Annotated in this window: 49 protein-coding genes and 1 pseudogene (2 of these 50 only partly in view); 21 read left to right on the top strand and 29 right to left on the bottom strand. The window is 72.5% G+C overall.

What is annotated here, in order from left to right; genetic code table 11:
* Together ACGFIW_RS25775 and ACGFIW_RS25770 are read right to left on the bottom strand one after the other, a co-directional pair.
* A protein-coding gene (locus ACGFIW_RS25775; protein WP_393320865.1) for a dynamin family protein crosses the window boundary here: on the bottom strand, positions 1–1731 show its 5' portion. 123 nt of this gene lie to the left of the window's left edge; 1731 of the gene's 1854 nt are visible here — the first part of the coding sequence; the start codon lies at positions 1729–1731; its stop codon lies beyond the left edge, outside the window.
* Between the two features lie 115 nt (positions 1732–1846).
* Positions 1847–2734, bottom strand: coding sequence for an IniB N-terminal domain-containing protein (locus ACGFIW_RS25770; RefSeq protein ID WP_393320600.1), 888 nt, complete (start codon positions 2732–2734; stop codon positions 1847–1849).
* Between the two features lie 298 nt (positions 2735–3032).
* Here ACGFIW_RS25770 and ACGFIW_RS25765 point away from each other — a divergent pair, with 298 nt between their 5' ends.
* The 6 genes from ACGFIW_RS25765 (at position 3033) to ACGFIW_RS25740 (ending at position 10447) form a co-directional block, all read left to right on the top strand.
* Positions 3033–4289 (top strand): Hsp70 family protein, encoded by a 1257-nt coding sequence (locus ACGFIW_RS25765; protein ID WP_393320597.1) that lies wholly within the window; start codon positions 3033–3035, stop codon positions 4287–4289.
* A gap of 5 nt (positions 4290–4294) precedes the next feature.
* Positions 4295–6859 (top strand): LuxR C-terminal-related transcriptional regulator, encoded by a 2565-nt coding sequence (locus ACGFIW_RS25760; protein WP_393320594.1) that lies wholly within the window; start codon positions 4295–4297, stop codon positions 6857–6859.
* Positions 6860–6902: 43 nt separating this feature from the next.
* Complete coding sequence (locus tag ACGFIW_RS25755) at positions 6903–8828, top strand: nitrate- and nitrite sensing domain-containing protein (RefSeq protein ID WP_393320592.1); 1926 nt, start codon at positions 6903–6905, stop codon at positions 8826–8828.
* Positions 8825–9274, top strand: a complete 450-nt coding sequence (locus ACGFIW_RS25750; protein WP_393320589.1) for a roadblock/LC7 domain-containing protein — start codon at positions 8825–8827, stop codon at positions 9272–9274. The genes ACGFIW_RS25755 and ACGFIW_RS25750 overlap by 4 nt, the downstream gene beginning before the upstream one ends.
* Complete coding sequence (locus ACGFIW_RS25745) at positions 9252–9632, top strand: DUF742 domain-containing protein (protein WP_393320586.1); 381 nt, start codon at positions 9252–9254, stop codon at positions 9630–9632. The genes ACGFIW_RS25750 and ACGFIW_RS25745 overlap by 23 nt, the downstream gene beginning before the upstream one ends.
* 107 nt (positions 9633–9739) lie before the next feature.
* Positions 9740–10447, top strand: coding sequence for a cellulose binding domain-containing protein (locus ACGFIW_RS25740; protein ID WP_393320583.1), 708 nt, complete (start codon positions 9740–9742; stop codon positions 10445–10447).
* A gap of 67 nt (positions 10448–10514) precedes the next feature.
* Here ACGFIW_RS25740 and ACGFIW_RS25735 read toward each other — a convergent pair whose 3' ends face one another.
* From ACGFIW_RS25735 to ACGFIW_RS25710, 6 genes are all read right to left on the bottom strand, one after another.
* Complete coding sequence (locus ACGFIW_RS25735) at positions 10515–11447, bottom strand: DUF4394 domain-containing protein (RefSeq protein WP_393320580.1); 933 nt, start codon at positions 11445–11447, stop codon at positions 10515–10517.
* Positions 11448–11610: 163 nt separating this feature from the next.
* Positions 11611–12216 carry a hypothetical protein gene (locus ACGFIW_RS25730; protein WP_393320577.1) on the bottom strand — a complete coding sequence of 202 codons (606 nt, stop codon included), beginning with the start codon at positions 12214–12216 and terminating at the stop codon, positions 11611–11613.
* Positions 12217–12334: 118 nt separating this feature from the next.
* Positions 12335–12937, bottom strand: coding sequence for a hypothetical protein (locus tag ACGFIW_RS25725; protein ID WP_393320574.1), 603 nt, complete (start codon positions 12935–12937; stop codon positions 12335–12337).
* Entirely contained in the window at positions 12934–13698 is a 765-nt protein-coding gene (locus tag ACGFIW_RS25720; RefSeq protein WP_393320571.1) for an EndoU domain-containing protein, read from the bottom strand. The genes ACGFIW_RS25725 and ACGFIW_RS25720 overlap by 4 nt, the downstream gene beginning before the upstream one ends.
* Positions 13699–13705: 7 nt before the next feature.
* Complete coding sequence (locus tag ACGFIW_RS25715; RefSeq protein ID WP_393320568.1) at positions 13706–14407, bottom strand: WXG100 family type VII secretion target; 702 nt, start codon at positions 14405–14407, stop codon at positions 13706–13708.
* Positions 14404–14724: a type VII secretion target gene (locus ACGFIW_RS25710; protein ID WP_393320566.1), complete on the bottom strand. Its 321-nt coding sequence runs from the start codon at positions 14722–14724 to the stop codon at positions 14404–14406. Before ACGFIW_RS25710 ends, ACGFIW_RS25715 begins: the two co-directional genes overlap by 4 nt.
* 157 nt (positions 14725–14881) lie before the next feature.
* On the opposite strand from ACGFIW_RS25710, the gene ACGFIW_RS25705 reads away from it, so the two are divergent.
* Both ACGFIW_RS25705 and helR read left to right on the top strand, forming a co-directional pair.
* Positions 14882–15262 (top strand): YccF domain-containing protein, encoded by a 381-nt coding sequence (locus ACGFIW_RS25705; protein WP_393320563.1) that lies wholly within the window; start codon positions 14882–14884, stop codon positions 15260–15262.
* Between the two features lie 141 nt (positions 15263–15403).
* On the top strand, positions 15404–17545 hold the full coding sequence (gene helR, locus ACGFIW_RS25700; protein ID WP_393320862.1) for an RNA polymerase recycling motor ATPase HelR: 2142 nt from the start codon (positions 15404–15406) through the stop codon (positions 17543–17545).
* A gap of 19 nt (positions 17546–17564) precedes the next feature.
* Here helR and ACGFIW_RS25695 read toward each other — a convergent pair whose 3' ends face one another.
* Positions 17565–19646 carry a PQQ-dependent sugar dehydrogenase gene (locus ACGFIW_RS25695; RefSeq protein ID WP_393320560.1) on the bottom strand — a complete coding sequence of 694 codons (2082 nt, stop codon included), beginning with the start codon at positions 19644–19646 and terminating at the stop codon, positions 17565–17567.
* A 179-nt stretch (positions 19647–19825) separates the two neighbouring features.
* Positions 19826–20320 carry an RNA polymerase sigma factor gene (locus ACGFIW_RS25690; protein WP_393320558.1) on the bottom strand — a complete coding sequence of 165 codons (495 nt, stop codon included), beginning with the start codon at positions 20318–20320 and terminating at the stop codon, positions 19826–19828.
* A gap of 113 nt (positions 20321–20433) precedes the next feature.
* Between ACGFIW_RS25690 and ACGFIW_RS25685 the strand changes: the two genes are divergently transcribed.
* Complete coding sequence (locus ACGFIW_RS25685) at positions 20434–21792, top strand: serine/threonine-protein kinase (RefSeq protein WP_393320555.1); 1359 nt, start codon at positions 20434–20436, stop codon at positions 21790–21792.
* Here ACGFIW_RS25685 and ACGFIW_RS25680 read toward each other — a convergent pair.
* Entirely contained in the window at positions 21789–22493 is a 705-nt protein-coding gene (locus tag ACGFIW_RS25680) for a hypothetical protein (RefSeq protein WP_393320552.1), read from the bottom strand. The genes ACGFIW_RS25685 and ACGFIW_RS25680 overlap by 4 nt on opposite strands.
* Positions 22494–22787: 294 nt before the next feature.
* On the opposite strand from ACGFIW_RS25680, the gene ACGFIW_RS25675 reads away from it, so the two are divergent.
* From ACGFIW_RS25675 to ACGFIW_RS25665, 3 genes are read left to right on the top strand one after another with little or no spacing between them, the layout of a single operon-like run.
* Complete coding sequence (locus ACGFIW_RS25675) at positions 22788–24776, top strand: serine hydrolase domain-containing protein (RefSeq protein ID WP_393320549.1); 1989 nt, start codon at positions 22788–22790, stop codon at positions 24774–24776.
* A 42-nt stretch (positions 24777–24818) separates the two neighbouring features.
* On the top strand, positions 24819–26114 hold the full coding sequence (locus tag ACGFIW_RS25670; protein ID WP_393320546.1) for a sensor histidine kinase: 1296 nt from the start codon (positions 24819–24821) through the stop codon (positions 26112–26114).
* Entirely contained in the window at positions 26111–26767 is a 657-nt protein-coding gene (locus tag ACGFIW_RS25665) for a response regulator (protein ID WP_393320543.1), read from the top strand. The genes ACGFIW_RS25670 and ACGFIW_RS25665 overlap by 4 nt, the downstream gene beginning before the upstream one ends.
* Positions 26768–26836: 69 nt before the next feature.
* Here ACGFIW_RS25665 and ACGFIW_RS25660 read toward each other — a convergent pair whose 3' ends face one another.
* The 11 genes from ACGFIW_RS25660 to ACGFIW_RS25610 form a co-directional block, all read right to left on the bottom strand.
* On the bottom strand, positions 26837–27961 hold the full coding sequence (locus ACGFIW_RS25660) for an LLM class flavin-dependent oxidoreductase (protein WP_393320540.1): 1125 nt from the start codon (positions 27959–27961) through the stop codon (positions 26837–26839).
* 18 nt (positions 27962–27979) lie between these two features.
* On the bottom strand, positions 27980–29047 hold the full coding sequence (locus ACGFIW_RS25655; protein WP_393320537.1) for an LLM class flavin-dependent oxidoreductase: 1068 nt from the start codon (positions 29045–29047) through the stop codon (positions 27980–27982).
* A 10-nt stretch (positions 29048–29057) separates the two neighbouring features.
* Positions 29058–30416 carry an NtaA/DmoA family FMN-dependent monooxygenase gene (locus tag ACGFIW_RS25650; protein WP_393320534.1) on the bottom strand — a complete coding sequence of 453 codons (1359 nt, stop codon included), beginning with the start codon at positions 30414–30416 and terminating at the stop codon, positions 29058–29060.
* 15 nt (positions 30417–30431) lie between these two features.
* Entirely contained in the window at positions 30432–31640 is a 1209-nt protein-coding gene (locus ACGFIW_RS25645; RefSeq protein WP_393320532.1) for an LLM class flavin-dependent oxidoreductase, read from the bottom strand.
* 11 nt (positions 31641–31651) lie between these two features.
* A complete protein-coding gene (locus tag ACGFIW_RS25640) occupies positions 31652–33277 on the bottom strand; it encodes a dipeptide ABC transporter ATP-binding protein (protein WP_393320529.1) in 1626 nt (541 codons plus the stop codon).
* The gene (locus ACGFIW_RS25635; protein ID WP_393320526.1) at positions 33277–34167 is read right to left on the bottom strand and encodes an ABC transporter permease; all 891 of its coding nucleotides are present in this window, start codon (positions 34165–34167) and stop codon (positions 33277–33279) included. Before ACGFIW_RS25635 ends, ACGFIW_RS25640 begins: the two co-directional genes overlap by 1 nt.
* A 4-nt stretch (positions 34168–34171) precedes the next feature.
* A complete protein-coding gene (locus ACGFIW_RS25630) occupies positions 34172–35107 on the bottom strand; it encodes an ABC transporter permease (protein ID WP_393320523.1) in 936 nt (311 codons plus the stop codon).
* 1 nt (position 35108) lies between these two features.
* Positions 35109–36752, bottom strand: a complete 1644-nt coding sequence (locus tag ACGFIW_RS25625; protein WP_393320520.1) for an ABC transporter substrate-binding protein — start codon at positions 36750–36752, stop codon at positions 35109–35111.
* A 385-nt stretch (positions 36753–37137) separates the two neighbouring features.
* Positions 37138–38040, bottom strand: a complete 903-nt coding sequence (locus tag ACGFIW_RS25620; protein ID WP_393320517.1) for a zinc-binding dehydrogenase — start codon at positions 38038–38040, stop codon at positions 37138–37140.
* A gap of 40 nt (positions 38041–38080) precedes the next feature.
* On the bottom strand, positions 38081–38614 hold the full coding sequence (locus ACGFIW_RS25615; protein ID WP_393320514.1) for a flavin reductase family protein: 534 nt from the start codon (positions 38612–38614) through the stop codon (positions 38081–38083).
* Positions 38615–38648: 34 nt separating this feature from the next.
* The gene (locus ACGFIW_RS25610; protein ID WP_393320512.1) at positions 38649–39503 is read right to left on the bottom strand and encodes a DUF1684 domain-containing protein; all 855 of its coding nucleotides are present in this window, start codon (positions 39501–39503) and stop codon (positions 38649–38651) included.
* Between the two features lie 276 nt (positions 39504–39779).
* Here ACGFIW_RS25610 and ACGFIW_RS25605 point away from each other — a divergent pair.
* Positions 39780–40019: pseudogene (locus ACGFIW_RS25605) on the top strand (SAM-dependent methyltransferase); the annotation flags it as partial.
* 73 nt (positions 40020–40092) lie between these two features.
* Positions 40093–40317 carry an SAM-dependent methyltransferase gene (locus ACGFIW_RS25600; RefSeq protein WP_393320859.1) on the top strand — a complete coding sequence of 75 codons (225 nt, stop codon included), beginning with the start codon at positions 40093–40095 and terminating at the stop codon, positions 40315–40317.
* A gap of 55 nt (positions 40318–40372) precedes the next feature.
* On the opposite strand, the gene ACGFIW_RS25595 is transcribed toward ACGFIW_RS25600, so the two are convergent.
* The 6 genes from ACGFIW_RS25595 to ACGFIW_RS25570 form a co-directional block, all read right to left on the bottom strand.
* Positions 40373–41122 carry a cellulose binding domain-containing protein gene (locus tag ACGFIW_RS25595; protein WP_393320509.1) on the bottom strand — a complete coding sequence of 250 codons (750 nt, stop codon included), beginning with the start codon at positions 41120–41122 and terminating at the stop codon, positions 40373–40375.
* A 227-nt stretch (positions 41123–41349) separates the two neighbouring features.
* A complete protein-coding gene (locus tag ACGFIW_RS25590; RefSeq protein WP_393320506.1) occupies positions 41350–41493 on the bottom strand; it encodes a hypothetical protein in 144 nt (47 codons plus the stop codon).
* Positions 41494–41596: 103 nt separating this feature from the next.
* Positions 41597–42319 carry a GNAT family N-acetyltransferase gene (locus ACGFIW_RS25585; RefSeq protein ID WP_393320504.1) on the bottom strand — a complete coding sequence of 241 codons (723 nt, stop codon included), beginning with the start codon at positions 42317–42319 and terminating at the stop codon, positions 41597–41599.
* Positions 42316–43275, bottom strand: a complete 960-nt coding sequence (locus tag ACGFIW_RS25580; RefSeq protein WP_393320501.1) for an ABC transporter substrate-binding protein — start codon at positions 43273–43275, stop codon at positions 42316–42318. Before ACGFIW_RS25580 ends, ACGFIW_RS25585 begins: the two co-directional genes overlap by 4 nt.
* Before the next feature lie 11 nt (positions 43276–43286).
* Positions 43287–44042, bottom strand: a complete 756-nt coding sequence (locus ACGFIW_RS25575; RefSeq protein ID WP_393320856.1) for an amino acid ABC transporter ATP-binding protein — start codon at positions 44040–44042, stop codon at positions 43287–43289.
* Positions 44043–44047: 5 nt separating this feature from the next.
* Positions 44048–44980, bottom strand: a complete 933-nt coding sequence (locus tag ACGFIW_RS25570; RefSeq protein WP_393320498.1) for an amino acid ABC transporter permease — start codon at positions 44978–44980, stop codon at positions 44048–44050.
* Between the two features lie 277 nt (positions 44981–45257).
* On the opposite strand from ACGFIW_RS25570, the gene ACGFIW_RS25565 reads away from it, so the two are divergent.
* Positions 45258–50747 (top strand): carboxyl transferase domain-containing protein, encoded by a 5490-nt coding sequence (locus ACGFIW_RS25565; RefSeq protein WP_393320495.1) that lies wholly within the window; start codon positions 45258–45260, stop codon positions 50745–50747.
* A gap of 81 nt (positions 50748–50828) precedes the next feature.
* Here ACGFIW_RS25565 and ACGFIW_RS25560 read toward each other — a convergent pair whose 3' ends face one another.
* Positions 50829–51407, bottom strand: a complete 579-nt coding sequence (locus ACGFIW_RS25560; RefSeq protein ID WP_393320492.1) for a sigma-70 family RNA polymerase sigma factor — start codon at positions 51405–51407, stop codon at positions 50829–50831.
* A gap of 188 nt (positions 51408–51595) precedes the next feature.
* Here ACGFIW_RS25560 and ACGFIW_RS25555 point away from each other — a divergent pair, with 188 nt between their 5' ends.
* From ACGFIW_RS25555 to ACGFIW_RS25530, 6 genes are all read left to right on the top strand, one after another.
* On the top strand, positions 51596–52180 hold the full coding sequence (locus ACGFIW_RS25555; protein WP_393320480.1) for a hypothetical protein: 585 nt from the start codon (positions 51596–51598) through the stop codon (positions 52178–52180).
* A 6-nt stretch (positions 52181–52186) separates the two neighbouring features.
* Entirely contained in the window at positions 52187–53419 is a 1233-nt protein-coding gene (locus ACGFIW_RS25550; protein ID WP_393320478.1) for an efflux RND transporter periplasmic adaptor subunit, read from the top strand.
* Positions 53416–54105 carry an ABC transporter ATP-binding protein gene (locus ACGFIW_RS25545; protein ID WP_393320475.1) on the top strand — a complete coding sequence of 230 codons (690 nt, stop codon included), beginning with the start codon at positions 53416–53418 and terminating at the stop codon, positions 54103–54105. The genes ACGFIW_RS25550 and ACGFIW_RS25545 overlap by 4 nt, the downstream gene beginning before the upstream one ends.
* Positions 54102–55331, top strand: coding sequence for an ABC transporter permease (locus ACGFIW_RS25540; protein WP_393320472.1), 1230 nt, complete (start codon positions 54102–54104; stop codon positions 55329–55331). The genes ACGFIW_RS25545 and ACGFIW_RS25540 overlap by 4 nt, the downstream gene beginning before the upstream one ends.
* A 73-nt stretch (positions 55332–55404) precedes the next feature.
* Positions 55405–56106, top strand: a complete 702-nt coding sequence (locus tag ACGFIW_RS25535) for a response regulator (protein ID WP_393320469.1) — start codon at positions 55405–55407, stop codon at positions 56104–56106.
* A protein-coding gene (locus ACGFIW_RS25530) for an ATP-binding protein (RefSeq protein ID WP_393320466.1) crosses the window boundary here: on the top strand, positions 56103–57671 show its 5' portion. Its footprint extends 255 nt past the window's final position; 1569 of the gene's 1824 nt are visible here — the first part of the coding sequence; the start codon lies at positions 56103–56105; its stop codon lies off the right edge, out of view. The genes ACGFIW_RS25535 and ACGFIW_RS25530 overlap by 4 nt, the downstream gene beginning before the upstream one ends.

Raw genomic sequence — 57671 nt, 5'->3', positions numbered from 1 at the left:
CGACGCATCGGTGTCGGCCTCCTGCTTGGCGCTGCGGAACGACTGGACGATCGCCTCCTGAAGCTCCTCGGTCAGCCCCGTGAAGTGGTCCCGCAGCATCCGCTGCACCTGCCGGACGGCGTCGCGGCAGTCGCGGATCATCCGGACGAAGAAGTCGTCGACATGTCGCTGGATGGCCGTCTTGACCGTCGCCTGTCGGCGACGGAGCAACTGCTTGCTCTCGTCGCGGATGCTCTTGCCGCCGAACAGCGCCCCGATCCCCACCGAGACCGGATTGATCATCGGCATGCCGGCCAGGGTGGTCGCCAGACCGAACATCAGCATGCCGCCGTAGGACCCCTTCATGCCGGTGAACAGCTTCTGGCTCGCGGTGAACCGGTCGATCGTCGGCATCTGCAACTCGGGCAGACGCTCCCCGATGTCCTCCGGCATCGTCATCGACCACGGCGGCAACACGTCGTAGCCGTACCTGTTGAAGTTGGCGGCCACCCGGCGGGCGATCCAGTCGCAGCGCTGGACCAACCACTCGTGGTTGGCCTCCGCGGCCTCCACCAGGCTCCGCTCCAGCCAGTCCTGGAAGGTGTCCCAGGCGATGAGCGGATCGGCCGTGTCGAACGCCTCGTCGACAGTGCGCAGGATCTGTCGGGTCCGGTCGCGCAGGTCGTACTCGATGTCGGACAGCAGGTCACCGATCTCGTCGCTCAACGTGTTCTGCCACCGGGTGGAGCACCGGCGCAGCTCGTCGACCTCGCGCTGGGCGGCGTGCAGCCGGGAGATCGGCCCGGACTGCTCCTCGGCCTCCTGGGTCGCCAGCTCGGCGCGCAGCGGCGCGGCCAACTGCTCCACCACCGTCCGGGCCACCGTCTGCACCGAGGCCCTGGCCAGGTGGTCGGCCTTGCCGGCCAGGTCCCGCTGTAGTCGGGCGATCAGCGCGGGGAAGCCGGACTCGGCGTTGAGGCCCCGGTCGTCGGCACCGGCGGCGCGCAGGCGCAACGTCGCCGAGACCGGGATCAGCGTCGCCGGGATGCCGGCCTCGGCCAGGTGCTGCCGGTTGCGCTCGGCGACCGCGCGCCAGTCCGCCACCAGATCGGTCTTGCTCTGCACCACGATCACGTTGGGGTGCGAGCGTACGACGTGCAGCAGCATGTTGAGTTCGGCGACCGACAGGTCCCGGGTGGAGTCGGAGACCAGCAGCACGGTGTCGGCGCGGGCCGGAGCGGTGACCGAGGCAGTGCCGCCGATGCCGGCGACCTCGTCGGTGCCGGGAGTGTCCACAAGCACCAGCCCGGCACCGAGCAGGGCGCGGGGCACCCCGATCTCGACGTACGCGGGACCGCCGCCCGGCTGCCGCCCGACCATGCCGGCCACGCTCTGAGCGACCTGGTTGAGTGCCACCGGGGTCCGCTCGACGGTCACCGCGAGCGCGGTGCCGGCGGGACCACCCCGGGCGGGTGACGCCTGCGCGACCGCGGCGGACGGGGCCTCGGCATGCTGCACCACCGTCGGTAGGACCGTCGTGCGGCCGTCACCGACCGGGCAGGCCGAGGCGTTGATGATCGCGTTGATCAACTGACTCTTGCCCTGGTTCGGTTCACCGATGACCAGGACGCGCAACGTCGGGTCCAGCAGTTGGGCACGCTTCTGCCGGACCGTCTGGAGCAGGTCGCCACGACCATGTGCACTGCACGTGCGGGCGATGTCGTCCAGCACGTCCAACCAGATCCCGGCCATCACCGCACCAAGTGTGCGGATTTCGGCTCAATTATCAAGAGGTTCCGGAACTGGAACCGGAGAGGGCCGGATCGCCCGAGACGATCCGACCCTCCGCTCCGACCGGAGAACCGGGTCAGAGCAGGCCGCCGGTGAGACCCAGCAGCCCGTGATCGGACGAGGCGTGCGAGTCGCCGCCGAGCACACCATCGGTGGCCCCGCCGGTCACGCCACCGACCGTGTCGGTGACACCGGGGAGGAGGCTGTCCACCTGGTGCGTCACGCCGCCCACCGTCGACTGCACGTCGAGCGGCGGGACCACACCGCCGACGACACCGTCGCCGTGCCCGAGGCCCAGCCCACCAAGGGTGTCGTCGACACCGAGGGAGCTGACGACCCCGCCGATCTGGCCGTGGGCGCCGGGGAGGACGCCACCGATCAGGTCGCCGCCGATCAGGTTCGGGTCGGTGCCGCCGAGCAGACCGCTCGCGTCACCGACGGTGCCGGTGACGTCGCCGATCGCCGGGTCCGCGATCGCGTCCACCGGCTGCACCACGTCGGCGTCGAGGGTGTACGCCACATCGCCGACGCCGGCGAAGTCGGTGTCAAGGCCGGCCGGACCGACGCCCAGGCCGATCCCCGGCAGCACGGTGACCCCGGCGGCTGCCGACGACGAGTCGACCGCGATGGCGCCGAGCACACCGGCCTTGATGTCCACGCCGGTGGGGGAGGTCGTCACGCTGATCTGCTGCGCCACGCTCTGCAACTGACCCACCACGTCGGTGGCGTCGGTGAGCAGCGGGTCCAGCCCGAGCTGCCCGACCGGCGAGGCCAACGGCGCGAGGCCCGCCCCCGGCGCGTAGTCGACGACAAGCGGCACGACGTCCTGCACGTCCGCCGCGGTGATGTCGGTGAGCCCCGCGCCCCGCAGCGCGCCCTCGGGGTCGAGGTCGAAGGCCGACCGCGCGTCGGGGTTCGTCAGCAGGTCGAGCACGAAGTCGTGGAGGGTCTGGTGCGAGTCCATGTGCCGGGTTCTCCTCGGAAGTGGCGTCGGCGGGTGTCGTACGTCGACAGTGACGCTAGGGCTGGGGGCGCACCCCGGGCATCGGGGCTCAGCCCGCATCCGGCCCGGTTGAACTAGGGACTCCGCCACCTCGTACGTTAGGGGGACAGGGGGAAACCGTCCCGGCGAGATTAGGGTCCCGACCAGGGGCTGATCTCTGGTACGAACGTAGGAGCCCGCGGGGTTCGCCGGGGGTGGGTCGTCGAGAGCACCGACACCATCGCCACCGACCGGCCAACTCACGGGGGGAGAAGAGACGATGGCGTACGTCCTGGGGATAGACATCGGGAGCACCAACACCGCCGCCGCGGTCGCACGGCGAAACGGCGTGGGCTGGGCCCGCCCCGAGGCGGTCCCGCTGCACGTCGACTCCCCTGTCGTACCGTCGGTGCTGTGCCTGTCCGAGGACGGTTCCCTGCACGTCGGCGAGCCCGCGACCGACGACGGCAGCCGCACCACCCGGGACTTCGTCCACCGGATCGGTGACGACGTTCCCCTGCTGCTGGGCGGCGAGGCATGCACACCACAGACGCTGACCGCGGAACTCGCGGCGTGGGTGGTGGACCGGGTGCACGCCCTGGAGGGTGGCCCGGCCGAGGCCGTCGTGCTGAGTCACCCGGCGGGGTGGCGCCCCTACCGGCGAGAGGTGCTGCACCGGGCCCTGTCGGCCTTCGGCCTGCGGCACGTGACGTTGCTGCCGCGCACGGTCACGGTGGCCGAGAGCCACGCCGCCCGCGGGTTCGCGGGCACCACGGCCGTCGTCTACGCCCTGGGGGGCAACAGCTTCGAGGCTGCCCTGGTGCGTCGCACCGCCCACGGGACGTACGAGACGTTCGGCACGCCTCAGGGCCTCGACTCGGTTGGCGGCGCCGACTTCGACGAGGCCCTGGCCGGGCACACCCGTGCGGTGCTGGCCCGGGAGTTGGCCAGCACCGCCCGTCGCGGCACCCAGGCCGCCCTGCGCGGGCTGCGTGCGGAGTGTGACCGGGTCAAGCGGGTGCTGACGGTCGACCTGGCGGCCGACGTGGTGTTGGCCCTGCCGGGCGGCCCGGCCCGGATCCCGGTGACCCGGGCGCAGTTCGAGCACATGATCCGGCCGCTGGTGCAGGCCACCGTCGACCTGCTGCTGCGGGCCGTGCGGAGCGCCGACCTGACACCGGCCCAGCTCGACGGGGTTCTGCTGGCCGGAGGCTCGGCCCGCGTTCCCCTCGTCACCGAGTTGGTCAGCGCGGCCCTCCCGGTGCCGGTCGAGGTCGAACCGGACTCGCAACTGACCGCCGCCGCCGGGGCGGCACTGGCCGCCGTCCAGGTGGTGTCGCCGCGCCCACGCCCGCCGGCACCGGTCCACGACCCGGTACGCGGCGCCGGACGGGCCACCATCCCGGCACCGCACCGCCCCCACCACGACACCGTCCCGGGCGATCCGCCACCGCGGCCCCCGGTCCGGGTCCTCCCACTGGATCTGCCGAAGCCGTCCCGCCTGACGCTGGCCCGCGGCCGGGGACGCGAAGGATGACCCCAATGATCATGAACGACATCGCCGCACCCGGGCTGACCCTGGACAGGGGGCCACGGGCCCTGCTGGACAGGGTCGCGCAGGACCCGGCCGGCCCACTGGCCGTCGGCATCGCCGGCCCCGGCGGTCACGGAAAGACCGCGCTGCTCGCCGAGCTGGCGCGGATCCACCAGCGGGCCGGGATCCCGGTCCACACGGCCGCCCCGCAGCCCGGCGCACCTGTCGACCCCGACGCGCTGGTGCTCGTCGACGACGCGCACCTGCTCGACGACGCGCGCATCGAGGTGCTCCTGCGTCTGCTCGCCACCCGCCGGCACCGCCTGGTGGTCGCCCATCGCCCGTGGCCCCGGTCGGCGGCGCTCAGCGAGCTTGTCGACTCCCTCCGACGGGACGGGCAGGCCGTGCTCCTCACGCCGTTCACCCGGGAGCAGACCGCCAGCTACCTCGCCGCCACGCCGGAGTTGGGTCGCCGCGACGACCTTGTCGACTTCGTCCACACGCAGACCGCCGGCGTCCCCCGGGACGTCGAACGGCTGGTCCGCGGCCTGGCCGGCGGGGAGCCCCAGACCGGCACGATGGTCAGTCCGCCCCGGTCCGTCCTCGGGGAGTTCGGTCCCGACCTGGACGTGCAGCCCGCCGCCGTCCGGCGGCTGCTGCTCGCCGTCGCGGCCGGCGGGGCGCTGCCGGCGGGGATGCTCGCCACGCTCCTGGGCGGGGACCCGGCGGCGGTGGACGAGTTGATCGCGACGACCCGGGCGGCCGGGCTGCTCGGCGCCGACGGCCGGCTCGCGCCGATCGTCCGACGGGCCGTCACGACGCTCAGCCCCACCACCGACCGGAGCGCGGTCTGGCGGCAACTCACCGAGTTGCAGCTCGCCCGGGGCGGCGCGGTGCTGCCGCTGGTCCGTTCCCTGCTCGCGGTCGGCGCGCTCGGCGACTGCCCGGCCTCGACGCTGGCCGCCGCGGCGGGTGAGGCCCTGGCCGACGAGCCGGCGTTCGCCGCCGAGCTGTTCGCCGCCGCCACCGCGGCCGGGCAGCCGGCCAGCGCCCGACAGGCGCTCGCCGCCGCGCTCGCCGGCAACCTCGACAACGCCCTGCGGCTGTCGGACCGCCTGTTGGCCACCGCCGCCCCGCCCGACCGCTCCGAGGCGGCAGTGGTGGCCGCGACCGCCCTGGCGCACCGTGGCCACATCGGTCGCAGCGTGGAGCTGTACCGCTGGTCGGGCACCGCCTCCGCGCTGGCCTTCGCCATCGTCGGCGGGCTCGCCACCGGGCACCTGGACGCCGCCGCCGGCTCGCCGGCCGGCGACCCCGCGGGCGAACCGCCGACCCTGCACGCCAGCGCCGCCCGCCTGATGGCCGAGGGGGTACGCGAGAGCGTGAGCGGCCCGCCGACCGCCGCGCTCTCCACGCTCGTGCAGGCCGCCGCACTACTCGAACCGGACGGCCGGGCCGCCCTGCTACCGGACAGCCCGGCGGCGCTCGCCGCGCTGACGGCGGTGCACTGCGGTGAGCTGGAGATCGCCGAGCAGGTGCTGCACCGGGCCCTGGGCGCCGGTGTCGGTGGCCCGCTGATGGCTCGCCGGCACCGGCTGTTGCAGGCCTGGATCCTGATGGTCCGGGGCGAGACGCGCGCCGCGACCGAGCACCTCGCCGCGGTGACGCTCGACGGGCGGCAGTTGGAGTCACGCGACCTGCTCTTCGCCGCCGCGATCCGGATGGGCGTGGGCCGCCGCAACAGCGACATCGGGGCGCTCAAGCGTGGCTGGGGGCAGGCGCTGGAGGCGGTGGTCCGGCACCCCGTCGACCTGTTCACGCTCCTGCCGCTGGGTGAGCTGGCCATCGCCGGCGCGCGCCTCGGTGACCTCGCTCGCCTCGAACCGTACCTGCGGGAGGCACGGGCTCTGCTCGGCCGGCTCGACGACCCGCCACTGTGGAGTGTGCCGCTGCACTGGAGTGGACTGCACGCCGCGATCCTCACCGGCGCACCGGCCGTCGCCGACGACCACGTGACGGCTCTGCTGGCCGCGGCCGACCACAGCCGGTACGCCGCAGTGGTCGCCGCCGCCGCGGAGTGTTGGGTGGAGGTGCTCCGGGGCGTCGTCGACCCGGCCCGGGTGGAGACCGCCGCCCGCGCGCTGCACGACACCGGGCTGTGCTGGGACGGTGCGCGACTCGCCGGTCAGGCCGCCATCCGCACCGCGGACCGGCGGGCGATGACAGCCCTGCTGGAGTGCGCCCGGGCGTTGCAGGGGCGACCATCCGGCGGCCACGGCGAGCCGGCGGCGACGAGCACCGAGAGCGCCGCGCGGGTCGCCGGCCCTACCCAGCAGGGGCTCAGCGACCGGGAGTACGAGGTCGCCGAGCTGGTGCTGGCCGGGCTGACCTACCGCGAGATCGGCGACCGGCTCTTCATCTCGGCCAAGACCGTGGAGCACCACGTGGCGCGGATGCGCAACCGGCTGAACTGCGCCAACCGCGCCGAGTTGCTGGCCCTGCTGCGCACCGTCGTCGCCGACCGGGCCAGCGACACGGCCGGGCAGCCGTGGCCGCAGCGGGCGACGCGATGAGGGGCCCACGCCGCGGCCGTTCCCGCACCGAGCGGAGCGGGGCGTGACGCGAGACGAGGTCCGGCTGCTGCGGACCAGGCTTGTCGTGCTGGCCGCCGTGCTTGTCACGCTCTGGTCGTACGCGGCCTACCTGACCAGCCAGGACGCCATCGACCTGCTGCGCGTGCGGGCTCTGGCGGACACGCTGGGCCAGCCCATCGACCGCCTGATCCTGAGCCTGCAGACCGAGCGCCGGGTCAGTGCCGAGACGGTCGCCGGGGGCGGGTCGACGGCGACCCCGCTGGGCGGGGCGCGCGAGGGCACCGACCGGGCCGCCGCCGAGCTTCGCGAGTTCACCGAGGGCCACGACATCCGGCTGCTCAGCGCGGGCGAGGTGCGCGACCGGGCCGACGAGCTGGTCCGCCGGCTCGACGGCCTGAGCACGATCCGGTCCCAGTTGGACGCCGGGCACCTCGACCAGGCCGCGACGGTCGACGGGTACAACCAGGTGATCGACGTCGCCTTCCGCGTGTACGGCCCGGAGTGGGGCGCGTACGAGAGCGCGCTGGCCGCCGACACCCGGGCGGTGATCGCGCTGGCCCGCGCCCGGGAGCTGCTGGCACGGGAGGACACCCTGGTCAGCGCTGCGCTGACGGCCGGGCGGCTCGGTGTCGACGATCGACGCCGACTGGGCGCGCTCGTCGACAACCAGCGATTCGCGCGCGCCGAGGCGGCGGCCGGGTTGCCCGCCGACGGCCCCGGTACGCACCAGCGGTTCGCCACCGGCCCCGAGTTCGCGGGGCTGATCGCCCTGGAGGACCGGCTGCTACGGGCGGACACCGCCAACTCCCTGGCCGGGACCACCATCCAGGGCTGGCGGGCCGCCGTGGACACCGCCCTCGGCGCACTACAGACACTTGTGACGAGCACCGCCCGCAGCAGCGTCGAGCGGGCCACGCCGGGTGCCGCGGTGATCGTCGCGCGTACCGGCGCGGTGGTGGGGTTGGGCCTCATCGTCGTGCTCGTGCTCCTGGTGAGCTGGGTGCGCACCGTCGGACGGCTGGCCGACGAGCTGACCCGGCCGGTCGTGCACCCGCCGGCCCCGGCCCCGGTTGTCGTGGCACCGCCCGCCGGCCCTGACCGGGAGCTGTTCCTGCGGGTCACCCGACGCAACCAGGTCCTGTTGCGTGACCAGCTCAACCTGCTGGACGGGATGCAGCGCCGGGAGCGGTCCGCCGAGGAGAGCACTGAACTGTTCCAACTCGACCACCTGACCACCCGGGTCCGCCGCAACGTGGAGAAGCTGATCGCCCTGGCCGGCGCGACGCCCGCCCGCCGCTGGCGGCGCGCGGTGCCGCTGCTCGACGTCGCCCGCGGTGCCGTCGCCGAGGTGCCGGACTACCACCGGGTCCTGATCGCGCCGCACTGGCCGTGGTCGCTCGCGGGCCCGGCCGTCACGGACGTCGTCCACCTGCTGGCGGAGCTGATCGAGAACGCCCTCGTCTTCTCGCCGGCGGACACCACCGTCCGGGTCAGCGGCGAGCACCAACCGCAGGGGTGCGCCGTCCTCGTCGTCGACGACGGACCCGGCCTGGACGCCACCGCCCTGGCCGACGCCAACCACCTGCTCGGCAGCCCGCCTGCCGCCCCACCCACGAGCCCCACCGGGCTGTACACCGTCGCCGTGCTGGCCGAACGTTGTGGGGCGCACGTCTCGCTGCGGCCCAGCCGACGCGGTGGGACGGCGGCGATCGTGCTCCTGCCGGCCCGGCTGGTCGCCGGCGGCGACACCGTCCGGCGCCCGTCCACCGCGCCACCCGCCACCCCGTACCCGCCGGCGCACAACGGCACCGGCCCGGCCGACCCGAACGGCGACGGCGCGCTGCCGACGCGGGTCCGCCAGAGCGGGCCCACCGACCCCGAACACGGCAGGGCCAGCCTCGACACTGTCGAGATGCCGATCGCCAGAGCAGCGAGGAGACACCCATGACCCCTGCAGTGGTCACCGACGACGGCCTGACCGGTGCACTGGACCGCCTGGTCGACCGAGTGCCCGGCGCGGAGTTCGCCGTCGTGCTCTCCCCGGACGGGCTGGCGCTCGGCGGCTCCCGGCGGGTGGAGGGCAAGCTGGCCGAGCAGATCTCCGGCGTGGTCGCCGGACTGATCGCGTTGGGGCTGGCCGCCACCCGCACCTGCGACGCGGGCAGTCTGCGTCAGGTCGTGGTGCAGATGGCACGGACGTTCCTGTTCGTCGCCACCATCCCGAACGGCACCATCCTCACCGTGCGGATCGCCGGTGACGACGTCAAGGTCGGCGACATGGCGTACGAGGTGGCGCTGTTCGTGGGGCAGGCCGAGCGGCACCTGCCGATCACACTGGGGCCGGCCTCCCCGGCGACGATCGGGGACACTGGTGCGCAGCACCGGCACCGCTGACGAGGCGTGGTACGACGACGACGCGGGTCCGGTCGCCCGGCCGTACACGATGACCGGCGGGCGCACCTCGCCCGCGCACGGTCAGTTCGACCTGATCTCACTTGTCGTCGCCCGGCGGACCGGCACGCCACCCACACCGCTCTTCCCCGAACAGGCGCGGATCGTCGAGCTGTGTCACCATCCGGTGTCGGTCGCGGAGGTCGGGGCGGAGTTGGACCTCCCACTGGGGACGGTCCGGGTGCTGCTCGGTGACCTGCTCGCGGCCGGGCTGATCGAGACGCATGACCCGCCGATGTTGTCGGACCTGCCGACCGAGGATCTACTCGAAGCGATTCTCGTCGGGCTCCGCGACCTGTGACCGGTCGGCTGCCCCGCGCGACCGGGACGGATCGCGGGCGGGCATCCGGCGACGAACTGAAGGGAAGACAGGCAGTGCCGGCAACACCACCCCAGCCACGCCGTACCGTGGCGATCATCCTGCTGGACCGGCTGGTGGCCTTCGCCAGGGCTGCCCGGCGGGTGCTCACCGGTCGGGACGACGCCTCGCGGGCCACCTGGCTGGCCGTGCTCGCGGTGCTCGGGGTGCTCGTCGTGACGGTCGTCCTCGTCGCCGGGGTGCTGCGTACGCCGGAGAAGCTGACACCTGTGACGCTCGATCCGCCGCTGTCGGTCGACCAGGAGAGCACACCTCCGGCCGGCACGCCCCGGGCGCAGGCGCGACCGGCGGCCACCAGCCCGGCGGCGCCCGCTCCCCCGCCAGGCGCCTCGGCCACCGCGGTCCCACCGACCGTCGGCGCGTCGACCAGGCCCGCGCCGACCGGTTCGACCGCGACGGCCACGCCCGCCGCCCTGGTCGCCGGCTTCGCCATCGAGGACAACGCGCTGCTCAGTTATGGCGCGGCGGTGACAATCAGCAACCCCGGGTCGACGCCGACGCCGCAGTGGACGTTGGTGGTCACCCTGCCCCGGGAGTCGCTGCGGGTCAGCGCGGTCGAGGGCGCGCGGGCCACCCGCGACGGCGCGGTGTGGACGTTCGTGCCGGACGGCACGGCGGGCCAGGTGCCGGCCAGCGCGTCGGTCCGGGTGACGTTCCGGGTCAACGGCGCGCCCGCCGGTGCCGCCCCCGAGGGGTGCACCATCGACGGGGTCGCCTGCACCGGCCTGTCGAACTGACCGAGCCTTCAGCGCACGGCTAGGGGCGGCCCACCCGGGGGTGGGCCGCCCCTACCGGACGTCGGCGCTATTGCTGGTCGAGGCGCAGCGCGAGATCGATGACCAGGTATTTCACGGCGAAGTCACCGGTCGGCTGGGCCGCGCCGGTGAGCAGGTCGACCTGGTACACCCGGCTGGGGAAGCCGCCGTTGAGGACGGCGTAGGCGTTGTTGCTCACCGCCCGCCCGCCGCGCAGGGTGCTGTGGATGTCGAGGCCGGCCCGGGGATTGGCGGCCACGCCCAGGCTGCCGGTGACGACGAGTTGGCCAGCGTTGGCCGGGGACTGCAACGCGACCTGGTCGAGGTTGGTGTCCACATCGAACAACGTGGTCGCGGTGCCCGGATCGAGGTCGACGTTCGTGTAGGCCGCCGCGGTCAGCCCGGGGGCGGCGGTGACCGCAGGCGGGTAGGTGAGGGTGCCGTCGGCGAGGGTGACGCCGCCGACGTTGACGTTGTGCCGCAGATTCTGGCCCGTGTCGCTGATGACGCGCAGCCGGTCGGCGGCCGGGTTGAAGTCGACGCCGAAGAACGACCCGCTGAGGGGGATGGTCAGCTGGCTGACCTTCGTGGCGGCGGCGTCGCTGGTGGACAGGGTGAAGATGCCGCCGCTGTTGCCGACGCCGTAGAGCCGGCCGTCCTGGACCCGGTAGTCGATGCCCACGAGGTTCTCGGTGCCGGGCAGGTCCACCGTGCCGATCACGCAGGCCAACCCCGGTCGGTTGGCGGCGAACTTGAGGAGTTGCTGGTCCTCGGTCAGACCGACCGCCACCCGACCGTTACGGCCACCGGCGTTGAGCAGGTCCCACAGGATGTTGCAGGAGCCGGCGTTCAACGACGCCAGAGCCGGGGACGAGGTACGCACCGGCGGGGCGTTGTCCGGCCGGGCCGCGGCGCCCGTCGAGGTCGTCAGCGCTGCGATGACGACGGCCGTGCCGGTCAGGAGCAGTAGTCGATGGATCATGCGGTGCATGGGAGGGCCTTCCTTGCGCGAGGTACGGGGAATGCCCGGCAGTGGCATCGGAGTAGGGGCGTCCCGCTCGATCTATTCGGAACGTTTGCCCAGGTCAGACGCTATACAGCCGCCCCAGAAGTTGCTGTCGGATCACGTACTATCCGAATCGTCCTCAACGGCGCGACGGGGTGCGGTCCGCCGCCGCCGTGACGACCTGCCGTTCCCGTAGGGCCGGCAGTGCCGGCGCGAGTGCCGCCAGCATGGCCAGGCCGGCGACGGGCAGCAGGTCGAGGGTGACCACCGGCAGGACGATGCCGGCGACCAGCAGCGGCACGCTCCACCACGGCAGCCGCCGTCTCGCGGCGAGCATGCCCGCGAGGACGACCAGGCCGAGGAAGAAGAACTGGGGTACGACGTCGTAGAAGGCGACCTCGACGCCGGGGATGTCCTTGAAGTCCGCGCCGAGCGCCGACATCTCCGCCCGGTCGGCGGCCAGGAGACCCTCCACGATGTCGGCACCGAACTGCACCATCGTCGCGGCGAGCCCCACCATCGTGAGGGCCACCACGCCGGTACGCCAAGGGCTGCGGGGCAGGAGACGGGACAGCACGAGCACACCCGGGACGAAGCACACCATGCCGGCGAGGGCGACCAGGTGGGCGGCCTGCCAGTCGAGCCCCGGGCCGTACACGTCGTCGGCTCGTGCCCACAGGCGTACCAGGCCGTAGGCGGCGATTCCGACAGGTCCGGCGAGGACGTACAGCGCAGCGCGTCTCATGCCGATCATCATCTGGTCTGCGGCGTCGCGGCCGGCTCCGGGAAGATCCCTCGCCCGCCCCCTGATCTCCGTCTCAGGTTTTCCACCGAGTCGACCCCCGGTCGGGGCCGCGGGGCCCTCAGGCGCGCCAGATCACCTGGGCGGCGGCCAGCACGGCCTCCTGGTACGGCGTCCGCGGCGAGTCGCCGGCGACGACCTCCACCGGCCACTTCTGTTGCAGCGAGACCCAGAGCGTCGACATGACGCCCGAGTACGTCGAGAGCTCGTCCGCGCCGTCGGTCACCCGCAGCACGTACGTCCACGCCGCCGCGTCCGGTGCGCCGTCCAGTGGTGACCGCCAGGCGCGGTGCAGGCTGCGACCGTGGCGGCGTGGGGCGTCGGCAGCCAGGAGGGTGTCGGCCGGTGCCGGGTTGGCCGCGTCCGGGGGGCCGTCGGGGCTGAACCGGTACGCCAGTGGCGGCACCTCCGCGATGACCGGCACGTCGGCCAGGTCGGGGCCGTCGGGATCACCGACGACGGTGCGCAGGAGGCCCCGTTCCGCGCTGGTGATTCCGACGCCGTAGTACGCCAGGCTGAGCAGGAGGGTGGCGTCGGCCAGGTCGAACTCACCCGCGGCGTACTGCTCCCGCACGGTGCCGAGGACATCGTCGGGTAGCCGGCCCACGAGCCGCCGGCACACCTCGGCGACCGTCGCGTACGTCTGCGCATCCATGATGGTCATTTCTTCTTGTAGTCGCCCAGCTCGGTCCGCGTGACGTTGCCCTGGTCGTCCTGGACGACTCTGATGATCTTGTTGCCCTTCGGGCCTTCCCAGGTCCAACTGCCGTCGCCGCCGACGTCGGGATTACTGTAACGGGGCGGGTTGCCCTGCGGGATTCCCTGCGGGGCGGGGTTCGGCGCCGGCGGGTTGCTGATGACGCCCGGGTTGGTCCGGTCCGGCGGGAAGGCGGTACGAATCTCGCCGTCGGCGAGCACCGTCGTCTTGACCTGCACACCATCGACGACGCCGACGTAGTCGTAGGCCCACGCCGGGTTGCCGTCCGCGTCCTTGGTCGGGTATGGCCCCTTGTTCGGTGGTCCCTGCTGCGTCACCTGGTGCGCGGCGTCGAGGATCTTGGCCTCGTCCCAGCTCTTCGGGAACTCCGTCTTGTTGGAGAAGCCGGTGCCCGCGAGGTGGCCGCCCTGTCGGCCACCGTCGCCCTCGATGATGTGCTTCCTCGACGCGTCGCTGTGGTGGATGCCGCCTGCTGTCGGCGGCTTGGTCGGCGCGGGAGGTGGGGTCGGCTTCGCCGGCTTGGTGTTGCCGGGCCCCTGACCGGCCCCGGGTGGATGGCCCTGCTTCGCCGCCTGGCCGGTGGCCTGCTGGGCACTGGAGATGCCCTTGCCGGCGTTGATGCCGCCGTAGCTCTTCGGGGGTTTGCCGGCGCCGCCACCTCCACCCGTGCCGCCGCTGCCGCCGCCGGGTTTTCCGGGCTTCGCCATGGACGCCTTATCCGTTCAGGATGCGGGTGAGGTTGGTCAGGCTGGTGATCAACGCGCCGACGTACATGAGGATGCGCCCGGCCCACTTGACGACGGCGGCCGTGATCTGCGCGGCGATGACCGGGATCGTGACGACGAAGATGGCCTCGACCGCCCAGACGATCACGCGTGCCACCAGGTCGGCGATGAGGTCGCGCACGATGTCGCGGGTGAAGGCCACCAGGTTGCCGGCACCCTCGGTGGCCGCGGCCATCGCGGCGGAGACCGCACCCAGCCCGCCGAGGGCCTCGACGTTGTGGTCCATCAGGCCGTGGTACGCCAGCGCGGCCTGCCCATACCACTCGGGCAGGTCGGCGTCGAGGTGCGCCCGCAGGTCGTTGGCCATGCTGTGCAGCTCGGCGGCCATGTTGTTCCAGGTGGCGGCGTGCGCGGCGACCACGTCGGGCATGCCGGTGAGCTGGTCGAGCATCTCCCGCAGCGGCTCGAAGTATTCCATCGCCCAGCCCAGGCCGTTGGCGAGCAGCGCGCTGAACGGATCCAGCACCGTCACCGCCACGTCGAGCCCGAGCGCGGCACCCGCGAGCAGGTCGTCGACCCAGCCCTCACTCCTGATGGCGTCGACCAGACCCTCGACGCTGTCGGCCAGGGAGGCGCCCGTCCACGCCTCCCGCGTCGAGGTGACGTCGGCGACAAGTGACAGGTCGGTCATCGGGTCAGCTGGCTTTCCACGCCGCTCATCAGCGCGGCGTTGTCGCCGTCGACCGTGTCATAGCCGTCGGCGGTCTGGCGCAGCCCCGAGGCGGCCAGCGTCAGATTCTCCTCGACGGCGGCGAACAACTCGTCCTGCCGAGCGTGCTTGTCGGCCAGGACTCCGGCGATCCAGCCGCACAGCAACCCGTACGCCGAGTCGTCCTGGGTGATGTGGGCGCTGGCCGCCCGCACCGCCGCGAAGCGGCCCGCCAGCGCCTCGATGTTGCGCGCGTGGGCACGGATCTCGTCCGCGTCGACCGCGAACCCGTCGTTCACCAGAATCACCGCCAGCCTCGGTGGTCGTGGGCTCGCCGCGCCACGCCGCCCATGATCATCAATGGCGGAGTGTAACAAGCACTCACCTTCGGCGTGGTGCCCGCGTCGGCGACCGCACCCGCGCGCCCGGGTGGCGAACATCGCTCATGCTGAGGTGATGATTCGTTTCGCCCTGAACGTGCTGTGGCTCATCTTCGGCGGTGGGATCGTGCTGGCGGTCGGGTACGGCGTCGCCGCCCTGGTCTGCTTCGCCCTGGTCGTCACCATCCCGTTCGGCGTCGCGTCGCTCCGCCTCGCCGTCTACGCGCTGTGGCCCTTCGGCCGCACCCTCGTGCCGAAGCCGGGCGCGGGCGTCGCCTCCGGGTTGGCGAACATCCTCTGGCTGGTGCTGGCGGGCTGGTGGCTGGCGCTGTCGCACATCATCGCCGGTGTCGCCCTCTGCGTGACGATCATCGGGATCCCCTTTGGCATCGCCAACTTCAAGCTCGTGCCGGCGGCCCTCTGGCCCCTCGGCCGGGAGGTCGTCGATGCGCCCTGAGCTCGGAAAACGGGGGCACCCGGCCCCCTGCCACTTCTAACATATAGCGCACTGGGGGGCTTGCGGCAAGACCCGGGTCGTGCCGCAAAATCGTCGGCCGAGACCAGAATCTGCCGAAATGGAAGTCATCATTTGAATTCCCTGCCTCCCTCCGTCTTCGATCTCCCCGGTCATCTCGCCCCCAAGGCCGACCGGACGCTTATCGCCCGCGACGAGCAGCACTTCGCGACGATGGCGGAGAGCCTCGACCACCTGAACGCCGAGCTGTCCGAGCGCCTGGCCGCCGAGCGCCTGGCGCCCGGCGGCAAGGGCCGGCAGGCGATGGACCGGGACGAGGAGATCCGCCGGCTGACCGGCCGCCTGCGGGCGCTGAGTCGCTACGGCCTGGACCTGTGTCTCGGCCACGTGGTCGGCACGGACGACCCCGAGCCCGTGTACGTGGGACGTCGCGGCCTCGTCGACAGCGCGGGTCGGCGGCTGCTGCTCGACTGGCGTTCTCCCGCCGCCGAGCCCTTCTTCGGCGCGACCCACGCCAACCCGATGGGTCTGGCGAGTCGTCGCCGGTACCGGTGGACGCGCGGCCGGATCAGCGACTACTGGGACGAGGTCTTCACCCCGGACGGGTTCGTGGGGCACGCCGTCGCGCTCGACGACCAGTCCGCGTTCATCGCCAGCCTGGGCAGCGCGCGGTCGAGCCGGATGCGGGACGTGCTCGGCACGATCCAGGCCGACCAGGACGCCATCATCCGCGCGGGGTCGGCCGGCGCGCTCGTCGTCGACGGTGGCCCGGGCACCGGAAAGACAGTCGTCGCGCTGCACCGCACCGCCTACCTGCTCTACTCCGACCCTCGGTTGGGTCAGCGCCGGGGTGGGGTGCTCTTCGTCGGGCCGCACCAGCCCTACCTGGCCTACGTCGCCGACGTCCTGCCCAGCCTCGGCGAGGAGGACGTGCAGACCTGCACCCTGCGGGACCTGGTCGCGGAGGGCGCCGCGGCGACCGTCGAAGAGGACCCGGACGTGGCCCGGCTGAAGTCCTCCGCGGACCTGGTCCGGGCGATCGACGCGGCGGTCCGGTTCTACGAGGACCCACCGGTCAAGCCGATGACCGTCACGACCGACGAGGGTGACATCTGGCTGGGCGCCGACGACTGGGCCGACGCGTTCCAGGCACCGGGGCCGGGCACCCCACACAACGAGGCGCGCGAGGAGATCTGGGCGGAGTTGCTCACCATCCTCGTCGACAGGCACGGCGGCGACGAGCCGGACGACGCGCTGCGCCGATCGCTGCTGCGCAACCGGGAACTGCGCACCGCCTTCAACCGCGCCTGGCCGTTACTCGACCCGGCCGACCTGGTGGGAGACCTGTGGTCGGTGCCCGCGTACCTGCGCACCTGCGCGCCCTGGCTCACCCCGGAGGAGGTCCGGACGCTGCAACGCGACGACGCCCGGGCCTGGACCGTGTCCGACCTGCCGCTGTTGGACGCGGCCCGGCGGCGCCTGGGTGACGCCTCGGAGCGGCCGCGACAGCACGACCCCGCCGCCGCCGTGGAACGCGAGCACCGGGCCAGGGTCGTCGACGAACTGCTCGCGGCCGACGCCTACGACGACGGTGAGGGCCTGTTGACGATGCTGCGCCAGCCGGACCTGCGGGACGTCCTGGCCGACGACTCCGCGGTGCCCGCCGCCGACCCGGACCTGCTCGCCGGCCCGTTCGCGCACATCGTCGTGGACGAGGCCCAGGAGCTGACCGACGCCGAGTGGCAGATGTTGCTGGCCCGGTGCCCGTCGCGCAGCTTCACCATCGTCGGAGACCGCGCCCAGGCCCGACACGGGTTCACCGAGTCGTGGCAGGAACGCCTGCGACGGATCGGGCTCGACCGGATCGCCCTGGCCTCGCTGAGCATCAACTACCGGACCCCGCAGGAGGTCATGGCGGAGGCCGAGCCGGTCATCCGGGCCGTGCTCCCGGACGCCAACGTGCCGACCTCCATCCGCCGGACCGGGCTCCCCGTCGTGCACGGGTCGGCCGCCGAGCTGGGCACGATCCTCGACGCCTGGCTGGCCGAGCACGCCGACGGGACCGCCTGCGTGATCGGCGACCCGGCGTTCCCGCCGACGTCCCGCGTGCGCTCGCTGAGCCCGGAGCAGGCCAAGGGACTCGAGTTCGACCTGGTCGTCCTCGTCGACCCGGAGGCGTTCGGCACGGGCATCGAGGGGGCGGTGGACCGCTACGTCGCGATGACCCGGGCGACCCAGCAACTCGTCATCCTGACGAGGCGCTGAGCCGCCCGGGCCGCGGCGGTCAGTTGCCCAGCGTGACGTGCAGGATCTTCTCGTTGCTGTTGTTCGGGGTGCTGTCCTTGTCACCGACGGTGGTGGTGGTCAGCCACAGGCCGCCGTCGGGGGCCGGCTCCACCGTCCGCAGCCGGCCGTAGGTGCCGTTGAAGTACGTCTGCACGTTCGTCAGACCGCTGCCGCTGATCACCGCGCGGTACATGCGGGCACCCCGCGCGCAGGCCACGTAGAGCGCGTCCCGCACGATCGCGATGCCGGAGCAGGACCCGTCCGCGGTCGGATAGGTGCGCGCCGGCGCGATGAACCCGGCGGTGCCGCAGGTGCCGCTGGTGCCCTCGCACGCCGGCCAGCCGTAGTTGCCGCCCTTCGTGATCAGGTTGGTCTCATCCATGATCGAGTTGCCGAACTCCTGCTCCCACAGCCGGCCCTGCGAGTCGAACGCCAGCCCCTGCGGGTTGCGGTGGCCGTAGCTCCACACGTAGTTGCCGAACGGGTTGTCCGAGGGGACGGTGCCGTCCGGGTTGAGACGCAGGATCTTGCCTTCGAGGGCCGACCGGTCCTGCGCGTAGTTGCCGTTCTGCGCGTCGCCCGTGCTGGCGTACAGCTTGCCGTCCGGGCCGAAGCGCAGCCGGCCGCCGTCGTGGTACTTGTTGCGCCGGATGCCGCTGATGAGCACCTGCTCGCTGGAGGTGTTCAGGCGGCCGTTCTCGAACCTGATCCGCACGATCCGGTTGTCGCTGGGCGAGGTGTGCATGATGTACAACCAGCGGTCGCTCGTGAAGGTGGCCGAGACGGCGAGCCCGAGCAGGCCGCCCTCACCCTCGGTGCTCTGCACGTTCGGGACCGTACCCAGGTTGGTCTTCGCCCCGGTGCCGGGGTTGAGCTGGATGATGTCGTGCGCGTCGCGACGGTTGTAGAGGACGCTGCCGTCGGGCAACGTCGCCAGCCCCCACGGGATGTCGGTGTCGGTGGTGACCTGGCGCACCGCGCACACCGGGTTGCCGCAGCCCGCGCCGGTGGTCACCGTCGCGGTGGCGCTGCGCGACGAGACGTTGTCCTGCGCGTCCCGGGCCACCACGTAGTACTGGTACGCGGTGCTCGCCGCCAGCCCACTGTCGGTGAAGGTGGTCGCGGGTGGAGCGCCGGTGACCGTGCCGACCTTCACGCCACCGCGGAAGACGTCGTACGCCCGGACGCCGATGTTGTCGGTCGACGCGGTCCAGCCCAGGGTCACCGTGGTGCCCGATGCGGTGCCGGTGAGCTGCTGCGGCGCGGTCGGCGCCTGGGTGTCGGCCTGACAGGGCGGGGGCGTGATCGACACGGTGCTGCTCGCCTGGGACACGTTGCCGGCGGCGTCCCGGGCGTTGACGTACAGGCCCCAGGTCGCCCCGGCGACCACGGTGAGACCTGTGGACAGCGTCGAGCCACTCACCGACTTCATCAACTGGCCGTCGTGGTAGACGTCGTAGAAGGCGACGGCGACGTTGTCCGTCGAGGCGTTCCACGCGAAGGTCACGGAGTTGCACGTCAGGCCGCTGACCCGCGGGCTGCCCGGAGCCGTGGGCGCCTGGCTGTCACTGCTGCCCAGCGACGTAGTCCAGCGCTGGTTGGCCTGGCCGTTGCAGGTCCAGAGACCAACCGGGGTGCTGTTGGCGGTGGCGCCGCCGTTGACGTCCAGGCACAGGCCGGACTGGACACCGACGATGGTCCCGTTGGTGTTGATCCGCCAGCGTTGGTTGGCACCACCGCCGCAGGTGTTGATCTGCACCGTGGCCGGTGCGGTGGTGTCCTGGCCGACCACGTCCAGGCACATCGTCTCGTCGTAGACCCGCAGCTCGCCGGCTGACGTGAGGGTCCATGCCTGGTTGGCCTGACCGTTGCAGTCGTAGATGTTGATGCCGGCACCAGCGGTGCGGACGTTGCCGACGACGTCCAGGCAGCGGCCCGACGCGGCGCTGACCACCGTCGAGGTGGCCGCGGCGGATGCCGGCACGCCGACCGCGACGGTCAGCAGTGTCGCCGCTGCCATCGCCGCCGGCAGGAGTCGCCATCGTGAGTGACGTGGGTGGGACCGCGCGATGGCTGACATCCGTCCTCCAGGATCGGGGCGTCGACCGGACCGACCCGGCGTCGGAGGGCCCGGCGCCCGACCCGGTCGGACTGTGCACATCGACCATCCAAGATGGGCTGCCGGCGCATGTCAAACGATGTCACTCGATCAGCGACAAAGTCCCAGATCGAGGCCATTTCCGAAAAAAGGCCGCCGTCCTACTCCCTGCCCCGCAACGACTCCCGGACGTGTCGGCGGGCGTGGTGGATCCGGGACTTCAGCGTGCCGACCGGAATGTCCAGTTGCCCGGCGATCTCCTGGTAGTCGAGCTGACAGAGGTCACGCAGCACGAGTGCCGTCACCAACTCCGGCCGGTGGGCCTCCAACCTGTCCAACGCGTCGAGCAGGTCGAGACGCGATCCGGCGATGACGCTCGTCGTGCGGGGGTCGGCCACCTCGACGGGCAGCAGGGGGCTCGGCCGCTCGGCCGCCCGCCGCCGCAGCGTCCGGTACGTCTGCCGGGCGCAGTTGGCGACCACCGTGTGCAACCAGGTCGTGAAGAGCGACCGGCCCTCGAATCGCTCGATGTGCGTGGCCACCTGCAACAACGCGTCCTGCGCCGCCTCCTCCGCGTCCTGCCGGCAGGGCAGGAACCGCCCGCACTGCTCCAGCACCCGCGGACCGATCGCCGCCAGCAACTCGTCACGTGCCACGCGGTCACCGGTCGCTGCCCGGCGCGCCAGTTCCTCGATCGACGACCCGTCCAACGTCGGCGCTCCCCGTTCCCTGTGCGACACCGCGGTTGCGGCTGCCGGATAATACGGCCGTGTCCATCCCGCCACAGGTCGGCCGGTACCGCGTCGCACGGCCCGTCGGCGCCGGCGCGTTCGCCACCGTGTGGCTGGCGTACGACGACGAGTTGCAGGCCCCGGTGGCGGTGAAGGTGCTCGCCGAGAACTGGTCGCAGCGGGCCGACATCCGGGCCCGTTTCCGCCAGGAGGCCCGGTTCATGCGCCAGGTCGACTCCGACCACCTGGTCCGCGTGCTGGACATCGGCGAGCTGCCCGACGGCCGGCCGTACCTGGTGATGACGTACGCCGGTGGCGGCACGCTCGCCGAGCGGCTGGCCGACGGTCCACTGCCGGTGCCCGAGGCGCTGCGGATCGCCGCCGACATCGCCAGGGCGGTGGCCGTCCTGCACGACAAGGGTGTGCTGCACCGTGACCTCAAGCCCTCCAACGTCCTCTTCGACACACCGGCGGCCGGAGGCCGGGTGCTGGTCGCCGACCTGGGGCTGGCCAAGGCACTCGCGCACGCCTCCGGGTTCACCCTGGTCGCCGGCACGCCCGGCTACATGGCACCCGAGCAGCTCGTCCCGGGTGGCGCGCTGGACGCGCGTGCCGACGTCTACGCGATCGGCGCGCTCACCCACCACATGGTGACCGGGCTGCCGCCGGGGCAGACCATGCAGACCGCGGCCCGGGTGCCCGCGCCCGTCGAGCGAGTCGTCCGTCGGGCCCTGCACCGCGATCCGGCCCGCCGCTGGCCGAGCGCGGCCGCGTACGCCTCCGCGTTGGAGGGTCTGCTCGCCGCACGAACGGCTCCGGCCCGGCGGTCGGCGCAGCGCGCCCGCCGGGCCCTCACCACCGTCGGCGCGGCGGCCACGACGCTGGTCCTGGCCGGTTCGTCCGCCACCTCCGCCACACCGCCGGGCTGGACACGGGTACGCGACGTGACCGGCACCGTCTCCGTCGCCGTGCCCGACGACTGGGCCCGGCAACTGCGCGACGGCGGCTGGAAACCGGGCGTGATCGGCCTGCCCGGCGCACACGACCCGGGCCTGGTCGTCGGGCCCGACCTCACCGTGTGGTCCAACGCGAACAGTCCCACGCCCGGCGTGTTCGTCGGGGTGAGCCGGGCCCGCACCGGCGCGACTGTCCAGCCCACCCTGACCGGCCACAACCGGTGCACCCGCGCTGCCGACCGCACGATCACGGTCGGCAGCCTCAGCGGGAGCGCCAGGCGCTGGACGCGGTGCGCCAACACCACGACGTCCTTCAGCGAGGTCATCCTGACCACGGCCAACGGCACCCTCGACGTCTACGTCCAGGTCAAACAGACCGGGGGCGCGGATCGCACCGACGAGATCCTCGGCACGCTGCGCGTGCGCGACTCCACGGCCTAGTACCGTTCCCAGTTGCCGCTGCCGTCGGCCTTGCGCCACCGGCGGGTCTCGGTGCCGCCGTCGAGCGTGCGGACGGTGGCCTCCACGTTCTGGCCCACCAACCGGTACGAGGCGAACGTCATGACCTGGGCGCCTCCGGAACCGGGCTGGTCTCCCCGGATGACCGGCCAGGCGTAGCGTCCCCGACCGTTGTCGGAGAGCTGCACGGGCACGAGGGCCTGCCGTCGCGCGGCGTTCGGGTTGCCCAGTTCGACGAGGACGAGCGCGTCCTCGGTCGACGGCGCGTTCGCCGGCTCCTCGACGATGAACTCGCCGTACACCGGCTGCGCGCCGCCCGGCAGGATGCGGCACGGCACGTCGAACCCGTTCGACCCGTTGCGGAACGCCACGCTGTCGTCGGACTCGCCACAGAAGCCCAGCTTGCGGATCACCGCGTTGGGCCAGTCGGTCTGCCTGATCGCGCTCACCTGCGTGTCCGGCCCGGAGGTGCCGGCGACCGGAGCAGCCGGGCTGGTGCTACCGGCGGCAGGCGTACCCGAGCCGGAGCTGGCGGTCGTCGGGGCGCCCGGTACCGACGGGCTCGCACTGCCCGCGGCAGGGCCGGCGGGCCCGGCATCACCGGCGAGCCGTTCGACCGACGGGGTGCAGCCGGCGCCAACCGTGACGGTGAGTGCCACGCCGACGAGCAGTTTGCCGCGCATGGGTGGTCCTTCCTCTGCGGGATCTGTCACCCCATGGGATGCCCCGACACGGGCGGTGGTTCACGCAACTCGGGCGGATCTTTCCGCCGTGGGTGCGCACGCCTCTCCTCCTCAGGTCGCAAGGGCACTGCCACCCTGCGCCAGATGGTTCGGCACGCGCGGCCGTACAGGCTTGTGCCATGGCATCGGGTGACGCCGTACGGACTCGCTCCGGACACCCGGTCGCCGGGGAAGGCACCGGCAGACATGCGCTCTCGTACGAATCTCCGAACCCGTCCACCCCGCCCGGCGGGGATGCTCGTCCGACTCGGCGCGACCCTCGCGGCCACCGCCGTCGTCGCCGCGACCACCGCGGGCTGTGGCGCGTCGCCCGCCCGCCCGGCCCCGCACGTCGACACCCCGGCGGCTGCCGCCGCCCCGGGCGGCACAGGTCCCGCCCTGACCGACACCGACGTCAACGCCTGGCTCGACGGCGTGCTGCCGGCCGCGCTCGACCGCACCGGCATCGCCGGGGCCACGGTCGCCGTCGTGGACGACGGCAGGATCCTCACGACGCGGGGGTACGGCCACGCCGACACCGGTGACGGTGACACCGGGGCCGTCCCCGTCGATCCGGACCGCCATCTCTTCCGGATGGGATCGGTGTCGAAGCTCGTCACCGCCACCGCCGTCCTGCAACTCGTGCAGAGCGGGAAACTCGACCTCGACGCCGACGTCGAGACGTACCTCGACTTCGACCTGCCGCGCCGCTTCGAACGGGCCGTCACCCTGCGGCACCTGCTGACGCACACCGCCGGTTTCGAGGAGCGGATCGCCGGCCTGATCGGCACCGACGCCACCGGCCTCGACCTACGCAAGGCCCTGACGACCGACCCGCCCGAGCAGATCTACGAGCCGGGCACGACCCCGGCCTACTCCAACTACGGCAACGCGCTCGCCGGCTACATCGTGCAACGTGTCAGCGGGACACGCTTCGAGGAGTACGTCCAGCGCGACATCCTGGACCGCGCCGGCATGCCGTCGTCGACCTTCGAGCAGCCGCTGCCGACGCCGCTGCGCGACCGGATGTCCCGGGGGTACGACACCTCCGCCGGGCCCGCCGCGCCCTTCGAGATCGTCGGCACGCCCCCGGCCGGCGCGCTGAGTGCCCCGGCGACGGACCTGGCGCGCTTCATGCTCGCCCAACTCGGTGAGCCGGTGGGCTTCGCGCCCCTGCTGGACAGGCCGACCCGCGAGCTGATGCAGCGTCCCGCACTCGACTCGACCTCGCTGGGCACCCTTGCCGGCGGCCCCCGGATGACCCTCGGCTTCTTCGACGAGAGCCGCAACGGCCACCGGATCCTCGGCCACGGCGGCGACACCGGGTACTTCCACACCCACCTGCAAATCTACCCCGACGACCGGGCTGGCATCTTCCTCTCCCTCAACAGCAACGGCTCCGGCGCCCTCGCCAGCCACGAGCTTCGTGAGTCGGTCGTGAACGGCTTCGCCGACCGCTACTTTCCCGCCCGCGGCGGGCAACCGACCGCCGGTGTCGACTCGGCGACCGCCGCCGAGCACGCCGCGCTGGCGGCCGGCACGTACGAGTCCTCGCGGGCGATCCGGAGCAACTTCCTGACGACGATCGGCCTGGTCGGGCGGACGACGGTCAGCGTCGCCGACGGCAACCGGTTGCTGTTCGAGCCGGGCCCGCTGTCGGACTCCCCCGCCCGCTACGAGGAGGTGGCCCCGTGGGTCTGGCGCGAGGTCGGTGGGCAGCGCACGATCGCCATGCGGGTGGCCGGCGACCGGGTCGAGGCGATCGGCTTCGACTCCGCGTTCGCGCTGCTCCCGGTCGAGCCCGCGCGGGCGTCCACGGTGGCCGTCCCGGTGCTCGCCGTGTCGACGGCCGTGCTGCTGCTCACCGTGCTGTCCTGGCCGGTCGGCGCGCTCGTCCGTCGTAGGCTCGGCGGTGCCCGGCGCGATCGGGCGGGGCGCACCGCGCGGATCCTGAGCCGTGTCGCCGTCGCCGGTACGCTGCTCGCCTTCGCCGGTTGGGTGCTGGCCATCAGCAGCATCATGGGCCTGCGCGACGTCCCCGGTGCGGTGCTGCGCACCGCTCAGGTGCTGCAACTGGTCGGGCTGCTCGGTGTGCTGCCCGCCGCCGTCCGGCTCGCCGACGACGTCCGACGCCACGTCGGCTGGTGGAAGATCGCCGGCAGCGCCCTGCTCCTGCTCGCTCTCGCGGGCGCGGGCTGGTTCGCCGTGGAGTTCCGGCTGCTCGCGCCTAGCATCTCCTACTGACCCGCCCGACCCGGGACGATCCGGAGCGAGGATGCCCACCGCATGACGGACCACACCGGCAACGAACCCGACCCGCCGCGACTGACGAAGTGGCTCGACGGACGGCTCACCCGCCTCGGCGTGACGGGGGTGTTCCCCCGCGACTGCCTGCTCGCGACGGTCCTGACCGTATCGACATTCGTCCTGCTGACGGTGCTGTTCTGGGTCGTGGCACCGGCGGACGGGGTGTCTTTCGACCCGACGCGGGGCTGGCTGCTCGTCGCCATCTGCTGCGCCCAGGCGATGTTGTTGTGCCTGCGTCGGGTCCGCCCACTGCTCTGCCTCGCGTTCGTCCTCGGCCTGCAACTGCTCGTCGTCGGAGTCTCACTGCCCGAGGCGGGCATCCGGGGCTTCGCACCGTTCGTCGTGGCGTACACCATCGGGTCGTCGCTGCCGTTGCGACGCGCGCTGCTGGCCGTCGGCGCGGCCGTGCTGGTGGAGTCGACCGGGGCGGCCGTCCTGGTGACCCCCGACCTCCCGGCGGCCGTCGCGTACGTCTCCGCGAGCGCCCTGACCTACCTCGGTGCGACATTCGTGGGCAGCTACGTGGCCACGTCGCGGCGCTACGTCGAGTTGGTCCGGGTGCGGGCGGACGAGGCGATCCGGCAACAGCAGACGAAGATCCAGGGGGCGATCGGCGCGGAGCGGACCCGGATGGCCCGGGAGCTGCACGACGTGGCGGCCCACCACCTCTCCGGCATGGTCGTGCAGGCGGCGGCGGTCGAGCGGCTCATCGACCGCGATCCGGCAGCCGCGAAGGCCGGAGTGGCCTGGATCCGGGGCCAGGGCAAGGAGACCCTGGACAACCTGCGGCTGGTCGTCGGTGTGCTGCGCGGGCGCCCGGCACACGAGGGCGGCGACGGCGGCGCTCCGGTGCCGGGCCTGGGCATGCTCGACGACCTCGTCCGCGACGTGGGCACCCTCGCCGGCCCGGTCGAGCTGGTCCGCGAGGGGCAGCAGCGCGAGGTGTCGCCGATCGCCGACGTCGCGCTCTACCGGATCGCGCAGGAGTCGCTCAGCAACGCCCGTCAGCATGCCCCGGGCGCGCCGGCACGGGTGGTGCTCCGGTTCCGGCCGCGCTCGGTGTCGCTGGAGGTGGTGAACGAGCCGGCCGCCCGGCGTACCGTGCCCACGGCCCGCACCGGCGGTGTCGGCCTGGTGGGCATGCGCGAGCGCGCACAGCTGATCGGGGCGACGTTCACGGCCGGGCCGACCGCGGCCGGCGGTTGGTCGGTCACCGCGACGCTACCGACGAACGAACCCGTCGCGTCGCACCCGAAGGGAGACACCCCGGCATGATCAGAGTGATGCTCGTCGACGACCAGGCGGTCGTCCGCGCCGGCTTCCGCGTCATCCTCGAGGAGCCGGGGGACATCGAGGTCGTGGGCGAGGCGTCGAGTGGGTCCGCCGCCGCCGAACTGGCCCGTCGGCTGCAACCGGACGTGATCTGCATGGACGTCCGGATGCCGCACGGCGACGGGCTCACCGCGACCCGACAGATCGTCGCGGAGGCCACCGGCACGCCGCCCGCGGTGCTGGTGGTGACGACGTTCGACCTCGACGAGTACGTCTTCGGCGCACTGGAGGCCGGTGCCAGCGGGTTCATCCTCAAGGACTGCGAGCCCGAGGATCTCGTCGAGGCGATCCGTGGCCTGGCCGGCGGCTACGGTCTCGTCGACCAGGCCGTCACCCGTCGGGTGATCTCGGAGTTCGCCAGACGCACCCCCGCTCCCCGCTCGGACGCCGCGGCGGCACACCAGCTGACCGCGCGGGAGACCGAGATCGTGCAGTTGCTCGCGCAGGGGCTGTCCAACGTCGAGATCGCCGACCGGCTCTTCATCGAGACCAGCACGGTGAAGTCGCATCTCGGGCGAGCCATGGGCAAGATCGGCGCACGGGACCGGCTACAGACCGTCGTGTGGGCGTACCAGAACGGGGTGGCCCGCCCCTGACCGCGGCGCCTCGGTCTGCGGGGGCGCACCGACCCGGGAGGACCCGGTCGAGCGCGACCACGGCCCGGGTCAGTCGGTCCACTCCTTGGCGAGCAGTTCGTAGGAGCTGACCCGGTCGGTGTGGGCGTGGGTGATCGTGGTGACCAGCAGCTCGTCGGCGGCGGTGACGTCGCGCAGGGTGCGCAGCCGCTCGGCGACCGGGCCGGGTGCCCCGACGAACTGGGTGTCCACCCGGTCGGCGACGAGCTGGCGGTCGTCCTCGCTCCAGGGCAGCGCGGCGGCCTGCTCCGGGCTGGGGAACGGCATCGCGCCCTCGCCGCTGCGGATGCTGCGCACCCACGGGCCGTACGGTGCGGCCAGCCGGCGGGCCGCGTCGTCGGTCTCGGCGACGACCACGTCGGCGGAGACCACCACGTACGGTTCGGCGAGCGTCGCCGAGGGCTGGAACGCGGCCCGGTACGCGCCGACCGCGTCGAGCACCGAGGACGGGCTGACGTGGTAGTTGGCGGCGAACGGCAGGCCCAGCGCACCCGCCAGTTGGGCGCTCTCCCCGCCGCTGCTGCCCAACAGCCACACCTGCAGGTCGGTGCCCTCCCCCGGCACGGCGTGCGCGTCCAGGCCGTCGGCGTCGGTGTAGTCGCCGCGCAGCAGGGCCAGCACGTCGGCCACCTGCTCGGCGAAGGGCGGCGGCTGCGCACCCGGCTGGTGCAGCAGGGCCGTGCTCAGGGCGAAGCGCGGTGAGGAGAGCACGCTGGCGTAGGAGAACGGCGGCGGAATGAGCAGCCCGTCGACCACCCGGGCCGGCACCGGTGGCGGAGCCGGCGCGGCGACCGCCTGGGCCGCCTCGATGCGCCGCTGACCGGAGCGGCCCAGCCCGAGGTCGATGCGGCCCGGGTACAGGGCGGCGAGGGTGCCGAACTCCTCGACCACCGACAGGGCGGTGCGGTGCCCGACCTGGACGGCCCCGGAGCCGACGCGCAGCACACTGGTGGCCGCGGCGACCTGCCCGATCAGCACGGCCGGCGCGGAGCTGGCGACGCCGGCGGCGAGGTGGTGCTCGGCCAGCCAGTAGCGGTGGTAGCCGGACTGCTCGGCCCGCCGAGCCAGGTCGACGGTGTTGTGCAGGGCGTCGGTGACGGTGGCGCCGGCGGGCACCGGGGACAGGTCGAGGATGGACAGTGGAGTGGACGGCATGCTGGTCCCCGTTTCTGGTCAGGCCGCCGCGGCGGCGGCCGCCGGCGGTGCGAAGGGGCGGCTCGGGATCTCCCGCCGCAGCACCGGGGCCACCTCGACCTGGAACAGCTCCAGGCTCTCCCGGTGCTGCTTGTCGGTCAGCCCGTCGTGGTCGGCCTGGAGGTGGATGACCTCGTGGCCGAACTGCTCGTGGTAGCGCAGCACCTTGTCGGCGAGCTGCTGCGGGCTGCCGACCAGGATCGAGCTGCGCTCGATGGCGTCCTCCAGGGTCGCGAAGACCGGCTGGATGCCCAGCCGCCGGAACGCGGCCACCCGGGCGTCGAAGATCGGCCGGTACCGCTCGACCGCCTCCTGCGACGTGCGGGCCACGTAGAAACCGGCGGTGCCCGCCCCGACGAGCGCGTCGGCCGGATCGTGCCCGTAGTGGACCCACCGTTCCCGGTAGTGGCGGATGAGTTCGGCGTACGGCTCGATCGGGTTGGTGACGTTGGCGGAGAAGATCGGGTCGCCGTACCGGGCGGCGAGGTCGACCGAGTCTCTGCTGGTGGCGCTGCCGTGCCAGACGCGGATGGGCTGTTGCAGCGGGCGGGGCCAGGTCTCGGCGTCGGTCAGCGACGGCCGGTACGTCCCGGACCAGGTGACCCGGTCCTCCCGCCAGAGCCGGCGGAACAGCTCGTAGCCCTCCCGGTTGCGGTCCCACTGGTCCTCGGCGGTGACGTGGAACAGTTGTGCCTGCGCGGCACCGTTGCCCTTGCCGATGATCAGTTCGAGTCGGCCGCCGCTGAGGTGGTCGAGGGTGGCGTAGTCCTCGTAGGCGCGCACCGGGTCGAGCAGGCTGAGTGTGGTGACCGCCGTGAACAGCCGGATGGTGGAGGTACGGGCCGCGATGTGGCTCAGCACCACAGGTGGTGAGGACGAGATGAAGGGGCGCTCGTGGCGTTCACCGACGCCGTACCCGTCGAAGCCGAGATCCTCCGCGAGGACCGCCGTGTCGACCACGTCCCGGAACCGGTCGGTGGTGCTCCTGCGCTGACCGGTGACCGGGTCGGGCAGGTGGGTGATGAGCGTAATCAGCAGGAACTTCACACCGGAACCGTCACTTTCGGCTGGAGGGTCGGGCGACCGGGCGGGCGGGGCCGAGTCCGAGGTGGTCACGCAGGGTGGTGCCGGTGTACTCGCTGCGGAAGACGCCGCGCTCCTGCAACAGCGGCACGACCTGGTCGACGAACTCGTCGAGCCCACCGGGGGTCAGGTGCGGCACCAGGATGAATCCGTCGGCGGCGTCCGACTGCACGAAGTGGTTCATCCGTTCGGCGACCTGCCGGGCGGTGCCGACGAAGGACTGCCGGCCGGTGACCTCGATGATCAGATCGCGGATGCCGAGTCCCTTCTCCTCGGCCAGGGCCCGCCACCGCCGCGCGGTGTCCACCGGGTCGGGATACATGCCGGCTCGGCCCCGGCTGATCGCGTCGCCGGAGACGTCCGGGTCCTCGGCGGGCAGTGGGCCCTCCGGGTCGTACCCGGACAGGTCCCGGTTCCAGAGTTGTTCCAGCAGCAGGATCGCGGTCTGTGGGCTGACCTGCTGGCGGCGGATGTGGTGCGCGCGTTCCTGCGCCTCGGCGTCGGTGTCGCCGAGCACGAACGTGACACCGGGGATGACAAGCAGGTCGTCGGGTTGGCGGCCGTAGAAGGCCAGCCGGGACTTCACGTCCCGGTAGAAGTCCTGGCCGTCCTCCAGAGTGCCGTGCCGGGAGAAGATCGCGTCAGCGCTGGACGCGGCGAACTCGCGCCCGTCCGGCGAGTCACCGGCCTGCAGGATCACCGGGTGCACCTGCGGGCTGCGGGGCACCGTGAAGTGGCCCGCGATGTCGAACTGGTCGCCGTGGTGGGCGAACGCGCCGGGACCGGCGTCGGTGACGAAGCGGCCACCGTCGCGGTCGCCCACGATCGCGTCCGCCGGCCACGACTCCCACAACTTCCGCGCGGTACGCACGAACTCGGCGGCCCGGTCGTACCGCAGCGAGCGGTCCAGGTAGCCGCCCCGACGGAAGTTCTCCCCAGTGAACGCGTCCGAGGTGGTGACCACGTTCCAGGCCGCCCGCCCGCCGGAGAGGTGGTCGAGGCTGGCCAACTGCCGGGCCAACTCGTACGGCTCGCGGAAGGTGGCGTTGAGCGTGCCGGCCAGACCCAGGTGCGTGGTGACCGCCGCGAGGGCGGCGAGCACCGTCAACGTGTCCGGGCGGCCGACCACGTCCAGGTCGTGGATGCGGCCCCGCTGCTCGCGCAGACGCAGCCCCTCGGCGAGGAAGAAGAAGTCGAACTTGCCGCGCTCGGCGGTGCGGGCCAGGTGGACGAAGGAGGAGAAGTCGATCTGGCTGCCGGAGGCGGGGTCGCTCCACACGGTGGTGTTGTTCACGCCGGGGAAGTGCGCGGCCAGGATGATCTGCTTGGGCATGGTGGTCTCCAGTGCTCAGGCGGTCGCCGCGACGGCGTACCGGCTGGCCGGTCGGGGCAGGCCGAGCAGGTCGCGCAGCGTCCCGCCGGGATAGCCGGCGCGGAACAGGCCCCGGTCGCGCAGCGCGGGCACCAACGCCCGGGTGATCGCGATCAGGTCGTCGGGGAGCACGGCCGGCCGCAGCCGGAAACCGTCCACTCCGGCGCGGTGCCAGGCGGCGACCAGGTCGGCCAACTGCCCCGGGGTGCCGGCGAAGATGGCCGCGTCGGACGTGAACGGGGCACCGTGCAACTCGTCGAGACGGGCCCTGCGCTGTCCGGCAGATGTCGACGAGTCGTCGAGCAGGACGACCACGTCGGCGAGGATGCGCAGCGGGGCGCCGGTCCGGCCGACGGTCTCCTCGGCCGCCCGCACCTCCGCCACGATCGCGGCGGCGTGATCGGTTTCGGTCGGGGTGACGAAGACGACGTCGGCGTGCCGGGCGGCGAACGCGTACGGCACCGACGAGTGGGCCAGCGCGGCGACGACCGGCTGCCCCTGCGGCGACCGGGGCACGATGGAGGGACCCTTGACGGAGAACCACCGGCCGGTGAAGTCGACGTAGTGCAGCCGCTCGCGGTCGACGAAGCGGCCGGTCGGCACGTCCCGGATCACGGCGTCGTCCTGCCAGCTGTCCCAGAGCCGGCGGACCACCTCCACCGCGTCGCCGGCCTCGGCGATGAGGTCGCCGATGAGCCGTACGACCTGCGGCTCGTCGAGCCGGGCCGGGTCCAGCGGTGGGATGTCGCGGCGACCGAAGTGCCCGGCCTCGGCCCTGCGGGCGGAGATCCGGGGCCGCCAACCGGCCCGCCCGCCGCTGACATGGTCGAGGGTGGCGATCGCCGTGGAGACGTGGAACGGCTCGGTGTGGGTGGTGCTGGTGGTCGGGATCAGCCCGATGTGCCGGGTCAGCGGGGCGATTCGGGCGGCGATCTGCACCGCGTCGAGTCGGCCCCGGAGCTGGTCGGTGCGGTCGTCCGGGCCGTCCGGCCCAGACGACTGGAGGTCCAGGCTGTCCTCGATGGTGAGCAGGTCCAGTGCGCCGCGTTCGGCCTCGCCCGCGAGGGCGTTCCAGTAGCGGGCGGTCAGTGGCGCGGTCGCCTCGGCGCGCGAGAGCCGCCAGGCGGCGGGGTGCCAGCCGAGACCGTCGAGCGCCACGGCCAGGTGCAGGCTCTTGTCCGTCATGGGTGTTCCTCCTACGGTCGGCCGGCGGTGGCCAGCGTGGGCAGCGCGTCCAGCAGGGACCGGGTGTAGTCGTGTCGGGGGTAGTTGAAGACGTCGCCGACCGGGCCTTGCTCGACCACCGCGCCGTCGTGCAGGACGAGCACCCGGTCACTGAGGTGGTGCACCACACCCAGGTCGTGGGAGATGAAGAGCAGGGCGGTGCCGTCGCTGGCCCGCAGGTCGGCCAGCAGGTCGAGCACCTGGGCCTGCACGGAGACGTCGAGGGCGGAGACCGGCTCGTCGCAGACGAGCAGCGTCGGCCGGGGGGCGATGGCGCGGGCGATGGCGACCCGCTGCCGTTGGCCGCCGGAGAGCTGCCGGGGGTGCCGGTCGACCAGGTCCGCGCCGAGACCGACCCGCCGCAGCAGGTCGACGACGTGGTCGCGCCGATCCGAGCGACCGACGTCGGGGTCGAGGTTCTCCGCGACGACCCGGCTGACCGTGTAGCGGGGGTCGAAGGAACTCAGCGGGTCCTGGGAGATCAGTTGCAACCGGCGCCGCAGCGGGCGGCGGGCCCGCTCCCGCACGCCGGCCCACGCGGTGCCCTCGAAGGTGACGGCGCCCGTGTCGGCGTCGAGCAGACCGGCGACGATCCGGGCGACCGTGCTCTTGCCGGAGCCGGACTCCCCCACCAGGCCGAGCGTCTCGCCCCGCGCGATGGAGAAGGAGACGTCCCGCACGACCGTGTGCCCGCCGTAGGTCTTGGTCAGCCCGTCCGCGTCGAGCACGGTGTCGTCGGCGCGGACCTCGGGCCGGGCGGGCAGGGCCGTCCGTGCGTCCCCGGCCCGCGACACCCCGAGCCGGCGTCCCCGCGACGTCGCCGAGGGCACCGCCGCCAGCAACTGCCGGGTGTACGGATGCGCGGGGGCCCGCAGCAGCGTGCCGGTGGGACCCTGCTCGACGATCCGGCCGTCGCGCAGCACCAGGACCCGGTCGGCGATCTGGGCGACGACCGCCAGGTCATGGCTGATCAGCAGCAGACTCACCCCGGCGGCCCGCCGCTCGGCGAGCAGCCGCAGGATCTGCGCCTGCACGGTGACGTCCAGTGCGGTGGTGGGCTCGTCGGCGATGAGCAGGGCTGGTTCCCCGGCGATCGCCGAGGCGATCAGGGCCCGCTGGCGCAGCCCTCCGGAGAGCTGGTGCGGATACTGCCGGGCGCGGCGCTCCGGCTCCGGGAGGTGCACCTGGTCGAGCAGGTGGGCGACCCGACCGGCCCGTTCCCGGCGGCCGACGATGCCGTGGGTGGCGAGCACCTCGCCGATCTCGGCACCCACCGTCCGCAGTGGGTCGAGGGAGACCAGCGCGTCCTGCAGGACCAGCCCGGCGAGCCGTCCCCGGACCCGCCGCCAGTCCCGTGGCCGGTGCCCCCGCACGTCCTGGTCGGCCAGCTCCAGTCGGGCGGCGCGGACCCGCGCGCCCGGTCCGGCGAGCCCGACCAGGGTACGAGCGGTGACGCTCTTGCCGGAGCCGGACTCCCCGACGACTGCCACGCACTCGCCGCGCTCGACGGTGAAGCTGATCCCCCGCACCGCGGCCACCCGGCCGGTCGGGGTGTCGAAGTCGACGTGCAGGTCCTCGACCGTGACCAGGGGGGCCATCAGCGCCGCCGCCCGTCGAAGCGGGCCTGCCAGTGGCGGCCGACGACGGTCAGCGACACCACTGTGGCGGTGACCGCCAGGCCGGGCAGGATGCTGATCCACCAGGCCACCTGGAGGTAGTCGCGTCCCTCGGAGAGCATCGCTCCCCACTCCGGCGACGGTGGCTGCGGGCCCATGCCGAGGAAGCTGAGCCCGGCGGCGGCCAGGACCGCCTCGCCGAGCCCGATCACCGCGAGCACCGGAACCGGACCGACCACGTTGGGCAGCACGTGCCGCAGCACCAGCCGGGGCCGGGACTGGCCGAAGGTGACGGCCTGCTCGACGTAGCCGGAACGGCGGACGACAAGCGTCTGGCCGCGGACCACCCGGGCGTGGTGCGGCAGGGTGGCGATGCCGATGGCGACGATCAGGCCGACGGTGCCGGGGCCGGCGATGGCGATGAACAGCAGCGCCAGCAGCAGCATCGGAAACGCCGACAGCGCGTCGAGCGTCCGGCTGAGCGCCTCGTCGGCGGCCCGGTGCGCGAGGCCGGCGAGCAGGCCGAGCAGCACACCACCGGTCACGGCGATCGCGGTGGCGGCCACTCCGATGGTGAGGGAGTGCCCGGCGCCGTGCACCACCCGGGTCCAGACGTCGCGGCCGAGGTGGTCGGTGCCGAGCCAGTGCGCCGCGCTCGGTGGGGAGAGCACGGTGAGCGGGTCGGCGGCGAGTGGGTCGGCGGGGGCCAGCACCGCCGGCCAGGCCGCGGCGACGACGAGCAGCAGCAGGTACGCCCCGGCGACGAGCTGGCCGGGTCGCGGTCGGGGTCGTCGGCGTACGGTCGGACGGGCCGGGTCGGCGAGGGTCAGCGCCGCGGCGTCGGTGAGCGGCGGGCCCAGGGTGACGGTCATCGGGTCAGCTCCTTCGCAGACGCGGGTCGACGAGCAGGTACGCCAGGTCGGCCGCGGTGTTGACCACCACGTAGACGGCGGCCGAGAGGGTGACGACGGCCAGCACCACAGGCATGTCCCCGCTGGTGACCGCGCTGAGGGTGACCTGGCCGAGACCGGGCCGGCCGAAGACCTGCTCGACGATCACCGCGCCGCCGAGCAGGGTGCCGAAGAGCCAACCGGCGAGGGTGACAGCCGGCAGGAGAGCGTGCCGCAGTGCGTGGCGCAGCAACACCGTGCGCTCGCGTACGCCCCGGGACCGGGCGGTGAGCACGAAGGGCTCGTCGAGGGCCCGGTCGATCCCGTCGCGAAGCACCTGCGCGAGCACGCCGGCGATGGGCAGCGCGAGGGTGACGGCGGGCAGCACCAACGCGGTGACCCCCCGGTCGCCGGCGACCGGAAACAGCCCGAACCGGAACGACAGCACACTGAGCGACACCAGCCCGATCAGGAACGACGGGGTGGAGACCAGCAGCAGTTCGGTGCCGGAGCTGACCCGGCGCAGCCAGGGCCGCCGGTCTCCGGCCGTGGCGACCGCGGTCAGCAGGGCGAGCAGCACCCCGAGCCCGGCAGCGGCGACCGCGAGGGTGAGGGTGGGGGCGAGTTGTTCGCCGATCACCTCGGCGACCGGGCGTTGCAGCAGGTAGGAGCGGCCCAGGTCGCCCTCGCCGAGCCGACGCAGGTAGTCGGCGTACTGGACGAGGGCCGGTCGATCCAGGCCCCACTCGGCGATGATCTCGGCACGGATCTGCGGGGTGTCCGCACCGTCGCCGACGATGTTGTCCACGGTGTCACCGGGCGCGGCCAGCAGCGCCAGGTAGGCGGCGGTGGCCGCGACCCAGAGGACGATCAGGCCGGTACCGAGTCGGCGGGCCACGGCGCGTACGGGTGGGCGGCTCACGTCACTTGCCGATCCACAGGTCGTAGGCGCTCGCGGGAACCCCGGCGGTGGGCTCGAAGCGCACCCCGCCGACGGCCGTGCTGGCGGCGATCTGGTCGGCCGGCGCGTACAGCGGCAGCACCACGGCCCGCTCGACGACGACCTGTTGCTGCACGTCGGCGTAGATGCTGGCCCGCTTCGTCGGGTCGGCGGCCGCCTGACCGGCCTCCAGGAGCCGGTCGATGCGCGGGTCGTCGAGCTGGGTGCGGTTGATGCCGCCCGCGGAGTGCAGCAGCAGGTTGAGCGCGGCGCCGGCGTCGGTGTCGGCGCGGGAGTTGTCGAAGACCTCGTACTCGTCGCGCTCGAACGCCTCCGTGGCCGTGCCCTGGTCGACGAGCGAGACCTTCAGGTCGATGCCGGCGCTCTGCTTGACGGCGGCCTGCACGGCCTGGGCCAGCACGTCACGGCGGTCCCGGACGAAGGGTGCGGCCTGCACGAGGCGTACGGTGAGCCGCCGGCCGTCCTTCACCCGGTAGCCGTCCGCGTCCCTGGTGGTCCAGCCGGCCTGGTCGAGCAGGGCAGCGGCCTTGCCCGCGTCGCCGCCGTAGCCGCCTTCGAGGCGCTTGTCGTAGAGCGGGCTGGACGGGCTGATCACGCTCCAGGCGCGGGTGGCGGTGTCGCGGTAGACCGACTTCAACACGGTGTCGACGTCGACGGCCTCCCGGAACGCCTGCCGGACCCGCAGGTCGTCGAACGGCGGATGGGAGGTGTTGAAGTAGTAGGAGTACGCCGAGCCGGAGTTGAGCTCGCGGCTCAGGCGCAGCGCCCGGTTGGCGGTGACCAGCGGCTGATCGGTCGCGGGCACCCCCTCGATGAGCTGCACCTGGCTCGACGTGAGTGCACCGACGCGCACCGCCGACTCCTTGAGGAACCGATAGGTGACGCCATCGAGGTAGGCCGGGCCGGTGTGCGTGGCGGTGGGCGGCGCCCAGTCGTAGCCGGGGTTGCGCCGATAGCGCAGCTCCTGACCGGGGAGGTAGCGGTCCAGCACGAACGGCCCGGTGCCGACCACGTCGGTGCCACCGGCCTTGAGGTTCTTCGCCTGCCGCAGCGACGTCGGGGACACCTGCGCGCCCTGCGGGGAGGCCAGGAAGTCGAGGATGAGCACGTCCGGCGCGCTGAGGACGAGGCGTACGGTGCGCGGGTCGACGGTCTCGACGGCCTTGAGGTTGCGCAGTTGGACGGCCGCGACGTTCGGGGCGTACCCGGGTTCGCGGAGTTTGTCGATGTTGGCCTTGACGGCGGCCGAGTCGAAGGGGGTGCCGTCGGTGAAGGTGACCCGGTCACGCAGCGTCAGGGTGTAGGACAGCCCGTCCGGTGCGACCTGCCAGCCGGTCGCCAGCCACGGCACCAGCTTGCCCTGCTTGTCGTAGGTGAGCAGGGACTCGAAGGTGTTCCAGACCAGCAGGCGGGCCTTGGCCTGGGCGTACTGGTGCGGGTTGAGGGTGATCGGCTCGGTCTCCACGGCCCAGGTGAGGGTGCCGCCGGAGCGGGGCTGGCCGGCCGCCGAGGCGGCCGGGGTGGTGCCGGTGGAGCAGGCGGCGACGACGGCCAGCAGTGGGGCGAGCGCGGCGGCGGCCAGGGTACGCAGACGGTACGCGGGCATGCGGGGATCTCCTGTCCAGGCAGGCGGAAGCGGGTGTGCCGAGACCTGACCCGGCGCGTGGGCGCGGGCGGTGTCGGTGCGGTGGCGGCGCGGCGGTGCGCCTCACCCCGGCGGGCCGGCGCGGCGGGCCGGGTTACGGGCGAGGGTGCCGGGTCAGGCCAGACAGGAACTCGACCACACCCGACCGAAGTCGATGTGGCCGCGGATCGTCAGCCGCAGCTCGCTGGACATGAGCCGAGTCCACCTTCCGGGCGGTGGTGGTGTCAACGAATCCGTCGATGGATGTCGGCTATCGCACGCGCGGACGTCGATCCGTTGACGAATATCCTACTAAGGCTATAGGATTTGCGGAATTAGTGCGCGGGTCGGCGGACACCGCTGCGGCTCAGTCCAGGTCGAGAAGGATCTTCCCGGCCACCCGGCGCTCCCGCAGCGCGGCGGCCGCCTCCTCCAGACGCCGCCACGAGCCGCGCCAACCGATCGGCGACCGCAGGGCTCCACGCGCCACCAGGTCCGCGAGCAGACCGAGATCCGCCCCCGCGGCGGCGACATCGCCGAAGGATCGCAGTGTCCGTGCCGCGCCCGGTGCGAATGTGGAGTTCACCGGAAGGACGGCCGGCTCGCCGGAGGCCCAGCCGATGCTGTGCAGCACCCCACCCGGGGCCAGCAGGCCCCAGGCGGTCACCAGGTGGGCGCCACCGACCGTCTCCAGCACCACGTCGACCGGGTCGGTGATCGCGTCCAGGCCAACCACGACCTCGTCGGCACCGAGATCCGCCAGCCCCACGCCACGAGCCGGCGAGCCGACCGCCGCGACCACGTACGCGCCGCCGTGCCTGGCGAGTTGGACGGCGACCCGACCCACACCCCCGGACGCGCCCGTGACCAGCACCCGACGGCCGAGAAGCGGCCCGGACGTCCGCAGTGTGCGCAGGGCGGTGAGGCCGACGGTGGGCAGCACGGCCATCTCGGCCAGGTCGACGGCGGCGGGCACCACCGCCACACTGTCCACGTCGAACGCCGCCAGGCGGGCCCAGGCGCCCGGCCCGAACGCGACCACCTGGTCACCCTCGCGCAGGCCGGACCCGCCGCCGCGCACCACGTGACCGGCGGCGTCGTGCCCGAGCACGGCCCCGGCCGGCCAGACGTCGAGGTGACGGATCTCGCCGGCGTTGACGCCGACGTGTCGCACCTCGACGAGAACCTGCCCCGGGCCCGGAGTGGGATCGGGCAGGTCCGTCACCCGGAACCCCGCGCGGGCGTCCGGTGCGGCGACTATCGCTTGCACGGCATCCTCCTGTGTGCGAACTGGGCGTGCCTGCGCCCGGTCAGGCGGCGGAACGACGGGCTACCGCGTTGCGGTCGCCCGCCAGCCCGGCGTAGCGGCCCCGGTGGTACAGCAGGGGCGAGCCGACCTCGGCGTGCCGGAGCACCTCCGGCTCGGCCAACACGACGGCGTGATCACCGACGGTCACCCGGTCGACGACCCGGCAGAGCAGCCAGGCCAGGGTGTCGTCCAGGATCGGCACCGCCTCCGGACCGGCCTGCCAGCGGGTGGGAGCGGCGAACCGGTCGATGCCGCTCGTCGCGAAGGTCCGGGCAAGCTCCTGCTGGTGGTGGGCGAGCAGGTGCACCGCCACGTGCCGGGCACGGGCGACCGCGGGCCAGCTCGACGAACCGAGGTTCAGGCAGAACGAGACGATCGGCGGCGCCAGCGACACCGAGGTGAACGAGGTGGCGGTGAAGCCGACCGCCGGTGAGCCGGGAGCGGTGACCACCGTGACGGTGCTGGCCTGGTGGCGCAGCAGTGTCCGCAGCGCGTCGCTGTCGGCGTCGATCGGGGCATCGGTGGACTGGGGCATGACGATCCTCCCGGAGGGGTTGGTACGCAGAGGGCTACGAACGGTCGACGGAATCGCCCGCCAGCCGCTCGTACGGGGTCTTCTCACCGGCTTCGACGGCGACCGGCAGGCGGTTCTCCGCCGGGGGCAGCGGGCAGGTCGCGAAGTCGGTGTACGCGCACGGCAGATTGGTGGCCCGGTTGAAGTCGAGGGTCACCCGGCCCCGCTCGTCCGGTGCACCGACGGCCAGGGACCGGTTGGCCGGATATGTCGTCACGCCGGAGGTGGTGTCGGTGAAGAGCACCGACAGGCTCCCGGGTGTCGTGCCGTTGAAGACGGTCAGGCGCAGGGGCACCCCGTCGACGGCGAGCTCGATCTGACCGGGGGCGTCGTAGACGTGCGTGAGCCCCTCCACCGCCGCGCCGACGGTGGTCGGCCGAGGGCTGTCGAAGGGTACGAAGCGCCCGCTCAGGACCCATCGCTGGTCGGGCGGATAGGCAGGGGTGCCCCGGTAGCCGACGCGCAGCGGGTGGTCCGGACGCCGGGGACGGAGGATGTCGTGTCCACCCCGGCGGGCCACCTCCAGCACTCCACCACCGATGCCCACGGTGACGCCGGCACGCTCGGCGATCGGCCCGAACCCATGCCGGCCCTGGGTCTGCCGGCCGTCGATGACGAGCGACTCGCCATCACCGAGAGTCACCACCGGTCCGTCGTCGCCGGTGTGCCACTCCCCCGGCACGTCGGGGAACCGCTGTGGCACCGAGGTCAGCCAGTGCAGGCCGGTGACGGCGAGGAAGCCGTGCGGGTCGGCCCGAACCTCCTCGTGGCGTCGGTGCCACTCCCGCCAGGCCACCTCGAAGTCGGGCCGGGGGTCCACGGCTGTCGCCGAGACGGTGTCGTTGATCATGGCAGGGTCCTCCTCGACGAGGTGCACCGCCGCGGGCGCGGGGTGCGGAGATGCCGGTCGCGACCGTGCGTCGGCGACGGGGAAGGGGGCCGGCGAGGGCCGGGCGGCCCGGTCAGGCCGCGCTGGGGGCGCCGGGACAGAGCTGCGCGGCGACGCGCATCAGGTCGACGACCCGGCGGGAGGTGAACAACCGAACCGGCTGCATGTCCTCGATTTTCCTACCAATGAAGTAGGAATTCAAGCCCCCGGGTGGACATCGGCACCGGCCTGCCCTGCATGCAGAACACGCACGCGGTCGCCCAGGGGATCGCGCCCGACTCGCGGATCGTCTGCGTGGACGACGACCCGATGGTGCTGGCGCACGCGCGGGCGCTGCTGGCCAGCACGACCTCGCAGGGCGTCACCACCTACGTCCCGGCCGACTACCACGACCCGGAGCGGATCCTCGCCGCGGCGGCGAAGAGACCCGACTTCGACACGCCCGTCGCCGTGATGTTCATGGGCGTGCTGGGCTACGAGCCCGACCTGGACGTGGCGCGCTCCATCGTCGGACGGACGATGGACGCGATGCCCCGCCGGCTCGCACCTGGTGCTCTGGGACGGCACCAACGCCAGCCCGGCGGTGGTGTCCGGCGCGGAGCGGCTGGCACAGAGCGGCGGGGTCCCATACATCCGGCGCAGCCCGGAGGAGTTCGCGAGTTGCTTCGACGGGCTGACGATGGCACCGCCGGGCCTGGTCCCTCAGTGGCGACCAGAAGATCCCGACGCGGTCGGGATGATCGACGCCCACGGCGCCGTGGCGCGTGAGCCCTGACCGACCGGACGCCGCCCCGCTGCCGCCTTGAGCGCGACAGCGGGGCGGGCGTCACTCACGCGTCACAGGTCGGCGTCAACCCGTCGGGCACCGCACTGGCCGACACGACAAGCCCAAGCCTCGCCACGCCGTCCGGCGCCAGGGTCCCGTTGTACGTGGCGTTGCGGACCGAGACGTCGGCACCGGTTGTCTCGATCACCCCACCCCAGACCGTCTCGACCCGCTCGTCTCCGGGCCACCGCCAGGAGACGCGCCACCGGTCCACCGGTTGGCTACCGATGTTGCGCACGATGACCGTGACGACGTAACCGCTGCCCCAGTGAGCGTCGATCGTGGCCGTCGCCCGGCACGACGTCGGCGATGCGGTCCGGGTCGACGCGATCACGAACGGGTCCCGCCGGCCCCCGGCGTCGGTGAACCGGTACCAGTACTCGGTGCCGGGCTTCAGCTCGTCGACCGTCACCGAGCCGGTGCGCTCCGGCCCGGAGACGGCCTCGGCCACCGGGGCCTGCCAATGCAGGGCGTCGTCGCGGTTGGCGAAGAGGCTGACGGTCATCGGCGGGTCGTAGCCGCAGGGCGGGCGGGAGAAGATCGAGTACGAGATGGTCACGCTCGTGGTGGTGACAGCGGTGACGCTGGCGCCGATCGGCAGGGCCGGCGGGCAGGCGACCGTGGGCGTGGCGATCGGCGTGGGCGTGGGTGCCGCAGTGGGCGACGGTGTCGGTGCTGGCGTCGCCTCGGCGACGGCGGTCCCGGCCCAGGCGGCCAGCGCCATGGTCGTGACGGCGAGGAACGTACGAAGCATCGGTGCCTCCGTGGTTTAGCAGGCACCGAGGACCGAGGTGGTGGCCGGTGCCGCGCTCGGGTGTCCGGTAACCGACGAGGACTGCCCGGCACGGGTGACGTGACCACCGCGTGCGCCCTGTGGACCGGAGAAGGTGTGGTGCGCGCTGGCTCCCGAGCACGACCGACCACAGCATGGCAGTCGACGAACATCGATGCAAGCACTCACCAGCGCGTCGGTCTACAGCATCAGGTGATCGAGGTGTAGACCGGCGCCCAGCCCAGGCTCTGCCCGGTGGAGGAGAACACCTCGATCTTGCGAACCACCGCACCCGGCGTGGTGGCGGGGGCGGGGCGAATCCGTGCTCGGCCGACCGGGCAGGGGCGGCCCACGGGGACACCGAAGCCGTTGGCGACCGGACGCTTCGTACCGTCGAACGGGCTGGTGCGGCGGCGGCCGCGGGCGCCGCGGCTCGGTTGCGGCGACCTGAGCTGCTCAGACTCCGAGCCGGCGGTCCACCCCGGGTGTGCCCGGCGCCCGGACCGCACGGAACGTGGTGTGCCGCCGCAGCCGGAAGCCGAGCGACTCGTACAGCCGGATCGCTGTGGTGTTGCTGGCCGCCGCGTGCAGGAAGGGGCGCTCACCCCGAGCGCGGATGCCGGCCGCGACGGCCCGCACCAGTCGGGTCGCCAGGCCCTGACCGCGGACCTCCGGTGCGGTGCACACCGCGCTGATCTCGGTCCAGCCCGGCGGGTGCAGGCGCTCGCCTGCCATCGCCACCAGCGTGCCGCCCCGCCGGATGCCGAGGTAGGTGCCGAGTTCGACGGTCCGGGGCAGGAACGGGCCCGGTTCGGTGCGGGCGATCAGAGCGAACATCTCCGGTAGGTCGGCGGCGGTGAGCCGCACCGCCTCCGGGTCGTCGGCCGCGTCGACCCCGACGTCGACCATCTGCACCCCGGCGACGGTGGCGTCGACAGCCCAGCCGTCGGGCAGGGGTGCGGCGGTCCCGGTCACCGCGACCAGCGCGCCCGGCCCGACAAGCGTGGCGAGGTCGGCCCAGACACCGGGATCGTCTTCCACACTGACACAGGTGAACGGCGTGACGTCCGGCTGGTAACGGGCGGCCCGGCCGTGTATCTCGGCGAACCGCCGGTGCGGGCCGGTCAGCGCGGCCCACACCGGGTTGTCCAGGGCCTCGTCGGTGTGTGTGTCTGTCACTTGCCCTCGATCGGCAGGCCCGGCGGGTTGATCTCCGACCTGGTGGTCGTCTCGTCGCCGAGGTTCCACCGGGCCAGGATCTTACCGTAGTCGCCCGAGCGGATCAGCTCGTCGACCGCGGCGGCGAGCGCGCCGACCAGCCCGCTGCCCTTCTTCGTGGTCAACGCGATCTTCCCTTGCAGCGCGGCGCCGGCACCCGAGTAGGTCCCGATGATCTCGGTCTCACCGGCGACCGCCACGTGGTAGGCGACGCTGGGGTTCGGGCCGAGGTGCGCGTCGATCTGCCCGGAGGCCAACGCCAGGTGGGTGGCCTGGTTTGTCTGGTAGTACCTGATGTCCACAGGTGCCAGACCCTGCCGCTTCGCCTCGGCGCTCCACTCGACGAGGATCTTCTCCTGGTTGGTGCCGGAGCCCACCGCGATTCGCTTGCCGGCGACGTCCCGGGGCCCGGTCGCCTTCCAACCCGCGCCCTTCTTCGCCTCGAACGCGAGGTTGTCCAACCGGTACGTGGCGAAGTCGTACTTCTGCTTCCGCTCCTCGGTGACCGTGATGTTGGAGACGCCAACGGCGTACTTGCCGCTGTCCAGACCGACGAAGAGGTTCTCCCAGGAGGTGTTCTCCAGACGCGGTTCCAGGCCGAGGATCCCGGCCACGGCCACCGCGATGTCGGGTTCGCTGCCGATCAGGGTCTTGTTGTCGGTAGCGGTGAAGGCCAACGGTGGCGAGCCGGCACCCGCGGCGCCGACCCCGATGGCGAGCGTGCCGCCGGCGCGGAGGTCCGCCGGCAGGAGCGCGGCGACGGCGTCGACCTTCGCGGGGACGATCCGCTTCTGGTCGGGACTGTCGTTCACGGTGCCGGCGGTGGCGGCCGAGGCACGGGGAGTCTCTTGCGGAGCGGCGCAGGCGGTGAGGCCCAGGGCGAGCACGACGGCGAGCAGGAGGGGGCGGGTGCGCATGATGCGTCTCCTCAGAACAGGACCTTGGACAGGAAGCCTCTGGTGCGTTCGTGGGTGGGTTTGTCGAGAACCTGTGTGGGCGGCCCCTCCTCGACGACACGTCCGGCGTCCACGAACACGACGGTGTCGGCGACCTCCCGGGCGAAGCCGATCTCGTGGGTGACGACGATCATCGTGGTGCCGGACCGGGCCAGCGCGCGGAGCACGTCGAGGACCTCACCGACCAACTCGGGATCGAGCGCGGAGGTGGGCTCGTCGAAGAGGATGAGTTTCGGGTCCAACGCCAGCGCGCGGGCGATCGCCACCCGCTGTTGCTGACCCCCGGAGAGTTGCCGCGGGTAGGCGTCCACCTTGTCGGCCAGCCCGACCCGGTCGAGCAACTCCCGGGCGTGGGTGAGGGCGGCCGCCCGCCGTCGGCGTCGCGTGGCCAATGGCGCCTCCGCGACGTTGTCGAGGGCGGTCAGGTGCGGAAACAGGTTGAAGTTCTGGAACACGAAACCGATGTCGGCGCGTTGCCGCAGGATCTGCCGCTCGCTGAGCTCGTACAGCCGGTGGCCGACCTCGCGGTAGCCGATGAGCCGACCGTCCACCCGGATCGTGCCTCGGTCCACCTTCTCCAGGTGGTTGATCGCCCGCAGGAGGGTGGACTTGCCGGAACCCGACGGCCCGAGGACCACTGTCACGCTGCCGGCCTGCACCGTGAGGTCGATGCCCCGCAACACCTCGTGCGTGCCGAACGTCTTGTGGACGTCGCGCACGTCCACCATCACGGTCACCGCGTCACCGCCTGGCGCAGGACGACGCGCAGGCGTTGCAGGGGCGTCGGGGGCAGGGTCCGCAGCGCACCCCGGGCGAAGTGCCGCTCGACGTAGAACTGGAGGATCGACAGCAACGCGGTGAGCACGACGTACCAGACGGTGGCCACCATGAGCAGGGGCACCACTCTGCCGTTGCGGCCGTAGACCACCTGGACCTGGTAGAAGATCTCACCGATCGCCAGCACGTAGACCACCGACGTGCTCTTCAGGAGGTTGATCAGTTCGTTGGCGGCGTTCGGCAGGATCGCCCGCATCGCCTGCGGCAGCACGATGCGGCGGAACTGGCGGGGCCGAGGTATGCCCAGCGCGGCGGCGGCCTCCAGTTGCCCCTGGTCGACCGAGAGGATGCCGGCGCGGACGATCTCCGCCGCGTAGGCCGACTGGTGCAGGGTGAGGCCGAGCAGCGCGGCACCGAACGGTCCGATCAGGTTCACCGTCTGCACCTGGTAGATGCCCGGCCCGAACGGCACACCGAGTTGCAGTGTGTCGTAGAGGTAGCCCAGGTTCGCCCAGAACAGCAGCTGCACGATCAGCGGCACCGAACGGAACACCCAGATGTAGGTCCAACTGAGCGCCTGGAGGACGGGGCTGCGCGACAGCCGCATGGCGGCCAGCGCGATCCCGGCGAGGAAACCCAGCGCCGCGCCGGCCACCGTGAGTTCGATGGTGGTCAGCAGCGCGCGGAGCACCGACCGTTCGAGGAAGTAGTCGGCGAACGTCGGCCAGTCCCAACCCGGGTTCGTGACAAGACCGTGGGTGAACTGCGCCGCGAGCACCAGCGCGACGACGGAGGCGATCCACCGCCACGGATGGCGGGCCGGCACCACGGTCAACAGGGGCGGTTCCGTCGTGCGGGGGGCCGCGGCAGGCGCGGACAGGAGACTCACGGGCACCTCCGGATCACGGTTGCCCATGACCATAGGGACGACCGGTTAACCAATCATCCCTATCTGAGAAATAGGTTATTACGCTGGACCCGACCGCCGGGCTCGTCGATCGCCGACGTGCGACAGCCAAAAACTTTTGTGCACTTCCTACAACGGAGGGACTGTTGGTTCGGTGGTTGCGCCATAGCGCTGGCCGCCGCCAGACGGAAGGGTGATCACTGCTGGGAGCCGTCGTCTCGCGGCACGCAGTTCGAGGTCTAGTTAAGGGGTCAGTCGGGTGTTCAACCGTGTCGCCATCGTCAACCGAGGTGAAGCCGCCATGCGGCTCATCCACGCGGTCCGCGAGCTGGCTGCGGAAACCGGCAGACAGCTCGAAACCGTCGCTCTCTACACCGACGTCGACCGCACCGCCACCTTCGTCCGCGAGGCGGACATCGCCTACGACCTCGGTCCGGCATCCGCCCGCCCGTACCTCAACCTCGCGGTGCTGGAGCGTGCCCTGACCGAGACCGGCGCCGACGCCGCGTGGGTCGGCTGGGGTTTCGTCGCCGAGGATCCGGCGTTCGCCGAGCTGTGCGAGAAGATCGGTGTCACGTTCGTCGGGCCGAGCCCGGACGCCATGCGCCAACTCGGCGACAAGATCGGCTCGAAGCTGATCGCGGAGCAGGTCGGCGTGCCGGTCGCGCCGTGGAGCCGCGGCGCCGTCGAGACCCTGGACGCCGCCCGGGCGGCGGCGGCCGAGATCGGCTACCCGCTGATGTTGAAGGCGACCGCGGGCGGCGGCGGGCGCGGCATCCGCGTGGTCCGCAGCGAGGCCGAGCTGGTCGACGCGTACGAGCGGACCAGCCAGGAGGCGGCGCGGGCGTTCGGTAGCGGCATCGTGTTCCTGGAGCGCCTGGTCACCGGCGCTCGGCACGTCGAGGTCCAGGTGATCGCCGACGGGCAGGGCACAGCGTGGGCGCTCGGTGTCCGCGACTGCTCGGTGCAGCGACGCAACCAGAAGGTCATCGAGGAGTCCGCGTCGCCGGTGCTCGACCCGGCGCAGGCCGCCGAGCTCAAGACGTCGGCCGAGCGACTGGCCATCGCTGTCGGTTACCGGGGCGCGGCGACCGTCGAGTTCCTGTACCACCCCGGCGACCGGCTGTTCGCGTTCCTCGAGGTAAACACCCGTCTCCAGGTCGAGCACCCGATCACCGAGTTGACCACCGGGTTCGACCTGGTCAAGGCGCAACTGCACGTCGCGTCGGGCGGGCGGCTGGAGGGTTCGCCCCCCGCCGAACGCGGGCACGCCATCGAGGCGCGACTCAACGCCGAGGACCCCGACCGTGACTTCGCGCCGTCGCCGGGGCGCATCGCGCGGCTGGACCTGCCCAGCGGCCCCGGCATCCGGGTGGACACCGGCGTCAGCGAGGGCGACACCATCCCGGCCGACTTCGACTCGATGATCGCGAAGATCATCGCGTACGGCCGCGATCGTGACGAGGCGCTCGGCAAGCTACGTCGGGCGATGGCGAACACCACGGTGATCATCGAGGGTGGCGCGACGAACAAGAGCTTCGTGCTCGACCTGCTCGACCAGCCCGAGGTGATCGACGCCAGCGCGGACACCGGCTGGATCGACCGCGTCCGCGGCGAGGGCCGGCTCGTCACGCACCGGCACTCCGCGGTCGCGCTGGCCGCCGCCGCCATCGAGGCGTACGAGGAGGACGAGCGCATCGAGCGGCAGCGGCTGCTGTCCACGGCGTCCGGTGGACGCCCGCAGGTGCAGCACGCCAGCGGCCGCCCGTTGGACCTCAAGTTGCGCGGCGTCAGCTACCGCACGCGCGTGGCCCGGGTCGGCGCGCACCGGTTCCGCGTCGGCATCGAGGCGGGCCCCGTCGTGCGCACCGCCGACGTCGAGCTGGACCGCTTCGACCGGCACACCGGCCAGATCGTCGTCAACGGCATCCGGTACCGCCTGCTCACCGGCACGTACGGGCCGACCCACCTGGTCGAGGTGGACGGCGTCACGCACCGGGTCAGCCGCGACGAGGGCGGCGTCCTGCGCTCCCCGATGCCCGCGCTCGTCGTCGCCACGCCGCTGGAGATCGGCGCCGAGGTCGAGGCGGGCGCACCCGTGCTGGTGCTGGAAGCGATGAAGATGGAGACGGTGCTGCGGGCGCCGTTCAAGGCGCGGCTGAAGGAGTGCGCCGTCTCGGTGGGCAGCCAGGTGGAGGCGGGCGCGCCGTTGCTGCGCCTGGAGCCGCTCGCGGACGAGGCCGGCGAGACCGCGGCCGACCCGACCGCCGAGGCTGTCGAACTGGACCTGCCCACCGCCGCCGAGGACGTGCCGGCGTACGAGCGCAGCAGGCGCGGTCAGGAGGACCTGCGCGGTCTGCTGCTCGGCTTCGACGTCGACCCGCACGACGACCGGCGGGTGCTCGACGACTACCTCACCGCCCGACGGGCCGCCACCGAGGCCGCTCCGCGGTCCTCGGGCGCGGCGACGAGCCAGCGGCCCCTGGCCGCCGAGCTCGACCTCGTCGAGGTGTTCGCCGACCTCGCCGAGCTGAGTCGTAACCGGCCGACCGGCGAGGACGGCGGCGCCGCGCACGTGCACAGCGCCCGCGAGTACTTCCACACCTACCTACAGAGCCTCGACGTCGAGCGGGCCGGGGTGCCGGACGCCTTCCAGGCCAAGCTCGCCAAGGCGCTCGGCCACTACGGTGTCACCGACCTGGAACGCTCCCCCGCCCTCGAGGCGGCCGTCTTCCGGATCTTCCTCGCCCAGCAACGCGCGTCCGCCGACGCCACGGTGATCGCGACGCTGCTGCGCGCCTGGCTGCGGGAATCCCCGCCGGACAAGGCACTGCGCGAGCCCGCCGGTCTCGCGCTGGAGCGGCTGATCGCCGCGACGCAGGTCCGCTTCCCCGCGATCGCGGACCTCGCCCGTGGCGTGGTGTTCGCCTGGTTCGCCCAGCCGCTGCTGCGCCGCAACCGCGCCCGCGTCTACGCCGGGGTCCGTGGGCACCTACGGCACCTGGACGCCCACCCGGACGCCACGGACCGCGCCGAGCGCGTCGCCGAGATGGTCCGCAGCACCGAACCACTTGTCCGGCTGCTCGGCCAGCGGCTCGTCCGTGACCACCTCGACAACGCGGTCATGCTGGAGGTGCTGACCCGGCGGTACTACGGCAACAAGGCCCTCACCAGCGTGCGCACGCACGAGGTCGCGGGCTGCACGTTCGTCGTCGCCGAGCGGGCCGACTCCAGTGTCGTCTCCGCCGCGGTGCGCTTCGACGCGTTGGGCAGCGCGCTGCGCGGGTTGGCCGAGTTGGCCACCGACGAGGACTCCGTCGACGCCGACATCTACCTCGGCTGGGAGAACCAGCCGGAGGACTTCGACGCGATGGCGGCGGCGCTGGCCGAGGTCATCGCCGCGCACCCACTGCCGCCCCAGGTGCGGCGGGTCACCACCACCGTCGCGGGTCGCGGCGGGGCGGTCATGCACCACCACTTCACCTTCCGCCCGTCGGGCACGGAGCTGACCGAGGACCGGCTGATCCGCGGCCTGCACCCGTACATCGCGCAGCGGATGCAGTTGGAGCGGCTGCACAAGTTCGACCTGACCCGGCTGCCGGCGACGGACGAGGAGGTCTACCTCTTCCAGTGCGTGGCGCGGGACAACCGGGCGGATGACCGTCTCGTCGCGTTCGCGCAGGTGCGTGACCTGACCGAGCTTCGCGAGCAGGACGGCCGCCTGGTGGCGCTGCCGACGACCGAGGACGCCATCGCCGCCTGCCTCGACTCGATCCGCCGCGCCCAGTCGCGGCGACCGTCGAAGACCCGCTTCAACACCAACCGGATCGTGGTCTACGTCTGGCCGCCGAGCGAGCTGACCCGCGAGGAGATGGAGATGATCGCCGGGCGCGTCCGCCCGACGACGGTGGGTGCCGGACTGGAGGAGATCCTGTTCATCGCGCGGCAGCGCGACCGCCGGACCGGCGAGCTGACCAAGATCGCCGTACGGATCACGTTCGACGCCGCGGGCGGCGCGGAGTTGGCCGTCGGTGAGCCGCCGGTCGAGCCGATCGAGCCGCTGGACGAGTACCGGCTCAAGGTGCTGCGCGCCAGCAGCCGCAACACCGTGTACCCGTACGAGCTGACCGGCCGGCTCGGTGCCTTCGTCGAGCACGACCTCGACGCCGACCACGCGTTGGTGCCGGTGGACCGGCCGAAGGGACGCAACAGCGCCGCCATCGTCGCCGGAGTGGTCACGACCCCCACCGAGCGGCACCCGCAGGGCGTCACCCGGGTGGTGCTGCTCGGCGACCCGACGAAGTCCCTGGGTGCCCTGTCCGAGCCCGAGTGCCGTCGCGTGATCGCCGCTCTGGACCTGGCGGAGCGGATGAACGTGCCGCTGGAGTGGTGGGCGCTGTCCGCGGGTGCCCGGATCTCCATGACCTCCGGTACGGAGAACATGGACTGGGTGGCCGCGGCGCTCAAGCGGATCGTCGAGTTCACCCAGGCCGGCGGTGAGATCAACATCGTGGTCGCGGGCATCAACGTCGGCGCGCAGCCGTACTGGAACGCCGAGGCCACGATGCTCATGCACACCAAGGGCATCCTGGTGATGACACCCGACTCGGCGATGGTGCTCACCGGCAAGCAGTCGCTCGACTTCTCCGGCGGCGTGTCCGCCGAGGACAACTTCGGCATCGGCGGCTACGACCGGGTGATGGGCCCGAACGGGCAGGCGCAGTACTGGGCGCCGAACCTGACCGCCGCGCGGGACGTGGTGATGGCGCACTACGACCACACGTACGTCGCGCCCGGCGAGGCGGCGCCCCGGCGGGCGGTCACCACCGACCCCGCCGACCGCGACATCTCCGGCTTCCCGCACGACGTGGCGGGCAGCGCCTTCGGCACCGTCGGGGAGATCTTCTCCGTCGAGCACAACCCGGACCGCAAGAAGCCGTTCGACATCCGTACGGTGATGCGCGCCCTGGCCGACCAGGACCACCCGGTGCTGGAGCGTTGGGCGGGCATGGCGGACGCGGACACCGCGGTCGTGCAGGACATCCACCTCGGCGGCATCCCGGTCTGCCTGCTCGGCATCGAGTCCCGGTCGGTGCCACGGCACGGTTTCCCGCCCACCGACGGCCCGGACACCTACACGGCGGGCACGCTGTTCCCCCGCTCGTCGAAGAAGGCCGCGCGGGCGATCAACGCGGCCAGCGGCAACCGGCCCCTCGTGGTCCTGGCGAACCTGTCCGGCTTCGACGGCTCACCGGAGTCGATGCGCAAGCTGCAACTGGAGTACGGCGCCGAGATCGGCCGGGCGATCGTCAACTTCCGGGGGCCCATCGTCTTCTGCGTGATCTCGCGCTACCACGGCGGTGCGTTCGTGGTGTTCTCCAAGGCGCTGAACCCGAACATGACGGTGCTCGCGTTGGAGGGCTCGTTCGCCTCGGTGCTCGGTGGCGCTCCCGCCGCCGCGGTGGTGTTCTCCGCCGACGTCAACGCCCGCACGGCGGCCGACCCCCGGGTGCGGGATCTGGAGGCCCGCGCCGCGGCCGCCGCCGGCACCGAACGCGCCGCGCTGACCGCCGAACTCGACGAGCTGCGCTCGTCGGTGCGCGCCGAGAAGGTCGGCGAGGTGGCAACGGAGTTCGACCGGGTGCACAACATCCAACGCGCCGTCGAGGTCGGCTCGGTGGACGCCGTCATCCGCGCCGCCGAGCTGCGTCCGCGCATCATCGAGGCCATCGAGGCCCGCCTGGGCTAACGCCGGGAGTGGCGACGACCGGGGGCCAGCCTGATCAGGCTGGCCCCCGGTCGATTACCGCCATGTCTGCGCGATCCGCCGTCAGCCGGTTCGCTGCTCGCGGGTCGGGCCGCCCTCGGCCTGCCAGGCGGCGACAAGATCCTCGCGGGCCCGGGCCACCCGGGAACGGATGGTGCCGACCGGGCAACCGCAGACGTCCGCCGCCTCGGCGTAGGACAGGCCGAGCACCTGCGTGGCGACGAACGCCTCGCGACGCTCCGGGCTCAGGCCGGCGATCACCTGCTGGAGGGTCACGCCCTCGTCGGCGCCGGTGGTGATCGCTCCGGCGGCCTCGGCCGCCGCCTGCCAGTCCGGCACCGCGGCCAACCGTGGCCGGGCGACCGCCGTACGGACGTGATCCACGGCAACGCGTCGCGCGATGGTGAACACCCAGGTACGCGCCGACGACCGGCCGGCGAAGCCGGGCAGGTTGCGAAACGCCCGCAGAAACGTCTCCTGGGTCAGGTCGTCGGCCTCAGCCGGCCCGGCCAGGTGCGACAGGAACCGCCGGACCTGATCCTGTAGGGCCCGGACGAACGCGGTGGCGGCCTGCCGGTCGCCCCGGCCCGCCTCCTGCGCCCACCGGGTCACCTGGTCGTCGTCAGCGGCGCCGTTGCGCACAGACCACCGTCCTGGGTGCCACGGGCGCTCCTCCATGCCGAGTTGCCGTCGTCGGATCGCGCCGCTCAGCCGCGCACTCTGGTGGTCGGTGGCCGGCCCGGGAAAGTTCCCGGGACCTGACCGCACCTGTGCGAAAACGGCGTGCAGAGCTAACAAATAGCTGACATGCGGCGATCAGGCTGGCTCGCATGCACAAAGCGAATGTGAAGATCACCGGTTTGGCGGTCCTGCTGTTGTCGCTCGCGGCCTGTGGCGACGACCCGAAGGCGTCGGAGCCGCAGGTGGCCGCGGTCCCGGGTGCGACCTCGTCGGCGAGTGCCGGCCCGGCCGCTTCGAGCAACGCCGCCGACCGCCAACTCCCCCTCGGCGCGAGCAAGCAGGAGATCGACCGCCTCTACCAGGTCTACTACGCCTGCTGGACGCAGCACGGTGTGCCGTCGGCGCCGGGGAAGGGCGAGAACGGCGGCCCGCTTCTCAGCTACAAGATGGACGAGAAGAAGTACCAGCCGGCCGTGGACGCGTGCGCCGACAAGGAGCCGCTGGGCCCGCCGGAGCTCGACCCGCACCAGAACCCGAATTTCGCCGACGACCTGCGCGAGCAACTGCAGTGCCTCCGGGACCAGGGTCTGTCGATGGAGATCCGGCAGGGGGGCACCGACAACGCCACCATCTGGGTCGCGCCGGAGACCAAGGCCAACCTCGAGAAGGCCAACAGCGACGCGGGGATGGAGATCCAGCGTCAGTGCGAGATCTCGGCCTTCACGCAGAGGTAGCCGACCGTGCGGACGAAACCCCTCATCATCACCATCACGTGCGGTGCGCTCGCGCTGGGCGGCGTAGCCTACGCCGTCCACGTCGGCCCCGGCGACGACTCTCCGGCCGCGCAGCCGGCTGCGGCCAGGGTGGCCACGGCCGAGGTGATTCGGACCGACCTCTCCGACTACTGGGCCGAGAGCGGCACGGTCGGCTATCGCAAGCAGCGCACCCTGCGGGGTGTCGCGCCCGGGGTGCTCACCTGGTTGCCCCCGTCCGGCAGCACCATCGCCCGCGGCGACATCATGTACCGCTCCGGTGACCGCCCGGTGATCCTCTTCTACGGGTCGTCGCCGATGTTCCGCGACATCGACGTGGTCGGCATGGTCGGCCGCGACGTCAAGGTGCTGGCCGACAACCTCCGGGCGCTCGGCTACCGGATCGGGTCCCAACCCGCACCCGGGACCCGGGTGACCGTCCAGGGCGGACCGCCACCGGCCGCGAACAAGCCGGGTGCGAACGACCCGGGTGCGAACGACCAGGGTACGAACGGAGGGGCCAACAAGCCGGGTTCGACGCCGACGGCCTCCGGCACCGGGACCTACCAGACCGTCGTGACCAGCCAGGACGCCGTCTTCACCCGATCGCTCAAGGACGCCGTGAAACGCTGGCAGACGACCAAGGGGGTACGTCCGGCCACCGGCACCGTGACACTCGGCGACATCCTGGTGCTGCCCGGGGCGGTGCGGGTGGGCACGGCCTCGGCCCAGCTCGGCGACGACGCCACCGGCAACCTGATGGCGATCAGCGATCAGGCCAAGGCGGTCACCGTCGAGATCGACGCCAGCCGGGCCGACGACCTCCGTGCGGGGCAGAAGGTGCAGATCACTCTTCCGGACAGCTCACCCACCAGCGGCACCATCACCTCGGTGAGCAGCAACGTCCAGGCCGCCCAGTCCGACGACGGCAACCCCGGCTCGGAGGGCCCGAAGGTGCAGGTCGTCGTCGCGGTGGACGACGCCTCGGCGATCCAGAACATCAGCTCGGCCACCGTCGAGGTCCGGTTCACCGGCACCACCGAACACGACGTACTGGCCGTCCCGGTCGGCGCACTGCTCGCGCTCAGCGGTGGCGGTTACGGCGTACAGATCTCCGACGGTGCCCTGACCGCGGTGAAGGTGGGCCTGTTCGCCGACGGCATGGTGCAGATCAGCGGTACGGGCATCACCGCCGGCACCAAGGTGGTGACGACGTCGTGACCGCCGTGTTGGAGATCGACAGTGCCACCCGGCGCTACGGCGAGGACGTGACGGCACTGCGCGACGTCTCGTTGCGGATCGCCACCGGCGAGTTCGTGGCCATCCTGGGGCCGTCCGGGTCGGGAAAGTCCACCCTGCTCAACATCATGGGCACGCTGGACCGGCCCACCGAGGGCCGGGTGCTGATCGGCGGGCGGGACGTCACGACCATGTCCGACCGGCAACTGTCCAGCCTGCGCGGCCGGTGGCTGGGCTTCGTGTTCCAGCAGTTCCATCTCACCGACGGGTTGACCGCGACCGAGAACGTCGCGACCGGGCTGCTCTACGCCGGCGTACACCGCCGGCACCGCCGGGCGCTGGCCCTGGCGGCACTGGAACGGGTCGGTCTGGCCCACCGCGCCGACCACCACCCGCAGGCGCTCTCGGGCGGTGAACGCCAACGGGTGGCAATCGCCCGGGCGCTCGTCAACCGGCCCGCGCTGGTGTTGGCCGACGAACCGACCGGGGCGCTCGACGTGGCCACCGGATCGGCCGTGCTGGACCTGCTGACCGAGCTGAACCGGGACGGGACCACGATCGCGCTGATCACCCACGATCACGAGGTGGCCGCCCGGGTGCCGCGGCAGCTCCGCATCCTGGACGGCCGCCTGGTGTCCGACTCCGCGGCGGGCGGTGGGCCGGCATGAGGCGTACCCGTCACGAGGCGAGGGTGGACCGGGACGCCGCGCCGGTCCGGCTGGCCCCGGCCGACCTGATCGGTCTGGGTCTGCTCGGCATCCGGACGCGCACGGCGCGCGCGGCCCTGTCGGCGCTCGGCATCGCCATCGGCATCGCCACCCTGATCCTGGTCACCGGGATCCCCGCGTCGAGCCAGCGGGCACTGGAGGAGAAACTGGCCGCCCTGGGCACCAACCGGCTGCAGGTCACACCGGCGCCCAACCGCGAGCCACCGGTCAAGCTGCCCGTCGAGTCGGTGGACATGGTGTCCCGGATCGCGCCGGTGACGGTGGCGAGCGCGACAGCCGACTTCGGGCTGAACGTCGCCCGCTCCGACCGGACCGGCGCCGGGGACTACAACGCCATCGCGGTCGTCGCCACCAGGACGAACCTGCTCGCGGCGATCGACGGCCGGGTACGCTCCGGCCGTTTCCTGGATCCCGCGATGGAACGCCTGCCGACGGTGGTCCTCGGCTCGGTCGCCGCCCAGCGGCTCGGCTTCGCCACCGTCGACCTCTCCCAGCCGCTCCAGGTCCACCTCGGCGGGCAGCGGTTCAGCGTGATCGGCATCCTCGACCCGGTGCCACTCGCACCCGAGATCGACCGCTCCGCGATGATCGGCTGGGAGGCGGCCAACCGCTGGCTGCGCTTCGACGGGCACCCGACCCGGATCTATGTGCAGACCACCGACGCCCAGGTGGTGGCGGTACGCCAGGTGCTGGCCGCCACGGCGAACCCGGAGCATCCCGGCGACGTGCAGGTCAGTCGTCCCTCGGACGGGCTCGCCGCCAAGCAGGCCGTGCGGCAGACCTTCAGCTCGCTGCTGCTCGGGCTGGCCGGGATCGCGTTGCTCGTCGGTGGCATCGGGGTGGCCAACACGATGTACATCTCGGTGCTGGAGCGACGCCGTGAGATCGGCCTACGTCGGGCCCTGGGCGCGAACCGGGGCCAGGTACGCATCCAGTTCGTGACCGAGTCGATCGTGCTGTCGGCGCTCGGCGGAGCGGCCGGAGTGCTGACCGGCGCGGTGGCCGTCGCCGGCTACGCCACCCTCCAACACTGGCCGGTGACCATCCCACCGACGATGGCCGCCGTCGGGCTGGGGGGCGCGCTGACCATCGGGGTGTTGGCCGGGGTCTACCCGGCGATGCGGGCGGCCTCGCTCGACCCCACCGAGTCACTGTCCAGCGTCTGAGCAGTCGTTAGGAATCTGTCAGGTCGGGTCTGGAATCGGTTCGGTGCCGGATCGCCGGCCTATCATCGCCGGCATGTGTGCGATGGTCTTGGTCGCTGACGACGATCCGCGGCACGCGGAGGGGATCCGCCGCTATCTCGTGGCTGCCGGCCACGAGACGATCGTGGTGCACGACGGGCGGGCGGCGCTGGACGCCGCCCGCCGGGACCGGCCCGACCTGGTGATCCTGGACGTGATGATGCCGGGGCTGGACGGCTTGCAGGTCTGCCGCACGTTGCGGCAGGAGTCCGACGTCCTGGTGCTCATGCTCACCGCGCGCAGCACCGAGAGTGACCTGCTGCTCGGCCTGGAACTCGGCGCCGACGACTACCTGACCAAGCCGTTCAGCCCGCGGGAGTTGGTGGCCCGCACCCGTACCCTGCTGCGCCGCGCGGCCCGGGGCGCTCCCGAGCCCACCGGGCGGAGCATCCGGCAGATCGGTCGGATCAGCGTCGATCCGGTCGGGCACCACGTGACCGTCGACGGCGAGCGGATCGAGTGCACCCGTGGCGAGTTCGCCATCCTGGCCGCCATGTCCGAGCAGCCGGACCGGGTCTTCACCCGAGCGCAGCTCCTGCACCACACCCGCGGCCTGGACCGCAGCTCGACCGAGCGCACCATCGACGTACACGTGGTGAACCTGCGCCGCAAGATCGAGACCGACCCGAGACGACCCCGGCAGTTGCTCACCGTGCACGGGGTGGGCTACAAGTTGGCGCTGGGCCCGACACCGTGAACAGGGACCAGGTGCCGCTGCGGCACAGCCTGGTGACCCGGCTGCTTGTCGCCGCCGTGGTGATCGCGCTGGCCGCGATCTCGGCCACCGCCTGGCTGGCGGCGACGACCACCACCCGCGCGATCAACTACGAGCAGGGTGGCGCGGTCGCCGACCAGAAGGACGTCTACCAGGCGCTACTCGGTTACGCGGCCACCCACCACGACTGGTCCGGGGCCGCCGCCCTGGTGCGGTCGCGCGCCGCCGAGCTGGGTCGCCGCATCACGCTCACCACCGACGACCACCGGGTCATCCTCGACTCGCAGGACGGGCCGGCGCTGCGCAACACCAGCCCCGCGGCCGTGGTGGATCCGCTCCAGGTCGACCTGGGCCTGACCGGCGGCGACGAGCACATCGACGAGCGGGCCGTCGGGCCCTACGTCGTGCCGACCGACGACCGGTACGTGCTGGGCGAGGTGGCCAAGAACAGCCTGGCCTGCTTCAACAAGGTGGGCTACGACGGTGTCATCGAGGTCGCGAAGACCGGCCGCCCGAGCGTCGTGCTCACCAACGTCCGCGCCGAGGCCGAGCGGCCCCTGACCCGGTCCGTGACCGAGAGCTGCGGGTTCGCGCTCGACAGCCTGGTCAGTGCCGCCGAGAAGAAGGCACTGGAGACGCTGACCACCCTGACCGCCCGCTGTCTCAGCCTCGGCGACCGCGCCTCCGAGCTGCGCATCACGCCGACCTTCGATGCCTATCTGGGCGAATCGGCGGTGGTCCGGACCGCGCACGAGAAGATCGCCGTGAAGCCGCCGTCGCTGCTCGAACCGGCCGGGCCGGTCGGCGTCGTGCGGGGCTGCGTCGAGTCGGGGCGCAGGACCCAACTGCGGCCGTACGTGGCGCCCCGCGCGCTGCTGTTCGTCACCGCCCCGGGCACCGGCCACACCACGCTGCGCCTGTCCGGCGGCAGCATCGGACGAATCGTGGCGGTCACCGGCGCGGTCCTGCTCGCCACCGTCGCGGCGACCGTGCTTGTCGGCCGGCGCCTGGTGCGGCCACTGCGCACCCTCGCCGACGCGGCCGAACAGCGCACGCCCGCCCCGGTGTCCGGTCGCGACGAGATCGGCCGGTTGGCGCGTGCCCTCAACGACTCCGCGCAACGCCGGGAACGGGCCGAGGCGCAACGCCGCACCATGGTCAACGACGTGGCACACGAACTGCGTACGCCACTGAGCAACATCCGTACCTGGTTGGAGGCGGCGCAGGACGACCTGGCCCCGACCGACGCCCAACTGCTGGCGCTGCTGCACGAGGAGGCGCTGCTGCTCCAACACATCATCGACGACCTCGGCGACCTGGCGGCCGCCGACGCGGGCACGCTGCGGATCGACCCGGAACCGACCTACCTGCGGGACGTGCTCACGCACGTGGTCGACAGCCACCGGGGCAACGCGCTCGCGGCCGGGGTACGCCTGGAACTCAGCGTCGTGTCGGACCCGGTGGTACAGGCCGATCAGGTGCGCCTGCGACAGGTGGTCGGCAACCTGATCTCGAACGCCATCCGTCACACCCCGCCCGGCGGCTCG

Origin of the sequence: Micromonospora sp. NPDC048935 (assembly GCF_043197875.1) — a bacterium.
Taxonomy (GTDB): Bacteria; Actinomycetota; Actinomycetes; order Mycobacteriales; family Micromonosporaceae; genus Micromonospora.
The sequence above is the reverse complement of the archived record's forward strand: the minus strand, read 5'-3'. Positions and strand labels throughout refer to the sequence as shown.

Excerpts from the sequence above, each read along its gene's own strand:
- ACGFIW_RS25770 (WP_393320600.1), bottom strand. The coding sequence starts at position 2,734 with ATGGACTCGCACCAGACCCTCCACGACTTCGTGCTCGACCTGCTGACG.
- ACGFIW_RS25765 (WP_393320597.1), top strand. The coding sequence starts at position 3,033 with ATGGCGTACGTCCTGGGGATAGACATCGGGAGCACCAACACCGCCGCC.
- ACGFIW_RS25760 (WP_393320594.1), top strand. The coding sequence starts at position 4,295 with ATGATCATGAACGACATCGCCGCACCCGGGCTGACCCTGGACAGGGGG.
- ACGFIW_RS25750 (WP_393320589.1), top strand. The coding sequence starts at position 8,825 with ATGACCCCTGCAGTGGTCACCGACGACGGCCTGACCGGTGCACTGGAC.
- ACGFIW_RS25735 (WP_393320580.1), bottom strand. The coding sequence starts at position 11,447 with ATGATCCATCGACTACTGCTCCTGACCGGCACGGCCGTCGTCATCGCA.
- ACGFIW_RS25730 (WP_393320577.1), bottom strand. The coding sequence starts at position 12,216 with ATGAGACGCGCTGCGCTGTACGTCCTCGCCGGACCTGTCGGAATCGCC.
- ACGFIW_RS25725 (WP_393320574.1), bottom strand. The coding sequence starts at position 12,937 with ATGACCATCATGGATGCGCAGACGTACGCGACGGTCGCCGAGGTGTGC.
- ACGFIW_RS25720 (WP_393320571.1), bottom strand. The coding sequence starts at position 13,698 with ATGGCGAAGCCCGGAAAACCCGGCGGCGGCAGCGGCGGCACGGGTGGA.
- ACGFIW_RS25715 (WP_393320568.1), bottom strand. The coding sequence starts at position 14,407 with ATGACCGACCTGTCACTTGTCGCCGACGTCACCTCGACGCGGGAGGCG.
- ACGFIW_RS25705 (WP_393320563.1), top strand. The coding sequence starts at position 14,882 with ATGATTCGTTTCGCCCTGAACGTGCTGTGGCTCATCTTCGGCGGTGGG.
- ACGFIW_RS25695 (WP_393320560.1), bottom strand. The coding sequence starts at position 19,646 with ATGTCAGCCATCGCGCGGTCCCACCCACGTCACTCACGATGGCGACTC.
- ACGFIW_RS25680 (WP_393320552.1), bottom strand. The coding sequence starts at position 22,493 with ATGCGCGGCAAACTGCTCGTCGGCGTGGCACTCACCGTCACGGTTGGC.
- ACGFIW_RS25675 (WP_393320549.1), top strand. The coding sequence starts at position 22,788 with ATGCTCGTCCGACTCGGCGCGACCCTCGCGGCCACCGCCGTCGTCGCC.
- ACGFIW_RS25670 (WP_393320546.1), top strand. The coding sequence starts at position 24,819 with ATGACGGACCACACCGGCAACGAACCCGACCCGCCGCGACTGACGAAG.
- ACGFIW_RS25665 (WP_393320543.1), top strand. The coding sequence starts at position 26,111 with ATGATCAGAGTGATGCTCGTCGACGACCAGGCGGTCGTCCGCGCCGGC.
- ACGFIW_RS25660 (WP_393320540.1), bottom strand. The coding sequence starts at position 27,961 with ATGCCGTCCACTCCACTGTCCATCCTCGACCTGTCCCCGGTGCCCGCC.
- ACGFIW_RS25650 (WP_393320534.1), bottom strand. The coding sequence starts at position 30,416 with ATGCCCAAGCAGATCATCCTGGCCGCGCACTTCCCCGGCGTGAACAAC.
- ACGFIW_RS25645 (WP_393320532.1), bottom strand. The coding sequence starts at position 31,640 with ATGACGGACAAGAGCCTGCACCTGGCCGTGGCGCTCGACGGTCTCGGC.
- ACGFIW_RS25640 (WP_393320529.1), bottom strand. The coding sequence starts at position 33,277 with ATGGCCCCCCTGGTCACGGTCGAGGACCTGCACGTCGACTTCGACACC.
- ACGFIW_RS25635 (WP_393320526.1), bottom strand. The coding sequence starts at position 34,167 with ATGACCGTCACCCTGGGCCCGCCGCTCACCGACGCCGCGGCGCTGACC.
- ACGFIW_RS25625 (WP_393320520.1), bottom strand. The coding sequence starts at position 36,752 with ATGCCCGCGTACCGTCTGCGTACCCTGGCCGCCGCCGCGCTCGCCCCA.
- ACGFIW_RS25615 (WP_393320514.1), bottom strand. The coding sequence starts at position 38,614 with ATGCCCCAGTCCACCGATGCCCCGATCGACGCCGACAGCGACGCGCTG.
- ACGFIW_RS25610 (WP_393320512.1), bottom strand. The coding sequence starts at position 39,503 with ATGATCAACGACACCGTCTCGGCGACAGCCGTGGACCCCCGGCCCGAC.
- ACGFIW_RS25595 (WP_393320509.1), bottom strand. The coding sequence starts at position 41,122 with ATGCTTCGTACGTTCCTCGCCGTCACGACCATGGCGCTGGCCGCCTGG.
- ACGFIW_RS25580 (WP_393320501.1), bottom strand. The coding sequence starts at position 43,275 with ATGCGCACCCGCCCCCTCCTGCTCGCCGTCGTGCTCGCCCTGGGCCTC.
- ACGFIW_RS25575 (WP_393320856.1), bottom strand. The coding sequence starts at position 44,042 with ATGGTGGACGTGCGCGACGTCCACAAGACGTTCGGCACGCACGAGGTG.
- ACGFIW_RS25555 (WP_393320480.1), top strand. The coding sequence starts at position 51,596 with ATGCACAAAGCGAATGTGAAGATCACCGGTTTGGCGGTCCTGCTGTTG.
- ACGFIW_RS25540 (WP_393320472.1), top strand. The coding sequence starts at position 54,102 with ATGAGGCGTACCCGTCACGAGGCGAGGGTGGACCGGGACGCCGCGCCG.
- ACGFIW_RS25535 (WP_393320469.1), top strand. The coding sequence starts at position 55,405 with ATGTGTGCGATGGTCTTGGTCGCTGACGACGATCCGCGGCACGCGGAG.